Source organism: Pantoea sp. BR_17, from assembly GCF_041955125.1.
Lineage (GTDB): Bacteria > Pseudomonadota > Gammaproteobacteria > Enterobacterales > Enterobacteriaceae > Pantoea > Pantoea stewartii.
Genome location: NZ_JAVAXT010000013.1, coordinates 1 through 56614 on the forward strand (window position 1 = coordinate 1; position 56614 = coordinate 56614).

Below are 56614 nucleotides of genomic sequence, written 5' to 3' on the forward strand. Positions count from 1 at the left end.
AAAAAAGCGCCTGAAGGCGCTTTTTTCTGAATTTGGTGGGTCGTGCAGGATTCGAACCTGCGACCAATTGATTAAAAGTCAACTGCTCTACCAACTGAGCTAACGACCCGAAGTGGTGGGTGATGACGGGTTCGAACCGCCGACCCCCTCCTTGTAAGGGAGATGCTCTACCAACTGAGCTAATCACCCACTTCGGTACTGCTTCACAAGAGTGTCATCTGACTAAGATATGGTGGGTGATGACGGGTTCGAACCGCCGACCCCCTCCTTGTAAGGGAGATGCTCTACCAACTGAGCTAATCACCCATATCTTATCTCTTGTCACTGCGGGCCATCTTAAACATTCTTAAGAGTGGTGGGTGATGACGGGTTCGAACCGCCGACCCCCTCCTTGTAAGGGAGATGCTCTACCAACTGAGCTAATCACCCCCGCTGTGTGGAGTCGCATTATAGGGATAGTTGATTTTGAGTCAACGCTTTTTAAAACTTAATTGTGCGTTCGGTTTAATTTTAAACATCTCGCAGGGATTTTATCCAATATGCTGGTTTTCTTAGCAGAAATGCGGGCTTTGCTGCCGCTCTGCTACGTTGCATGCATTGAGGATTCATCATCAGGTGCTAGAATGTGCGCACTGTTTTCGCGTCTAACCTGTTTTTTGTCATCCAGACAAGAACCCGCGCATTTAAGGCAATACTGAATGAAAATCAAAACTCGCTTCGCGCCAAGCCCTACTGGCTTTTTACATGTAGGCGGTGCTCGTACCGCACTCTATTCATGGCTCTTTGCTCGTCATCATCAGGGCGAGTTTGTGCTGCGCATCGAAGATACCGATCTGGAGCGTTCAACACCGGAAGCCATTGAAGCCATTATGGACGGTATGAACTGGCTGAGTCTGGACTGGGATGAAGGCCCGTATTATCAGACCAAACGCTTTGATCGCTACAACGCCGTCATTGATGAAATGCTGGAAGCAGGCACGGCTTATAAATGCTACTGCTCTAAAGAGCGTCTCGAAACGCTGCGTGAAACCCAAATGGCGAACGGTGAAAAACCGCGTTACGACGGCCGTTGCCGCGACAGCCACGAGCACCATGCCGCAGACGAACCTCATGTGGTGCGCTTCCGTAACCCGCAGGAAGGCTCGGTCATTTTTGATGACCAGATTCGTGGCCCGATTGAATTCAGTAATCAGGAACTGGACGATCTGATTATTCGCCGTACCGACGGCTCGCCAACCTACAACTTCTGTGTCGTGGTTGATGACTGGGATATGGGCATTACGCATGTTGTGCGCGGTGAAGACCATATCAATAACACACCACGTCAGATCAACATTCTGAAAGCCATCGGGGCTCAGGTACCGGTTTATGCGCATGTTTCCATGATCCTGGGCGATGACGGTAAAAAACTGTCTAAGCGCCATGGTGCAGTCGGTGTTATGCAGTACCGTGATGATGGTTACCTGCCGGAAGCGCTGCTCAACTATCTGGTGCGTCTGGGCTGGTCCCATGGCGATCAGGAAGTGTTCTCCGTTAAAGAAATGACAGAGCTGTTTAGCCTGGACGCGGTGAGCAAATCTGCCAGCGCCTTTAATACGGAAAAACTGCAGTGGTTAAATCATCATTATATTAATGCGCTGCCACCGGAGTACGTTGCCACGCATCTGCAATGGCACATCGAGCAGCAAAACATTGATACGCGTACCGGCCCGGAGCTGGCGAAACTGGTTACGCTGTTGGGGGAACGTTGCAAAACGCTGAAAGAGATGGCGGCATCCTGTCACTATTTCTACCAGGACTTCACAGAGTTCGATGCGGATGCCGCGAAAAAGCATTTACGTCCGGTCGCCCGCCAGCCACTGGAAGTGGTTCGCGATAAACTGGCTGCATTAACTGACTGGAATGCCGAAACGGTGCATGCCGCTATCCAGCAGGCTGCCGATGAGTTAGGCGTCGGTATGGGTAAAGTCGGTATGCCATTGCGTGTAGCCGTTACCGGAGCAGGGCAGTCACCGGGACTGGATGTGACGGTCGAAGCGATTGGCCGCAGCCGTAGCGTTGAGCGTATTGAGAAAGCGCTGGCCTTTATTGCTGAGCGCGAAGCGCAGAGCGAATAATCTTTCTTTTTGACGGCTGGCGGTGATGTTATCAGGACACTTACTGACAACACCCGACTAAAGTCTGAGCCGCGGGACGTGATTGTCAGCGGCGCAAAAAAACCGGAAGCCTCGCGCTTCCGGTTTTCTTATTCTTCACGAATGCCCAGACGCTCAAGCACACCTTTTATCCCTTCCCGCAAAATCAGGGCCATAAGTTGATCCTGTTCATTCTGGCTCATTTGCTGGACAGAACTTATTAATAACGCAGGTAATGAATTAGGTGGAGGAGTATAATTGCCTGTAGGTTCATTGAGATTACGTGTCGACTGAATAAAGCTTTTTACGCGCTCATCAATATGGATCAGTCTCGCTTTTCCGCCCTGAACGCCGGGTTTTGGCGTCGTCGTCCAGTTCTCGCGTTTGATCCATTTGTTCACCGTCTGCCGACTGTAGCCCGTTTCGATTGCCAGTTCTTCCGGAGTAAGCCATTCCTTTTTCACGATGCTGTCCCTGTTCAATACATTAGCTATACATATTACAGGAAATCGTAACGGGTGAAAGTAACGGAAAACGAAATTGCCTTTTGTCTCTCAACAAAAGGCAATAAGGAATTATTGCGCAGTGTGTGCCTGTTCGGCAGCGGGGCGGAACGCCAGGAAGTAAGCCAGACCCACGAAGACGGCACCGCCTACAGCATTACCTAAAAATACCGCCACAAAATTCGGGAAGTATTCAGCCCAGGTCATCTGACCGGCGAAAATCGCCGCAGGAATAATGAACATGTTGGCGACAACGTGCTGGAAACCAATCGCCACGAACGCCATCACCGGGAACCACATGCCAAAAATTTTACCGACGACATCTTTACTGGCGAATGCCAGCCAGACGGCCAGGCACACCAGCCAGTTACAGCCAATGCCGGAGATAAAGGCATGCAGGAAATCGGCATGCACCTTCGCATTCGCAATCGCCAGCGTTTTTTTCAGGTAATCACCTTCGGTCATGGCCAGCATGTGACCAAAGAACCAGGCAATCGCGATGCTGCCGAGGAAGTTCGCAATCGTTACCCAGAACCAGTTACGTAATACGCTGTAACCGCTAACACGGCGGGCAAACCAGGCAATGGGCAGCGTCATCATGTTACCCGTTAGCAGCTCGCCCCCGGCCAGAATGGTCAGGATCAATCCCACCGGGAACACGGCAGCCCCTAAAAAGCCACCAAATGACCCCCAGTCTGCGGGTAAAGAGTTAATGACGTGAACATCCAGCAGGAACCCTGTAGCAATAAAGGCACCGGCCATGAAACCAAGAATGATAAGGGAGCTAATGGAGGCATGGCTTTTGGCCACCCCTGCCTGAATCGCCAGTTGGGCGATCTCTTTAGGTGTATGCAGCGACATATATTCTCTATTGATTTTAGTGGTGGAGCGAAAACGCCTGGTTGAAGAACGGTGCGCTGGAGAAAACCATGCAGCCGTATTAAATAGCGGGCTAAGTTTTACACGACATTACAGGGAAGACAAGATAATTCCTATAACATATTTAACGATGCATTAACTTAACGCCGATCAAAAAGGTTTAACCCCGACCAGACACCTTACATCATATTAACAAGCTCTTTTTCTGCGCAAACGGACGTCATCGCGTTAAGTTTGCCGTCTTTTTCAGCGATCAAACACAGAATGTGATTTTGCCGTTGACACTCCCTGGGGGGTTTCATATTATGCCGTCCGTCGCGTAACACGACGGTTTTTTCGGTTCGGGGCTATAGCTCAGCTGGGAGAGCGCTTGCATGGCATGCAAGAGGTCAGCGGTTCGATCCCGCTTAGCTCCACCAAACTTCTCCCAAAAGTTTGGCACTGAAAAAACGATTTCCAGATGTGGGGGTATAGCTCAGCTGGGAGAGCGCTTGCATGGCATGCAAGAGGTCAGCGGTTCGATCCCGCTTATCTCCACCAACTTTCTGCTTGTTCATCAAATCAATAAGTCATCAGAACGCAATGTGCTGGTTTTTCTCATCTTATTTCCAATCTTGTTCGTGCTGTCATGTGAAAATCGCCTCTCTTTAGCTTTTGACTTTGCCACTCGGCTCAGCAGCGATTAAAGACGTCAGCGAGATTGACGCACATCCGCCTTCAACATCTCTTCCAGCACCGTCTGACCGCATTATTCAGGCGCGATGCGTTACCCTGTTTTGCTTCGAGAACATAATCCTAAGCTCTTTGCTCACGCCTCAGATGCACCAGTAGCACGAGAACACGTGTCTCCCTGGACAGCCGATCACGTCGCTATATTTGTGACTGCTTCAAGGACTGGGGTTTGAAGGAAGGGGGACTGCCCTTTCATTCTGCAAGGATTCAACTCAGGAGAAAGTATGAACCTCAGACCCGTGATTGATTACTTTGAGCAAACAGTTCGGCCAACTGTGGACGAGTTTTATGCAGATGAGATGAACATGCGTCGAGGACGTATAGCAGCAATCGTCCTCTACCATGTTTATGATTACGCAAAATCCAATGGTTTTGGAAAACCAGGTGATAGCTTGCAGGGTAAAAATAAGATGTTATATGAAGTGGTTCATGCTGTGGCGAATGCATCAAAACATTTTCAGTTACATCAGCATGCAATCGCACGGCACGTTGAACAGATTGCATCTGATCATAACGAAGGACTTTTTAGTGCGCCTTTTGGTGACGGTGTATTCACTGAAGCTAATGGCATTTATTTAATTTTGGGTGAACCACAGTCGCATGATGGACGAGATTTTGAACGCGTCGAACTCAAATCAGCGATTAAATTTGTTTTTACTTTCTGGGAGAGTGAGATAATGTGATTCAAAGAGGATTATAAACATAATCCATATTAGTCTTTATCTTATGGATTTTAATGAGGGTTTCGGTTCCCCTCCAAACTCGCTTGATTGGAAAATTCAATCTAAGTATGATTTTTTCATCGAAAGGTAGGGGGCACGAATGATCGAATGCGAGATGGATTACAGCAAGGTAAGTGCTGACGGTAGAACTGTTAAATTACTTTGTTATGGTGTAGGAACCTTTGATGTCTTCTCGGGCGAAAACCCGACGACTAACATTGCCGAATGCGCATATAAGAATAAAGCTGCGCTTCCTCCGGGCACATACTGGATTGTTCCCCGCCCGACAGGCAGTATGAGTAACCGTGTCCTTAGTGCAATTAAAGACTGGCGTAACGGCACCGATCACAGTGAGTGGTTTGGTCTTTATAATGACGCCACTATGAGTGACCATCTCTATATACATGGCTCTGAGCGTGGTGGTTTCAGGCTGCATCCTTTGAGACCGGATGGAAGTGGGGAGTCATGGGGATGTATAACATTCTATAAAATCCCACAGTTCAACATTCTTCGTAATGCATTACTTAAGACAGAAATGATGCAGGTGAAAGCCGGTGTTAAAGCATATGGACGTGTGACTGTTAAAGGGAGAACAGATTATGACAATTGCAAAATCAACTAATCGCAGGAATTCTGTTTTACTTTTCATTTTGATATACGTGGCTTGCCTTGCCATTGTCTTTTTTGTCCGCCCCGTTTGGCAGTTTACAGAGAAACTGTCCTACTACATTGATGACATATTGAATGCAACAGGTGTTGCGATGGCCGATGGTGAATTTGACCCGGCCGGGTTATGGGTTATTTTTGGTATTCCTCTAATATTATCTATAGCGATTTTTTTTATAATTAGGATAGTGAAAAAAAGATATAAATAAATCGCTAAATGAGTGTGGATGACCACACTCTGTATAAATGCTGTTGAGAACAAGGTCTAATAAGAGTCCGTAACTTCAATGGTGGTGTAATCTCTCAGTTTCACCTGTAAATTAACTATTCATTTTAAAACACCGCCTGGCTCACACGGACGGGTGAGTTGAGCCTGCGTCGCCTTCTCGTTTTATCGGGCGCTTTTCATATTTCCCTCGTACGTTCTCGTTACGATTGTTCCAACTGCTGAACCAGCCATCCCCTGAACGCGTCAAGCTGCGAGATAAATTCCCTGGCTGATGCGCCGGGCTGATAACTTTCGGCGAGAAAGAAGGCGATGGCAGCTTCCTGGTCGGGATAACGCAGAACAAAGCGCGATACATGCTCGGCAAGCGTTGCAGGCCAGTCCGCGTCGCTATCCTGACGCAGCATATTCGTTGAGCGAATGACTTTTCTGGCGGCGGCGCGTTGCCACTGCTGGCGGCCGGGCAAGGCGCAGGACAGTTTCGCGATATACTCGTCTAAAACCTCTGTGAAATCACCATTTAGTGCCCTCGCCAGCGCTTTCGAGGGTCTGAACCGGTTAAAACGCACCGATAAATCTTCACCGTAAAGGCAGCGGCAGTGATGCTTTAGCCAGTATCCCCATGTATTAAGGTTGTTCGGATCCATCACCTCACTTAGCGTGCCTTTATCAACGTCGATTTTACTGACGACAGGATGCCTTGCCGTAAGCCTCTCTTTTACGGCCGCCAGGCTGTCGCGCGTAGCGGGCGCGAGCGGATGACGAAAGACAAGACAGACATCCAGATCAGACTGCCCTTCGACGGCTGTGCCAAACGCAACGCTGCCATAGAGCCACAGGCTGTGAAGATCATCGCCGACGGTCAGACGGAGTTGATGAATAGTATCGTCAACGATTGCCTGAAACGCCGGTTGAAAGGCGGTCACAGGTGGAACGGCGATGTAACCCTCGGCATCCAACGCCATAAACGCTCCTTTAAGAAGAGAGAGGACTGTGTGGCAAGGGGCAGACTGCAAGCTGCTGTCAATGCAAAGTAGCAGGGTGACTCAGGAAGGGTAAAGCGTAAGCGTTAAACCGTCTCTGGTTAAAAGCAACAAGGCGAGCCAGTTGGCTCGCCTTGTCTGTTGCGTAAGCCCGGAATCAGAATGCCAGTACCAGGCCTGCAATGGCTGCGGACAGCACGCTGACCAGCGTTGAGCCATACAGCAGTTTCAGGCCGAAGCGCGAAACGACGTTGCCTTGCTCTTCATTCAGGCCTTTAATCGCGCCCGCGACGATGCCGATAGACGAGAAGTTAGCAAAAGACACCAGGAAAACCGACAGAATACCTTCGGCATTTGGCGACAGCTGGCTGGCGATTTTCTGCAGATCCATCATCGCCACAAACTCATTGGAAACCAGTTTCGTTGCCATGATGCTGCCAACCTGCAGCGCTTCGCCTGATGGCACGCCCATCACCCAGGCAAAAGGATAGAAGACGTAACCCAGCACGCCCTGGAACGTGATACCGAAAATGAAGTCAAACAGCGCATTCAGGCCAGAAATCAGGGCGATAAAACCAATCAGCATTGCTGCGACGATGATGGCTACACGGAAACCAGCCAGGATATATTCGCCCAGCATTTCAAAGAAGCTCTGACCCTGGTGCAGATCCTGCAACTGCAGGTCTTCTTCGTTATCGACGCGGTAAGGGTTGATCAGCGACAGTACAATAAAGGTACTGAACATGTTCAGCACCAGCGCAGCAACCACATACTTAGGCTGCAGCATGGTCATGTAGGCACCCACAATCGACATGGACACGGTGGACATCGCGGTCGCCGCCATCGTGTACATACGACGCTGTGACATTTTGCCCAGAATGTCTTTATACGCGATAAAGTTCTCAGACTGTCCCAAAATCAGAGAGCTTACGGCGTTAAACGATTCCAGTTTACCCATGCCGTTGATCTTAGACAGCACGGTACCGATGCCGCGAATCACCCACGGCAGGATACGGAAGTGCTGAAGAATCCCGATCAGCGCCGAAATGAACACAATCGGACACAGGACGTTCAGGAAGAAGAAGGCCAGACCTTTATCGTTCATGTTGCCAAAGACAAAGTTAGTGCCCTGAGCCGCATATTTCAGAAGATGGTCGAAGAAACCGGCGAAGCCTTTGACGAATCCCAGACCGGCTTCTGAGTTCAGGAAGAACCAGGCCAGAATGATTTCGATAACCAGAAGCTGAATAATGTAGCGAACCCGAATACTTTTTCTGTCGTGGCTGACCAGCAAGGCCAGCACACTGACTACCACTAGTGCTAAAAGAAACTGCAAAATATGGGACATGTTTGCTCCAAATTTGAGGAGGATTGTATTTTGCTGCGTATTCTATGTAACGGCTTACCGAAAAACGAGATCTCATCCACAATATAAGTATTCACTATCGCCAAATTTCTCAGAAAACTCTCAGCGATCACGTCCTGTAACCAAAATATTCACATGGATTTCACTTAAATCTATTGTCTGTAATTTGCACAACACGTAGAGTGACTAAAATACGTTGTATAAGCAGGGCTTTCTTAGCCCTGATTTATAGCAATGGCTATACTTTATAGCATTATCTATCATAGCGATTAGCGAAACCGAATTTCACTTGTACCTGTGTCGCCTTAAGCTACACAGGTTAACTCAGACAGGGTACCCGATATGCTAGAAAGCCGTGCCGCAGAACGCGCAGCGCGTGGCGCCAGAAAAATCAAACTCGCTTTACTGGGGCCTGCCTTTATCGCCGCGATCGGCTATATCGATCCGGGCAACTTCGCGACCAATATTCAGGCCGGTGCCGCGTATGGCTACCAGTTGCTGTGGGTGGTGGTGTGGGCCAACATTATGGCCATGCTTATCCAGCTGATGTCAGCAAAGCTCGGTATTGCCACGGGCAAGAATCTGGCGGAACACATTCGCGATCGGTTCCCGCGTCCGGCCGTGTGGTTTTACTGGGTGCAGGCAGAGATCATCGCGATGGCGACCGATCTGGCGGAGTTTATTGGCGCGGCTCTGGGATTCAAACTGCTGCTGGGCGTCTCACTGATGCAGGGCGCGGTCCTTACCGGTGTGGCCACCGTTCTGATTTTGATGCTGCAAAACCGCGGGCAAAAGCCGCTGGAGCTGGTGATCGGCGGATTACTCCTGTTTGTTGCGGCCGCTTATATTGTTGAACTGTTTTTTTCCCAGCCAAAAGTCAGCGAACTGGTGACGGGCATGGCGCTGCCTTCACTGCCGAATGCCGATGCGGTTTTCCTGGCGGCCGGTGTGCTGGGTGCAACCATTATGCCGCACGTCATCTACCTGCATTCTGCCTTAACGCAGGGAAAAAGCCGCGACAGCCAGGCGCAACGTTACTCTTCCACTAAGCTGGATGTGGCGATCGCGATGACCATTGCCGGTTTTGTTAATCTGGCGATGATGGCCACGGCCGCTGCGGCTTTTCACTTTAGCGGCCACAGCGGTATTGCGGAACTCGATCAGGCTTACACCACCTTGCAGCCCTTGCTCGGTCATGCTGCCGCGACGGTATTCGGCCTGAGCCTGGTCGCGGCGGGGTTATCCTCCACCGTGGTGGGTACGCTGGCGGGCCAGGTGGTAATGCAGGGCTTTATCAATTTCCATATCCCTCTCTGGGTCCGTCGTGCCGTCACCATGGTGCCGTCATTTATCGTGATCTGGGCGGGCTGGGATCCCACGCGTGTGCTGGTGATGAGCCAGGTCTTGCTGAGCTTTGGTATTGCACTGGCGCTGATCCCTTTGCTGGTCTTTACGGGGAACCGTGAGCTGATGGGCGAAGCCCTGGTAAACAGTCGTCTGATGCAGAACACCGGTCGAATCATTGTGGTGCTGGTGGTCAGCCTGAATATTTACCTGCTCGCCGGACAGGCCATGGGCATGTAGCCTTACCCGGCAGCGATCGGGCACGGCTTTAAGCGCTGAATGCCACAGTTTATAATGTCACTCTCTTCCCGAGTCAGGAGTGACATCATGCGCACGCCAGATTACCCTTCAGACGACCATGTGAAATGGGCCGCCGTTGACGATTATTTTTCACAGTTGTTAGCGCCGCCCGATAACCACCTCAGCGCGGCCCTCCAGGCAAACAGTCAGGCCGGGCTGCTAGCTCATGATGTTTCGGCGATGCAAGGTAAAATGCTGGCGCTGTTAATCAGCATTCAGAATGCCTCACGTGTGCTCGAAATCGGCACACTCGGCGGCTACAGCACGATCTGGATGGCGCAGGCGCTGGGCGAGGGGGGAACCATCACCACGATAGAAGCCGATCCCCGCCATGCGCAGGTTGCCCGCGAAAATATTCATCAGGCTGGCCTGTCCGAACGGGTTAGACTGCATGTGGGGGCGGCGCTGGATGTCCTGCCGCATCTGCAGGCTCCCTTTGATCTCATTTTTATTGATGCGGACAAAAAAAATAATCCCGGCTATCTTCGCTGGGCCATTCGGCTCTCCCGGCCCGGCAGTCTCATTATCGTCGATAACATTGTTCGCGGCGGTGCCGTGATTGATGCCGGTTCTACCGACGGCAACGTACAGGGCGTACGTGAGTGTCTGCGGCTGCTGGCCAGCGATCCCCGACTGGAGGCGACCGCGATTCAGACCGTGGGCGAAAAAGGCTGGGATGGCTTTGCGCTCGCCCGGGTGAAAAGCCGCGAGGAGTAACCGCAGGTTGTCTGCCGGCACGCAGGCCGGCAGAGGACGGTTAGCGGTAGCGATGCGGCTCAGGGTGCGCATGACGCCAGTGGCGTCGTTCATGTTCCCACTGGCGTTGCCGTTCACGCGCGTGCCAGCGACGTTCCCGTTCCGCTTCCTGATGACGTCGCCAGGCATCATGCCGCCACCAGCGTCTTTCCTTATAAGCGTAGCGATCGTTAAACCAGCGCGGTTCACGCCAGCGGTCGCCATCCCAGTAATAACCCCGGCGGTCCCTGTCGCCCAGATGCAGCGTGACGCCTGGAGCCAGGCGTATCTCATTTCCCGAGGCTTGTGCTGTGTGCATCGCCAGCGGCGTTAACACTGCTATGAAAGCAGCAAAGCATACTCCACGTATCATTATCTTCTCCTGCAGCAGCTTATGATTACTGCTGTCACGTCATTCTGACGGTATTGCACAAAGAAGCCTGCACATGTTGTCTGAAAATACGCGAAAAACAGGGCTTTGAGAGTTTTCTGGCACAGCCGCCCGCGTGCGCGGGCAAACCGTATCAGGCCAGTATCGCCTCAATGGCGGCGAGTTCGTCTGTCGAGAGCGGTGACTGGGTCAGCATCTGCACCGCGTCATCAATTTGTGCCGTTTTACTGGCCCCGATCAGCACGGAGGTAATGCGCGGATCGCGCAGCACCCACGTTAACGCCATTTGCGCCAGTTTCTGCCCACGCTGTTCTGCCAGATCGTTCAGCTTACGCACCCTGGCCATTTTCTCTTCCGTCAGCTGATTTTCATTCAGGAACTTACTGCCGCTGGCGACGCGGGAATCGGAGGGAATACCCTTCAGATAGCGATCGGTCAGCACACCACCCGCGAGGGGCGAAAATGCGATACAGCCTGTGCCATGCTCATCCAGCGTCTGCAATAAGCCCTGTTCCGGTGTGCGTTCAAACAGGGAGTAGCGGGGCTGATGAATCAGGCAGGGTGTCCCCAGATCGCGCAGAATCGTCATCGCTTCAGCAGCCCGCTCTGCCGGATAGTTGGAAATGGCGGCATACAGCGCCTTGCCCTGACGGACAACGTGATCCAGCGCCCGCATGGTTTCTTCCAGCGGCGTTTCCGGATCGGGACGGTGATGGTAAAAGATGTCAACGTAATCCAGGCCCATTCGACGCAGGCTCTGGTCCAGACTCGCGACCAGATACTTGCGCGAACCCCAGTCGCCGTAAGGGCCTTCCCACATGGTATAACCGGCCTTGGTCGAAATAATCAGCTCGTCGCGATGCGCCTGAAAATCGTCGCGCATAATGCGACCAAAATTGCTTTCTGCGGAACCGGGCGGCGGACCGTAGTTATTCGCCAGGTCAAAATGGGTGATGCCGCAGTCAAACGCATGGCGCAGCAACTGCCGGCTGGTTGCTAATTGGGTGCTGTCACCAAAGTTATGCCACAGGCCCAGTGAAATCGCAGGAAGCTTCAGTCCACTGCGTCCACTTCGACGCCATTGCATATGCTGATACCTGTCGGGGCGAGGAAAAGCTGTCATAGAAAAGTCCTGAGTGAAAACGATTAAATGTGCCAAAACAGTGGGAGTGTATACGGTTACACTCAGGATTAATCCGTGTCAGATCGCATATCTGCCGAATAATCCACGGTCGTAACGCTTGCTTGCCATGTAATCCGTTGGCGAAATGACAGGCACTGTTCGCTAAATTAACGCCATGTCAGATACTTATCAAAACACTCCCCTAAAGGAATTCGCTATGTCCTCTTATACGGTTGGTGATTATCTGTTGGCGCGTTTGCAGGCGTGCGGTATTCGACATCTGTTCGGCGTACCGGGTGACTTTAATCTGCAGTTTCTGGATCGGGTGATTGCGCATCCGACAATAAGTTGGGTGGGATGTGCCAATGAGCTGAATGCCGCTTACGCTGCGGATGGCTATGGACGCTGTTCGGGTATGGCGGCGTTGCTCACCACCTTTGGCGTAGGGGAGCTCAGCGCAATCAACGGTCTGGCAGGCAGCTTCGCAGAGTACGTGCCCGTGATTCATATCGTGGGCGCGCCGTCGAGCCAGGCGATGCAGCAGGGAGACTGCGTGCACCACACCTTAGGGGATGGCGATTTTGGCCATTTCATCCGCATGGCAAAAGAGGTTAACGTCGCCACCGCGCAACTGACCGCTGAGAATGCCACCGCCGAAATTGACCGGGTTTTGAGCAGCGTTATCCAGCAACATCGTCCGGGCTATCTGCTGTTGCCTGTCGATGTTGCCCAGGCCGAAACCGCTGCGCCCGTTCATCCCCTGGTATCGTCGGCTTCGTCACCTGAATCCCTGCGCAGCGCGTTTCGCCAGGCCGCCGAGCGGTTACTGGCACCGGCGCAACGCGTCTCACTCCTGGCCGATTTCCTGGCGCAGCGCTGGCAACAGCAACCGGCGCTGGCTGCGTTACGTGCCGGGCGTGCTTTTCCGTGCGCCACACTGCTGATGGGCAAAGGCGTGCTGGATGAGCAGCAGCCGGGGTTTGTGGGCACTTACGCAGGTGAGGGCAGTGAAGGCCCGGTACGCCAGCAAATTGAAGAGGCAGACGTCACGCTCTGCGTCGGCGTGCGCTTTACGGATACGATTACCGCTGGATTCACTCAGCAATTTCGCCCCGATCGGCTGATCGACGTGCAGCCACACAGCGCCAGCGTCGCGGGACAGACGTTTGCCCCGTTGTCGATGGCCGATGCGTTGCAGACATTACTGCCGTTGTTCGAACGCTATGGCGCAGGCTGGCAGTCCGCCGGGCCAGTGAAACCGGCGGCGCCTGTCCCTGACGCGACTATCATCAGCCAGTCTGCCTTTTGGCAGGCCATGCAGTCTTTTATCCAGCCCGGCGATATTATTCTGGCGGATCAAGGCACCGCGGCGTTTGGCGCGGCGGCGCTGCGCCTGCCTGCCGGGGCGCAGCTGCTGGTACAGCCGTTATGGGGATCCATCGGTTATACTCTGCCAGCCGCGTTTGGTGCCCAGACGGCACGCCCGTCACAGCGCGTCATCCTGATCATTGGCGATGGTTCGGCACAGTTGACCATTCAGGAACTCGGCTCGATGCTGCGGGATGATCAGCATCCAATCATTTTTCTGCTCAATAATGAAGGCTATACTGTGGAGCGGGCCATTCATGGCGCAGACCAGCGTTATAATGATATTGCCCAGTGGAACTGGACAGCGCTGCCGCAGGCATTCAGTTTACACTGTCAGGCACAAAGCTGGCGCATCAGTGAAACCGTGCAACTGACCGCACTGATGGCGCAACTGACACAACAACACAGACTGTCGTTTATTGAAGTCGTGATGCAAAAAGATGACCTGCCGCCCCTGTTACGTAAAGTCTCAGCCTGTCTGAGCCAGCGCAACGGCGGATGAGATTCGGAAAGTTGCCTCTGTGCAGGCCAGACTAACGCGGTTAGGCTGTTGCACACACGAGTCAGACGCTCACCTCAAGCTTCGGTGGGCGTTGTTGTTTTATCTGCAGGATTTTATAGTGTCCTCCAACTCTTTAAGACCCCCAAGCGGAGCACCAGAAGAATGACAACTTATGCCTTGGTCGGCGATGTCGGCGGCACCAATGCCCGCCTCGCTTTGTGTGAGGTGGAAAGCGGCAGCATCTCCCAGACCAAAACATTCGCAACATCAGACTACGACAGCCTCGAAGCCGTCATCCGCCATTATCTTGATGAACAAAAGCAGGATATTAAAGACGGCTGTATCGCCATTGCCTGCCCGATTACCGATGACTGGGTTGAAATGACCAACCACGACTGGGCCTTCTCGACTAAAAAGTTGAAGGCGAACATCGGTTTTGAACACCTGGAAATTATTAACGATTTCACCGCCGTCTCCATGGCGATTCCTATGCTCGGCGAAGAGCATGTCATCCAGTTTGGCGGTAAATCGGCGGTGAAGGATAAGCCGATCGCGATTTACGGTGCGGGAACCGGCCTCGGCGTCAGCCATCTGGTACACGTCGACCAGCGCTGGGTCAGTTTACCCGGTGAAGGGGGACATGTTGATTTTGCCGCTAACAGCGAAGAAGAAGATCAAATTCTGGAAGTCTTAAGGGAAGAATTAGGTCATGTTTCAGCAGAACGTGTGTTGTCAGGCGCTGGTCTGGTCAATCTCTACCGTGCGATTGTAAAAGTCGATAACCGTGAGCCGGAGAATCTGAAGCCACGCGAAGTCAGTGAGCGCGCCCTGGCGGACAGCTGCACCGACTGCCGTCGTGCCTTATCGCTGTTCTGCGTCATCATGGGCCGTTTTGGCGGTAATCTGGCGCTGAACCTCGGGACCTTCGGTGGCGTTTACATCGCGGGCGGGATCGTGCCGCGTTTCCTGGAGTTCTTCAAAGCCTCGGGTTTTCGTGCCGCTTTTGAAGACAAAGGGCGCTTCCGTGACTATGTTGCCGATATCCCGGTTTATATGATCACGCATGACCAACCCGGGCTGTTGGGTGCCGGTGCGCACCTGCGCCAGACGCTGGGCCGTATTCTCTAGTTTGCAGGCTCTGTCCTGCCCGACGCAAGGGCAGAGCCGCCTTTCCCTCTCACAACCGCATCAGTAGCCGAAACGCTTTTACTTTGCTGCGGCTGACCGGTACCTGTACTTCCATATCCCGCAACTTCAGCAGATAGGTATTGTTAAACCAGGGTTCGATTTCCCGGATTTTGTTGAGGTTGACGCAGTAGGACCGGTGGCAGCGAAAGAACAGGTGTTCGGGCAGGCGTGAGCAGAATTCCGTTATTGTCATCGACATCACATAGGCTTCACGGCGGGTATAGACGAAGGTTAACTTCTCGTGCGCCTCAACGTAGTAAATGTCATTCACGTCGGTCACGATAATGCGTTCATCTTTGGTCAGATTCACGGTCAGTACGCTCTGCGCCATCGGCGTCTGAGTGGGCGCGTGCTGTTGCTGCCAGGTGGCTTCCAGCTTGTTCAGCATCGTGACGATACGGGATTCATGATACGGTTTCAGAATATAGTCAAACGCTTCCAGTTCAAAGGCTTCCACGGCATGCTCTTTCCAGGCCGTGATAAACACAATCAGGGGCTTATGAACAAACTGATGAATACTCTTTGCCAGTAACATGCCATCCAGAGAGGGAATATTGATGTCGAGAAAGATCACATCAACCCGATGCTGCTGCAGATATTTGAGGACATCCAGACCGTCATCAAAGCAGGCCGCTATCTCAATCTTACTGTGTTGCTGAATCATCCAGCTCAGCTCTTGCTGGGCCAGAAATTCGTCCTCGACGATGATGGCTTTCATGCAAGGTTCCCCACCAGTAACTGCCCGGTTTTGCTCAGGGTAAACGCGATTTCGGTGCCGGGCTGATGACGCGCAATGTGCAGCCCTTCGCCCGAGAGTAACTTCACCCGGTGATGGACATTTAACAGGCCAATTTTATTGCCGGGCATTTCGTTGCGAGCCACACGATCAATCACCTCGTCACTGATCCCTTTACCGGTATCACGCACGGCGATGCGCACGCGGTCGCCCAGGTCTCGCACACTTAACGTCACCACACCTTTACCTTTACAGGGCTGAATGCCATGAACAATAGCATTCTCCACCAACGGCTGAATCAGCAGGCTGGGCAGGGAAAAATGCAAATCCTCGTCAATGTCATAAATCATGGTTAACTTATCGCCAAAGCGCGCCTGCTCAATCGCTATATAATCTTTTACCTGCCAGAGTTCTTTCTTGATATCGATAAGCTCATCGTCATTCAGTTCGAGGTTGTAGCGCAGATAGCGCGATAAGTTGATGACCAACTGGCGCGCCGTATCGGGATTGAGCCGGATAGATGACGAAATGGCATTCAGCGCATTGAACAGGAAATGCGGATTAATTTTGCTCTGCAGGGCACGCAGTTCCGCTTTATTGGCCATTTCGCGCAGTTGCTCCGTACGCGAGACTTCCAGCTGCGTCGAAATAATCTGGGACAGGCCTACCGCCATCTCTTTCAGCGAGCCGGTGATGCGGTGCGCACGACGGTAATAAATCTTCAGCGTGCCGGTCACCTTGCCTTTTTCCCACAAGGGGATGACGATCATGGAGTGAATATCTTTCGTCCGGTGGGCTTCGTCATTGTTTTTGATGATGATCTTCCCACTGTGCATCGCCTGCGCCGTCGTCGGGCTGATCCCGTCGTCACCATGCTGGTAATTGTGTTCACCGTAGCCAACATAGGCCAAAATCTTCTGCTTGTTGGTCATCGCGACGGCATCGGCCTTGATTTCCCGTCGAATGATGTCACAGACACGGCGCAGGGAATCGCTGTTGACCTGACGGAACAGCGGCAGGGTCTGGTTAGCGATATCCAGCGCCAGTTTTGCCTGACGTGCCGCAATAGCCTCTTTTTCACCTTCCACGCTCTGCACCAGCAACACGATTAAGCCAATGCTGGCGGCGCCCAGAATCATCGGCAGGGCAATTTCAGAAACAATGGTCAGCCCGAGCGCGGTGGGCGTGGCCCACAACACGATAAGCAGCATGGTCAGACTTTCGCAAAACATGCCGCCCAGAATCCCTACCAGCCAGCGCCGTTCGCGCTGCACCCGGCGATGAATGGCACCGGCGACAATGCCGGCGATGATGCTGGTCATCAGGCAGGGCACTGACGTCACACCATGAATATCTATCAGGAAGCGGTGCAGACCGGCAATCACACCGGTGGTAATGCCAACCCAGGGACCAAACAAAATACCGCCAGCCATCACGGCGATCACCCGTACGTTGAGCAATGAACCGTCGACATTGACCCCTGACCAGGTACTGAAAAGTGCAAACAGTGAAAAAATGGCAATCACGGCCGCTTTTTCCAGCGCCGTATGCTCATCTTTCTGCAGGATCTGACGAAAAGGTGGGGTTCGCGTCAGAAAAAACAGGCAAATCAGCATCAGCGCCGCACGGTCAAAGACGGCCAGAAGCATAGTAAAGTGTGAAGTCACAGGCGACTCTTCAGCGAGGTCAAAGAAGGTTATGATAAAAAATGTGATGATGTTGTGCCAGCGTGCCTGACAGCCAGCCGGGCAGTTCATGTTTTAGATCAATTTATTCAAAAGCTGAAAAAGAGGAAATGTTGAGCTCATTTAAGAGGAACGTTTTTCCGCTGCCAGTGCGGCCCGGTCCACTGTGGTCAGGCCCGGTGACTTTATTACGTGTTATCGCCCGGAGTGATGTATGCATCTGACTACCTCGCGTTTGACGTTAACCTCTTTGCAGCCTGAAGACTGGCAGCTGTTTCGTGCGGTACATGAAGATCGCGATACTATGCGCTGGGTAAGTGACATTCCCGATGAAGATGATATCCGTGAGCGGTTTCGTCAGCGTCTGGCACCCTGGCAACCCGGCAGTTTTCACATGTTATGCCTGGTCATCAGGCGGCGCGACAGCGGGGAAGCCATCGGGTTATTGGGTTGTACGCCTGAATGGCAGCCCGCCCGTCAGGCGGAGGTGGGGTATATGCTGCTGCATCGCCACTGTGGTCAGGGGTTTGGCAGTGAAGCGCTGGAAGCGCTGTGTGCGTGTTTGTTCGACGCCGATTTTCTCAAACTCCGGGCGCTGGTGGTGGAAGGAAACTGGGCTTCCCGGCGAATTCTGGAAAAAAACGGCTTTCTGCTGAAACGGACGCTGCAAAATAATTATCTGCTGAATGACCGCTGGGTGAATGACTGGCTGCTCGAGCGGCTCAATCCGGGAAAATAAAAAATTTTCTGCTCCTCTCGACAAAGTTGTTATTAGCGCGTTATGTTCTTGTTGAGGTCACCGCAGTGACCAGCGTCGCTCGGACGGTCCGGGCGCTAACGTTTCCAGAGGATACCATGGCTGATAACAGCACCACTCGTCGTTTCTCGCGTATTGAACGCCTGCCCCCTTACGTCTTTAACATTACCGCTGAACTGAAGATGGCTGCGCGTCGGCGCGGCGAAGATATCATCGACCTTTCAATGGGTAATCCCGATGGCGCGACGCCGCCGCACATTGTCGAAAAACTGTGCCAGGTGGCTCAACGTGAAGATACGCACGGCTATTCCACATCGCGCGGTATTCCTCGCCTGCGGCGTGCTATTTCACGCTGGTATCAGGAGCGTTATCAGGTAGATATTGATCCCGAATCGGAAGCGATAGTCACCATTGGTTCCAAAGAAGGTCTGGCTCACCTGATGCTGGCCACGCTTGACCATGGCGACACGGTGCTGGTGCCGAATCCCAGCTATCCCATTCATATCTATGGGGCCGTTATCGCAGGCGCTCAGGTGCGCTCCGTCCCGCTGGTGGAGGGCATTGATTTCTTCAATGAGCTGGAGCGTGCTATTCGCGAGAGCTATCCTAAACCTAAAATGATGGTGCTGGGTTTCCCGTCGAATCCCACTTCTCAGTGCGTAGAGCTGGACTTTTTTGAGCGCGTCATCGCGCTGGCCAAACAGTACAACGTGCTGGTCATTCACGATCTGGCCTATGCCGATATCGTCTATGATGGCTGGAAAGCGCCGTCCATTATGCAGGTGCCTGGCGCACGGGATGTGGCCGTCGAATTTTTCACCCTGTCAAAAAGCTATAACATGGCCGGCTGGCGCATAGGTTTTATGGTGGGCAACAAAGAGCTGGTCGCCGCTTTAGCCCGAATCAAGAGCTACCACGATTACGGCACCTTTACGCCCTTACAGGTCGCGGCGATTGCGGCCCTGGAAGGGGATCAGCAGTGCGTGCGCGATATTGCCGAACAGTATAAACGTCGCCGCGACGTGCTGGTGAAAGGGCTGCATGAAGCGGGCTGGATGGTGGATATTCCCAAAGCGTCGATGTACGTCTGGGCAAAGATTCCGGATCATTATGCGCATCTGGGCTCGCTGGAATTTGCCAAGCACATGCTGCAGGAAGCGAAAGTATGCGTTTCACCCGGCGTGGGCTTCGGTGATTATGGCGATACGCACGTCCGTTTTGCACTGATTGAAAACAGCGATCGTATCCGACAGGCGGTAAGAGGCATTAAGGCGATGTTTCGCGCCGACGGCATTTTGCCGGGCAGCGTGAAAAGTATGGAAGAACAGATTTAACATCCCATTGGGGCGACCACCTGTCGCCCCTGTGGAATGCCTGCAGAGACTAGAGCATCAGCACAAAGGTGCCGACCCAAAGTAGTACAAAGAAAGAAATTCCCATCAGCGCATATTTCACAAGCGAACTCCTCTGAGCGGTTACGATATTGGCGATCCCATCCAGCGCAACGCGGACAGAAAGGATAAGGTCGCCGTTCAGATTTACGGTCAACGATCTCCCGTACGAACTGAATAACTCAGAACAGGATCGGGGCTAATCTACGCGTATTCAGACCGAAAATAAATAGTTTGGTTCTGAGAGTTTGTTCACATTTTTATCGAACGTCAATGTCCGGCACTGCCGACATGCCCACGCGGAGTTGCGCCAGGTTTTTCTGGTTCTGGTCCAGGACAATTTTAACCGGTAATCGCTGAACCACTTTCGTGTAGTTGCCGGTCGCATTATCGGGAGCAATCGCCGCAAATGTCGCGCCTGTCGCGGGGGCAAGACTGTCGACGTGACCGGTAAAAATCTGGTCAGGCAAAGCATCTACCCTGATGCGGACGGGTTGACCCGGAAGCACATCCTGCAACTGCGTTTCCAGATAATTCGCGGTGATATAGGTTTGTTGTAACGGCACCACCGCCAGCAAACGGGTACCGGCGGAAACATAGGCGCCCAGGCGCACTGCGCGCTGTCCCACCATGCCGGCCACCGGGGCCACAATGCGGGTGTAAGACAGATTAAGACGTGCCTGGTCGACGCTGGCTCGGGCGGCAGCAACATCCGCTTCGGCGGATCGGACGGCTGCCTGCAGCACGCCAACCTGCTTAATCGCAGAAGCGAGCGCGGCTTCACTCTGACGCACCGCGGCGCTGGCAGAGCGCTGCGCCGAGCTGGCTTTTTGCTGCTCGTCAGCGGCAACGGTGCCGCGCTGATAGAGACGGTTATAGCGTTCGGCACTCTGTCCGGCATACTGCGCCGAAGCCTGACTGGCGGAAACGCTGGCCTTCTGTTCATCAATGACCGACTGCTGCTGCTCCAGCTGTGCTTTGCTGCTCAACAGTTTGGCTTCACTGACCTGCAATGCGGCCTCCGCGCTTTCCAGTGCCACTTTGTAATCGCGATCGTCCAGCGTCGCCAGGAGTTCACCGGCGGCAACCTGCTGGTTATCTTTCACCCTGACGCTGGCGATGTACCCCGACACTTTGGGCGCAACAAGGGTGTAATCGGCATTGACCCAGGCATCATTGGTACGGTGATCGTTACGGGTCATCACGGACCAGACAATCAGCGCCATCGCCAGCAAAACCAGCAGCAGCAGGGAAAGCAGCACGGTTTTTCTCATTACTAAAGCACGCATATACAGTTATCTCGACGTGGAGGTTGCAGGTTGAATCAAGGTTTGGGGCGGCCAGACGCGTTTGGGCAGCCAGGCGGTGACGACCAGCAGCAGCAGCGCAAAACCGATCAGCAGCAGCCAGGTATCACTCAGGCCGAGCACCAGCGCCTGGTGCTTTATCTGGGTAGCAAAGCCGCGCAGATTCTCGACGGAACTCACGCTGCCATCGGGCAACAGCGGAAACTGACTGCTGGCCTGACTGCTGTTGGGGGCGGTCATCAGCCACGGCCTGCTGCCCGCCTGGTTGACGAGGATACTGGAGTGAAACTGTTCACGATGGCTGACAAACCATGACACCAGGGTAGAGGCCGCAATGCTGGAAAACCCGCGTACCGTGTTGAACATCGCCGAGGCAAAAGGTCCTTCAGGCGGTGCTACCACGCTGGTCGCGCTCATCAGCACGGGCAGAATCACCATCGGCTGGCCTACGGCCTGCAACGCCTGAATCAGCCAGAAGTTATCCCGCGCCCAGTCCGTTGTGATCTGCATACCGAGCAGGCAGGAGGCAATAAGGAAGCACAAGCCCACTGCCAGCATCCAGCGACAGTCAATCCAGCGGATATTCAGCAGGGCGGCAAGCAACGGCGCCACAATGAGCTGGGGCAACCCAATGGTCAACGCCAGCGGCGCGAACTGGGCGATGCGAAAGCCATCGACCTGGGCAAAATAGCTGGAAGGCAGGGCAGAGCCGGACAGCGACACGATCAGGACGCCGGCCAGTACCAGCAGGCCGTGCAGCAGGTTAGGTCGCCGCAGCATCTGCAACTTAAACAGCGGCAGGGGATGGAACCACTCATTGATTAAAAAGACGATGAGTAACGGTACGGCGGCCAGCAGCATAGCGGCAATCAGCGGAGAATCCAGCCAGTCAAGCCGTTCGCCCTGGCTGAGTACCAGAATGATTAACGCCATCCCGCTACAGCCTGTGAGCATCCCGAACAGATCGATCTGCTGAAAACGTTCTGTGCGCAACGGATCCTGGGGCAATCCCCAGCCGGTTAATACGAGGGCCATCAGCATACCGGGCACAACCTGCCAGAAGACAAACATCCAGCTGACCTGATCGGTCCAGAAGGCGGCCAGCGACGCGGCCATATTCGGCCCGAAGGTGGCAGTAAGGGCATAGGCGCCTAATCCATAGAGCTTGAACGGCGGTGGCAGAAAACGCAGGGCGACGGTCATCAGCATCGGCGGCAGCGCGCCGCCAAAGAGCCCCTGGATCACGCGTAATGCCATAAAGAGCACAGGATCGGTCATCAGCGGTAACAGTATTCCGGACAGCATAAAGCCGACCGAAACAAATAACGTAAAGCGGCGCAGGGAAAACGTCACCGCGAACCACGGCGCAATCATCATGGCGGCCACTTCGGCAGCCTGATAAGCCGAAACAATCCAGCTTCCGTCGTCGTAGCCCATACCGAGAGCAGCACGAATATCGGCCAGCGCAATATCACTGACGCGATCGTTGAGCCCGGAGGTCAGCGCCGCGATCCAGACGCCAAGCAGGCCCAGGGCGAGACGTAAGGTAAAGGGATGCAGCGGCGGCGCAGTGCCAGGCTGGGTCGTCATAGCAGGTGTCTCATTGTTTTTTTGGTTCGATGTATTGCGATGCGATACAGCGAGGGGATATTACATGGCAATATGCTGTATTGCAATGTGGTACACGCTGTAAAACGTGCGCTTTTCGGGTTACAGTAAGCCAGCTCAAAAAGGACGACGCTATGACTCAACAATCATCCAGCCGCGAAGATGAAAAAACGGGCGGTATTCAGGTTATTGCGCGCGCGGCTAAAATTCTTAATGCTCTGGGCGAGCATCCCGGTGGCATGAGTCTGGGCGAAATCGCGCATGCGGTTGATCTGCCGCGTTCTACCGTACAGCGCATTGTGGCCGCGCTGGACAGCGCCGAACTGGTTCGAAGCAGTGGGGCGGGCGGATTGCGTCTCGGGCCAGCTTTACTGAAGCTGCTCGCCAGCGTGAACACGGATGTGGTCGATTTGGTCAAGCCGCTGCTGGAAAAACTGTCGGCGGATACCAATGAAACGGTCTCCCTGTCCCGCGCCAGTGGTGCGCAGCTTGCCGTCATTCATTATGTTGTGGCGTCGCGCGAGCTGCGGGTGGTTCCCCGTATCGGACTGGAGCTGCCGCTCTACAGCACCTCGGGTGGCCGCGCCTTGCTGGCGCTGGAAAGCGATGAAGACGTCCGGACGCTGGTGGGGGATGCCTGGCGCGAACTGACGGACAAGACGGTTAAGACGCAGGCAGCACTGTTAGAGATGCTTCGGGAAGTGCGTGAAACCAGCATTTCCTACGACCGTGGTGAAACCCTTGAAGGCGTTTCAACCATGGCCTTTGCGCTCGATACGCTGTTTGGCCGCTTTGCGGTCTCCTTACTGGTGCCCACGGCGCGGTTTAAGAAGCATGAATCACGCTATCGTGAAGAAATGTTGCAGTGCAAACAGGCTCTGATTCGTGAAATTGGCAAAATTGCCGCTGTTGAAGGATGAGTGCTCAATGAAAACAGTATTAATGGCTATCGATAATTCACCGGTCGCGAAGAAAGTGGTGTCGTTAACGATCGAAGAAGCACAGGCGCATGATGCACAAGTGATTGTGCTGTGTTGTATCGATCCCGCCTATTCATCCTGTAGCCAGCCCATTGATATTGATGCCGGTGAAGATCCGGCAGATTTTGTGGCCGCGCAGGATGAGCAAAATACCGCTGAAATGGTGGTGCGTCATGCCCTGGCCCCCTTGCTCCAGGCCGGCATTAAGGCGCGAGGTATGATTCTGGCCGGCGAAGCGGCGGAGACAATCGTGGCCCAGTCCCAGCAGCTCAATGCCAGCATGATTATTATGGGGCGACGTCATTTATCGCCCTTTAACCGGTTATTAAAAGGATCTGTGAGTGCCGCTGTGGTTGAACGCGCGCATTGCCCGGTACTGATCGATGTGCGTAAGGATTAACAACGTAGTATGACTCTCCTGCTTTTTCTTACGCTGGCCGCCTTTGTGCTGCTGGCGATTATCATCGTTATGTTAGTCAGAACCACCCGGCTTAAAGCGTGGCAGGGCGTGGTTCTTTTTATCCTGCCGCTGTTGTTGTCGAATGTTTTATGGTTCAGCTGGATCCAGCCTCAGCAGCAGCAGGAGAAACGCTACGAGCGCGCGGCAGATTATATGGCACAGGCTACGGTGTATCGGGTGCTACGCACTCAGGAACCCGCGCTGTGGCAAATACTGACGCGCGATCTGGCGCGCAAACTGCGTGAAGGCGAACCCATGTTGCAGGCAACGGGCGAACTGCGCGGGTTATTGACGGATGTGATCAATCAGCGCCTTATGCGGGGTACTGACGCGGCCGTATTGAAATATATTGGCGTCTCGGTGGAAGAAATGCAGACGCTCAATAAAATTGACCCGGGCCTCTGTTTTCAGTTCCTTTATCCGCAGGTGAAGGGCGGTATCAATCTGGTTGAAACTCTGCCCGCCAGCCTGAACCAAAAAGATGCCGATGCCACCGAGTATTTGCTGCTTAACAGTCTGGGGGACGAACAACCGCTGGACCGCAAGCAGGCGCAGCACGATCTCAAAACCATCGTCGACCATCTCTACCTGAAGTGGGGCAATAAGCTGCAACAGCTGAATATGCCTGCCGATGCCGCCGTTGATCGGTCTTCCATGTGTGCCATGTCTGTCGATCTTTATAGTGCCATCCTCGCACTCCCGGACAAGCAAGCCGCCAATCTGCTTCGTAGAATGATTGCGCTTTCAGGCGAAGGTTAAAAAGAAAAAAGCCCGCCAGTGGCGGGCTAAATGCTGAGAGAGGCTTTTTTTAGAGTAATTCCTGGTGTTGTTCGTGAGGCTTTTCACTGGAATCAGTGTCGCAGTTTATTGGCATAACCTGCCAGTTGTTTAACCGTATTGAATCAATTGGTAAAACTTCGTAAATACGCAGTTGTTCGCGTACTAATCCTATAGATGCGCATTTTGCAGCGCCTTACACTGCGTCAAAATGTGAGGAAATAAAATGAAAATGGCAATCATGGGTGCATTTGCACTTATTTTTCTGAGCGGTTGTACCGCCAGTAAACCCGGGGCGTTTGAACGTGTTGATGAAGATCCCAGTTCAAATACCGTACAATATCGTTTCGACCCGCTGAAAGTGAATCGTGATGCAATGGAAATTGATATCGCGAATTACTGCAGCAATAAAGGTTTTGATAAAGTAGAGTCACTCCCTGTTCAGGACAGCACAATACCAGGTTTAAAGAAAACCTGGTATCAGTGTAATTACGCAGTGAAAAGTTAATGAATAAATGAGGTGGGATTATATCCCACCTTCTTTTTATATTATGCTGTGTGAAATCTTTGCCCTTCAGTGAATATCATTTTGTTTTATGCCTCCTTTCTGCTGCGCTGGAACGTCTGCGGATAACGCCTCCTGTCCAGAAGAAATAAAGGCTACCGACTGAGGGAACAGCGCGGCGGTAACGATGTCTGGCATACGGCACCTCCTCTTTTTCAATACTCAGGATAATACGCCGAAAAAGTGCAGCAAAAATGCAGCCTGTGTAGAGTTATTTCGATAAATATGTCGCGATATTTCAAAAAAGAACGCGAAAAAGAGGGTGATCGCATATTCCAATCGGAATAGACCGAATAGGTATTAATATGCGTGAGACCTGTCTTAAAAACAAGGCTGACGTGCATGTGTGAAGATGGAAATTAGCGCTACAGTAATATCAGGACAATTAAAGGGAGACAAACATGACGCATAGGGTAAAAAACGTTCTGCCGCTTCAGGCAGAGCTGGCAGAATGTCCGCTCTGGGCTGTGCAGGAACAGGTGCTGTGGTGTGTGGATATTCTGGCACCGGCCATCCATCGTTTCGATCCGGCGAGTGGTGAGCTCTCCACATTTCCCCAGGCAGAAGAAGTCGGATGCATCGGTCTGCGGGAACAGGGCGGTATCATTGCCGCACTGCGTAGCGGCGTCTGGCTGCTGGACGAGCAGGGGAAACCGCAAAAAAAAGTGGCGGATAATCCCGGTATCGCCGGGAAAAGCCGCTTCAATGATGGCCGTGTGGATCCCTGGGGTAATTTCTGGTGCGGCAGTTTATGGGAGCCACAGGATAAAAACGGCGGCTTGCTTTGTCGCGTAACGCCTGATTTGACGCTTGAGGTGAAGGCACGCGACATCAAAATTTCCAATGGCGTTGCCTTTTCTCCTGACCGTCAGTGGATGTATCACAGCGATACGCCGAATGAAGTGCTCTATCGCTATCCGCTTGATGCTCAGGGCGAGCCGGGGCAGCGTGAAATCTTCCGGCGGTTTGATGCCCGTGGTGGCTTGCCCGATGGGGCGGCTGTCGACAGTGAGGGCTATTACTGGTCAGCCCTGTTTGACGGCGGACGCGTCGTGCGTATTGATCCGCACGACGGTGAAATCGTCGATGAGATTACACTGCCGGTGAAATGGCCCACCATGGTGACGTTTGGCGGCAGCGATCTCAAGACGCTGTTCATCACCAGCTCACGCGAAAACCTCAGCGAAGAAGATCTCGCCCGCTATCCGCAGTCGGGCGATATTTTTGCGGTGGATGTCGACGTGGCCGGTATGGAAGAGCCGCGTTTTCGCGGCTGATGGTGAGGGCCAGGCTTATCTGGCCCTGTAACGTTACTGACGCTGCAACAGCGGTTCATGGGCTGGCTGGCTCTGCGGCAGGCGGATTGCCAGTGACAGCACCAGTGATATAACCAGCAGGCTCATAATGAGGCTGAAAGTGACCGTAAAGCCGCCAAACAGTGAAGCCACCAGCGAACCCATTACGCTGCCAATGCCAAAGCCGAGATAAATCAGGCCATAATTTTTGGTCAGATTATTTAAGCCGAAAAAGTCACTGACCAGCGAAGGGAAGACGGTAATGGTGCCGCCGAAGCTAAACGCAATGCAGGCCAGGGACAGGAAAAACGTGGTTTGATTCATCTGTGTAAACAGCATCAGGCTCATACCGATCAGTGAAACCAGTTGGGCCAGTGATATCACGCGAATACGCACCATTTTATCGGACAGCACGCCCAGTACTAACCGACCACTCAGGTTTGCTACCGCGATGACCGTGACGGCGTTAGCGGCGGTCTGGGTGCTGAGGTGAACCAAACCTTCCCCGATGTCTTTTGCAACGCCAATCACATACAGCCCGCTCATACAGGCAGTCAGAAACATCAACGCCAGCATCCAGTACTGTGGCAGACGCACCGATTCGGCCAACGTATACTGACGCGTCGCTTCTGCCTGAGTAGCTGACGCAGATTGCAGAGGCGCATCGCGCATCATCAGTCCGCCAGCAATAATCATCGCCATTGCCAGCAGGCCCCAGAGCACAAAGGTCTGTTCAAGCCCAAATCGTGCCAACAGTGCCCCGCAAATGAATTTAAATCCCAGACTACCCAGACCGTAAGCGCCAATGGCGCAGGCCGATATCATGCCTTTACGTTCAGGAAACCATTTCACACAGTTGGATAGCGTCATCAGATACCCTGCGCCATCGGCCAGACCTAACAACACGCCCGCGCTCAGGTACAGCATCATCAGATTATCTGCATGGGCGGTCAGCCCTAATCCCAGCGCCATCAATATACCTGCGCCGATAGTGACCTTACGGACGCCAAAACGCTCCTGCAGCTTGCCAGCCAGTGAAGAAGAGATGGCCAGCCCCAGGCTCAGTAAACCAAATGAAAATGCGATCTGGCTTACGGGCGCATCCAGTTTTTGCGCGAGCTGACCATTGAATAAGCTCCAGGTATAAACGGACCCCAGCGCTAACTGGGTTATCACCGTACCGATAAGTGTGAGCCAGCGTGTACGCTGGTGGGCAGTCTGTTGAGTCGCGTTCATTATGTTACTCCCAGGGGGAAACTGAATACTGGCGTCAGAATAACCAAAACCCCTACGCGCGAGGGCGGAAAGCGCATGAACGGAATGCAACGCGGAATGAAATGCTGTCAGGGCGGAATGAATGGCCGCGTGGGATAAATGTAACGAGGTGAGTCAAGGTAATGAAGGCAGGTAAACAGCAGTAAGGGAATGTTACGGCCAACCTGTTTTCCCGGCAGGCTTAGCATTTTTTTGCCAGGCTTAAAGTCCATTCAACAGGAGGAAATATGAAAGACCGGACATATGAATCCATCACCAGTGAGGATGAAGTTTGCTGCATTATCGGTCAGGCAGTGATCGAACTGAGCGCAGAACAGCAGCCTGTCACGAAATCTACCCTGGCACTGAAATTATTGTCAATGGCGGACCGCGACAGTGACGACGAGCGGGTTCTGCTCTACTGGATTGCGCGCAAAGCGATCAATCAACCCCAGCATCTTGTCAATGCGCAGCAAAAACGGGCATGACGCCCAGACAGGAAAGGGCGCCATGCCCGCTACGGTTCCGTTTTGTTTACACAGGACACATCACCGTAAAATCATGGTAGCGCCAGGGACGGCGAAGACGCGTTCCGTCGCGCCCGGTGAGCACGACACCGTAAAACGTGACTTTCTCTGTGCATCGCTGCTCTCGCTTTCTCTGCTAAGAGAGGTCATTACCGCCAGTGCGAAGCGGCACGATAGCGAACCGAACATTTCCCACCTTCTCGCCTGCGATCACACTCAGACATACTCTGCACGCTGACAGAAACAGTTGACTATGGGACAAAGACACAAGTTTTCCTGTGCCCGGAGGCGTTATGCATTTCACATCCTTCAACTCAGCCTGCTTGCTGCTGGCGCTGACGTGTACGTCGTGCAGCCAGTCATCTTCTGGTCATATCCCTGCGGGTAAATGTGATGCGGAAGCGACCTACAATCTTCATTTGTCGCGCTTTGACGAAACGGCGCAACAGTTGGCGCACGGGACCGGGTGTTTTATCCAGACGGATTTGTCGCGCACTGGGGCTGTTCAGGTGAATCCTGTAGAGGGCACCATGACGCTTCGTGAAGCGCTCGGACAGGCTATAAAAGGCACGCCGTTGAAGATTGTGGCGCAAACGCCGGATGTCATTACTGTCGAAAAATAATCGCGAATCACGGAGGTCACACCATGCGCAGAGGCGCTGCTTTGCTTATTTTGTTGTTAACCGCATCAGTCTGCTATGCCGCGCCAGGGGGCAACGGTGGGGAAGGTGGAAATGGCGGAGCGGGTGGTATGGGAGGCACAGGCGGTAACGGCGGTACGGGCGGTAACGGCGGAAGTATGGACAATCAACCTGGCGGTGCTGGGTTGCCTGGCCACAATGGTCAGCGCGGCATGAATGGTTGTCCCGGCGGTACTGCGCCCTCTCAGGACGGCAGATTTTATCTGCCCGGCACACATGAGCAATGTAATCCGGCGCATCCAAAGTCGCATCCTAAACGGCATCACACCGTGTCGTCCGGGCAGATGGAACGAATCTGATAATCGGCTGGCCCCGCGCCTGTGTATCACCGGCTTGTGCGCAGGCAAGGCAGACATGCGCCGACAGCTCGGGCTGGTTCGTGGCTACGCACTAAGCGATTAACTGGCGCGTTCAGCAATCGCAGGGATGGGGTTGTTGCGGGAGAAAAGACAAACATGCATCACGCACTATTGCCCGTGGGCGGCCTTTTTTATCGCGCTGTGTTAACCGCAAAGGCGCAGGCGGTGCTTGCCGCACCCGGCCCGCAAAGCGCGGGGCGTTATCATCGCCACGGGCAACCGGCCTTGTATATGAGTCCGGTGCCGGAATGGTCCATCATGGCGGTATCGGGCTATATGCGTGAGGATGGCCTTTCACGCGTCCTGATTCCACTACGCCTGTCAGGGGCCTGGCTGGTAGATCAGCGCGATAGGGCAAAATGTGAGCAACTGGGAATCCTGCCAGAAGCCGCTGATGGCAGTTGGCGAACGGCGCTGCAGCAGGGGCGAATCCCGGATTCATGGCATAACGCAGATAAAGCCAGAGCAACAGGCGCGGATGGGATTATTGACCGTTCGCGTCTTATTTCCGGCGGCTGGCATATCTGTCTTTTTCAGTGGAACACGCCTTCTGCACCACGCGTGGCGGTATGCGGCAAGCCCATCCCGATCACGCTTTCACCGGCTGGCTCCAAATGGGGATTATAGTGCGGGCAAATTAAGCCAAACCTGTCCCACGCTGCGGTCGCAAATAAACCGACGCTCGCTGCGGACTGGCTCTCATTTCACAGAGACCTGTTTATCCGCAGGCCAACTCAGAGAACCGTCGCCGATGTTTGCCGCGTCGGTTTCCTTCATTCCGTCACCGCCGCTGAGCGGTCAGTTAACCCCGTCGCGATGCCCGTTATCCTGCTGAGCAACATTATGCAGGACCATGGCGGCGGCTCCGAATGCGACCGTATCCGTGGCCGCGACGTCCGGCAGACAGATTTCAGGCTGCACGACAGGTGTGCCGTTTAACGTATCCACAGTGGAAAAGTCGAGCCAGGCCGCAAGCCGTTCACGCACCATCTGCGGAAGTGTCCCACCCAGATAGATCGCCGCTGGCGCGAGGACCGCATTCAGCATAAAGCCCAGCCGGGCGATCTCCGGGCCTGTACGTGCGATCCATTCGTCGAGAACCGCTGTGTTTTCGCTAAGAAAATGGTGCCAGACAGCCTCAGCGCGGCCTTCAGGTATCTGGCCAAGGCGATGCTTACACCACGCCGCAAGGTCAGTAAAAGAGGGGCGGGGCCTGTCGAGTGGCAGCAGCAGCCCAATTTCGCCCGCATTGCCCAGATGACCGCGATAACGTTGTTTGCCCAGGATAAGGCCACTGCCGACGCCCTCTGACAGATAGAGATAGATAAAATCGTCATGATTAGCCGCATTACCCAGCGTCATTTCGCCCATGGCGGCAGCATTGGCATCATTTTCGATTAACACCGGACAGCCCAGCGCCTGCTGAATGGCTTCGAACAGCCCGGGTTCATCCCAGGAAAGCACTTCGGGAGCCAGATGGAGCGGAGCCTGACCGCGCTGGAAGCGCGTCGGCATGGCAATGCCTGCGCCAATCAGTAAATGATCCGGTATGTGGTTTCTCTCAAGCAACGTTTTGTGGCCCTTCTGTATCTCTGAGCGGGCGCGGGCAAAGGTATCATAGTGGCCGGTCAGTTCAATTTCGTCGACCCGTTTCCCTTTGAAATCAAGCAGCATCAGCGTAACAGAGAAGCGGCTGGCATGAATCCCAACGGCATAGCCGATGGAGGAATTAAGCATCAGATCAATGTGGGGCGCGCCCCGGCCAGATGAACGCCGGGCTCCTTCGATGATGATACCTCGCTTGATGAGATCGCGGGTCATCATGCTGACGGCCGCCGCTGTCACCCCGCAACAATCGGCGATCTCAGCACGTGATGCGGCGTCGTTGCGACGCAGATAACGTAGTACGGCCGACTGCGTCGTACCGATTCCTTCCCAATGTTTTGATGAAGTCAACGCACCTTCTCCCTGTCGTTTTCACATGGTCATGAACCTGTCATTTAAATAAATTAACTTACTTAAATAATAGGCACAACGGGAATAAACACCATGTCAAAAAAACTCACAGTCCTCGCCACCCTCGTGATGTCCGCGTTGTGTGTTGGCATGACTCACGCAGAAGAGATAACGATCAAACTCGCCACGCTCGCCGAGCGTAGCGCACCGAACCGCATTACCAACATTGAAGATGCAGCCGACATCATGAACAAGCAATTTAAGGCTGCGGGCGTCGACAAACATATTGTGATTCAGGCCAATAGCAGTGCTGTCAAAGGCTGGGACGACTTCGCCATGGATATGCTGAAGGCGATGTCTGTCGGACAAGGGCCGGATATCTATGTGCTGCCCCATGAATGGATTGGTCAGTTTGCGAAGGACGGCTATGCCTTGCAAATGAACGATAAGATCGCGGCGGCACCGTGGGTCTATGGCGACATCCTGCCCGTCCTGTGGGCGTCGGCAAAGGCAAACGATGGAAAGATCTATGGCATACCGCAGGATGCTGAAATAAGAATGTTTTTTTACAACAAAGATATGTTGAGAAAAATTGGCAAGGATGAAGCCTTTATCAACGCCATACCGGCCAGGGTGGAGTCCGGTGATTTTACACTGGACGATCTGACAGCCCTTGCCAAAGAGGTCGTGGACGGTAAAGCGGCTCAGTACGGCATGTTGCACCGGCCGAATGTCGGTATTGATTATCTGATGGTTTTTCAGTCTTACGGCGTGAAATTTATGGATGACAAGACCGGCAAGCTCATCTTCCCTAAAGCAGAAATGGCGGATGCGCTTGGCTGGTATGAGCGCAATGCGAAGCAGGGAGTGACGCCGGTCGATAACACGGCGATGAGCTGGGATGCCATTCAGAACGCGTTCAAGCAGGAGAAAGCCTTTATCTTTCACCAAGGCATCTGGGCGGTTGCCTGGCAACTGGGCGACAAAAATGGCGCGGTCTGGCCGACAGACAAAGAAGGGTATTTTCATAAGATAGGCTGGATCCCGGCGCCTGCGGCCAAAAAGGGCGGTCAGCCCTCAAACCTGTCGCATCCGCTTCTCTATACGGTGAACGCCAAAAGCAAAAATGCTGACATTGCTGCCGAACTGGTGGCACTGGCGACGTTGCCTTATTTCAACAACGAACATGCTGTGACGTCCTATCACACGGCCATCAGCAACGCGCAAACGGCGATGCCGAAATACCGCGATAACTGGGTGCTGTCAGCCGCTTCGCCCATGATGGTACATGCGAAGTTCGTGCCCAATCATATCCAGTTTGGCAGCTATAACAAGGTGCTGTTCAGCGGTCTCCAGGCGGTTGAAACAGGAAAAATGACGGCAAAACAGGCCGTTGATTTTATCGCCGAAGAGCTCGAACTGCAGTTTGGCGACGATATAGAAATCCGGTCTTCTGTCGCCAAAAAATAGTGCTTAGCCTGTAAAGCGTCGCTTACTCTCCAGGGAGATGTGGTCATGTCTCAGTTTCAGCCTCGGGCGCACCGGCCGGCCCGACCTGTGTTCTATCTCGCGCCTGCTATCGCGCTGTTGGCCGTCTTTTTCCTGGCGCCCATTATCGTCAATACCGTCATCGCCTTTACCGATATGGGCGCTGATCTGCGGGTCGGTCACTTCACGCTGCAAAACGTCGAGCGGATTGTCTTACGCGATGCGCGCATGCCTGCGGTGCTGCTGACGACGCTGATTTATGTTACGGCGACGCTGTTTATTTTTAACGTCGGGCTGGGTGTCCTGTTGGCGATAACAACGACGGCCATTCCCGACAGGCTGGGTAATCTTTTTCGCGGTCTCTGGCTTTTGCCACGCATGTCACCGGCCGTCCTCTACAGTATTCTGTGGATATGGGTTGCCGATCCCACGCCGTCTGGTTTGCTCAATCAGGTAACCGGATCCTTCGGTCTGCCGCTCATGAATCTGCGTAATGATTTCCCCTTGTTTCTCATCATTGTGGCAAATGGCCTGGTCGGGGCATCGTTTGCCATGGTCATTCTGACTTCATCCATTCGTTCCATCCCTGCACATCTTGCCAATGCGGCGCGAGTGGATGGGGCGAGCGAATGGGGCGTGCTGCGCTATGTAGTGGCCCCCGCACTGTCTCAGCCCATTCGGTTTATCACCATCTATCAGGGGCTCTCCTTGCTGACGACATACGAGTACATTCTGCTCATCACCGGTGGCGGTCCCGTCTACGATTCGACGCCTTATGCGCTCTATATCTACCGTCGCGCCTTTGAAAATGGGGCTTACGCCTATGGCGCGGCGCTGGCGCTTGGCCTGATGGTGATCGGCGTAGGCGTGACCTTAATGCAATGGCGGGTCAGTAATATGCGCGCGACGTTTGCCGCGCCGAAAATCGAGGTATTGTGATGTCACTCGTCCCAAACCCGGCAGTGGCCAAATCGAAATGGGCGCGTCTTGAACGCAGAGGCACAATCAACCGTGTCGGCTTCCTTTCTACGCTCATTCTCTTCCTGACGGTGATGTCAGTGCCGATTCTGCTGCCTTACCTCTGGCTTCTGGCCAAATCGCTGACCACGTCTGATGCGTCCGTCAGCCGGCTTGTTCTGTGGCGCACCAGCGCAATTGCGGGCGTCGCGTATATCGGAGCGATCGCGCTTGCTTTCCTGGCAGAGCGTTTACGCAGACCGGTATTGTCCTGGGCTGCGCTGGGGATCGTTGTGCTGCTGCTTGTGATGATTTTTCTGATGCCACACATGACGTTGCACAACTACCGTTTTCTCTGGATGCGCGACATCGCGAATACGGGCACCACGCGCGTGGACCTGATGCCATCGGCCTGGACGGCACTTGGAAGCTCGCTGATCTTTGGCGTTTCACAAACGCTGATTGTCACGATCGTCGCTACCCCAGCCGCCTACGCGTTATCGCGCTTTGCCTTTGCCGGGCGGCAAAATTTTCTGCGCGGCTTGCTGCTGTTACATGCTTTCCCCGCGCTGGCGCTCACCATTGCCATCTTTATCCAGCTTCACTATATGGGCCTGCTCAACCATCTTTTCGGTGTGGTGATGGTGATGAGTGCGCTGGAGCTGCCTTATGCGATCTTCGTCCTGAAGGGCTTTTTCGACGCAGTGCCCTGGGATATTGAAATGAGCGCGGTGACCGACGGTGCGACCCGTTTTCAGGCTTTTCGTATGGTGGTATTGCCCCAGGTGCGTAGCGGACTGATTGCGATTGCCACCTTCACCTTTTTACGTGGTTGGGAGGAGTACGTTTTTGTTCAGACGTTACTTATCGACAAAAGCCAGATGACGATGAGCCTCTACCTGTTCTTTGTCGCACAGGATAATACGGGTGCGGATTACGGCATGATCGCCGCTGTGGGCATCATTTATTTACTCCCTGTGCTCGTTCTCTACACCTTTACGCAGAAATACATCACTCAAATGAGTTTTGGCGGTATCAAGGGATAATTGTCATGGCCTCGATCACTCTTAACAATGTCAGCAAAAACTGGGGCGAGACTCAGGTCCTGAAACCGATGAATCTTACCATTGAGAACGGCGAATTCGTCGCCATTCTCGGCCCCTCAGGATGCGGTAAATCGACAACGCTGTTTCTGCTGGCAGGGCTCTATGCGCCGACCAGCGGTGAGATCGCGTTTGACGGGCACAACGTTAATCGCATCGATGCCCGCGATCGCAACGTCGGTATCGTCTTCCAGTCTTATGCGCTTTACCCGAACCTGACGGTACGCGAAAACATCGCTTTTCCGTTACGTTTTAAAAAAACAGGTAAGGAGCACATTGCCAGGCGCGTGGAGGAGGCGGCTAATCTGGTGCAAATAAGCGCACTGCTTGATCGACGCCCGTCGCAGCTTTCAGGGGGGCAGCAACAGCGCGTGGCGCTGGCGCGGGCACTGGTCAAGGAACCGAATATTCTGTTACTTGACGAACCGCTTTCTAACCTCGATGCGACGCTCCGTATCACCATGCGGACGGAACTCAAGAATCTCCAGAAACGTCTCGGCTTCACCACCTTGATCGTCACCCATGACCAGCTGGAAGCCATTACCATGGCCGATCGGATCATCTGTATGAATCATGGCGAGATAGTGCAGATTGGGACACCTGATGACCTGTACAGACGTCCGGCCGATCGCTTTGTTGCAGGGTTTATCGGCTCGCCGCCGATGAATCTTGTGGAAGGACAGGCCGTCGGCGGGTTTCTGCACCTGGGGCAAACGACACTCGAACTGAACCACGAATACGACGGCCCCGTTTGTTTTGGTCTGCGTCCGGAAGATATCAACCTTATTGCCGCTGACGAGGCTCCCTTGTGTGGGGAGATCATGACCGTTGAGCCGATGGGGCGTGAAGTTTTCTACACGATTGACACGCCGGCCGGCACGCTTCGCGCGCTGGAATATGGTGAAGCGGTGCGTCATGCGCCTGGTTCCCGGGTAGGAGTAGCGTGCCAACCCGAACTGACTCTGATCTTCAATGCTGTCGGTAAACGCATCGTCGATCTTCATGCCAACCTCGCCGTAACCGGCCACCCCAGCAGACAGGTTCACGCTGGCTAGATTACAGGACAAGATTTCCATGACCCGAATCGTATCACACCGTGGCGCCAACCATTTTGCGCCAGAGAACACCTTCTTTGCCGCCGATCTGGCGCTTGAACAGGGGGCTGATTACATTGAACTGGATGTACGGGAGAGCGCCGATGGTGTGCTCTACGTTATCCATGACGAGACGCTGGATCGCACCACGAACGGGACGGGCCCTGTTGGGCATGCTCTGTCGCGCGATATTGATGCACTGGATGCGGGAAGCTGGTTCGATGAGCGTTTTAAAGACGCCAGGGTGCCGCGACTTGATGCCTATCTCGAACATCTGCGCGGCCGCGCGGGCGTTTATATTGAGCTGAAATACTGCGATCCGGTAAAAGTGGCTGCACTGGTACGCGATCTCGGTATGGTCCGTGATACGTTTTTCTTTTCGTTTTCCGAAACGATGCGCGCTGGCCTTCAGGCCGTTGCGCCGGACTTTCGCAAAATGATGACCCTCAATATCGCGATGTCTCCCTCTCTCGTTGCCACCGTGCATCATGCATCGATCATTGAGGTAAACGTAGAGCAGATGCGTCATCCCGGTATTCTTGAAGCAAGCCGTAAGACCGGGCTTGAGATTATGGTTTATTACGGTGATGACGATATAGCGATTCATCAGGAAATTGCGGCGGCGGGCGTCGATTATATTAACCTCAATCGCCCGGATCTCTTTAGCCACACACGGCGATAGGTTTACAGAACGACTGAACGATAAGGTTCTGCGTCGCTACCCGTGTTTACGGGTATGACGGGTAAACAGAGAAGGGCAACTGCGGTACTGCCCTTCGACATTATCTGGCAGGCCCCGGCCCTGGAGGGCGCCTGACAATGATGTTATATCGACGCGTTTTGATCGCGTAAATATGCCCTGCACCGTTCCCTTCCGTTTAATTGTAAACCTCTCGTTCCCAACGCAAACAACATCGTGACACTAGCTGACTTTATCGTCTGCGATCGCTGCAGGCGAGTGCACCGGCCGGATTTATTCTGGCTGACGTAAGTGATGGCATCGCATAACTCGCGGTCAGATGCGGTGACAGGTGACAAGCACGCAGATAACGATAATCCTTCCTCTCTCCGATGTCTGAAATACGTTTATACAGACAGGTGACATACATTGATTTCAGTTTTTTTTAAGCGAAAATAACCAGAATTGATTTACGTCAATAAAAGAAATTATGCTGACATGACGGTCTCGTCCTATTCCCCCTTTTCACACTCGCTTCCTGAAAGTTATTTTTTTAACAATGAAAAATTAACGTTCTCATGTGACTGGTGGGATTTTGCACATGTCATGCTCTGAAATACATTGATCACTTACTGAACATCCTTATTCCATAAGCTCTGAAGGGGTTTTTAAATAAAAATCATATAAATCATAAAGATGATAAAATATTGTTAAAGCATATCTCTGTAACCTTTAGTTACATATTTTTATTTCCTGTCATGCATGAAACGTTCATAAACTCCGTCTCCAGGTGCTTGCTGGACGTTTTTTTATTTCTGAAAAGTACCTGAAAAATACCGTGTCGACGTGCTGGTGAATGGAATGCGCCCGCTTTACATCCCGGGGTTTTGATTCCTGTCAGATGACGGGAACCGGGATAGTGCTAATAAAGGGTTTGCTTTTCTTTTAATTTCTCGCTGGCAGTGACCGCTTCTATAACTTCATAGAACAGGGACAGCTATGTCTAATTCTTCCTTTCAGTCCGAAATACCCAAAGCACGTATTAATCTGAAACTTGATCTGCATACCGGCGGCGCGAGCAAGAAAACCGAGCTCCCTCTGAAATTGCTGGTTGCGGGCGATTTCAGCCATGGGCAGGAGACAGCACCGCTATCTGAGCGAAAAAAAGTTAATCTGAACAAAAATAATTTCGACGCTGTGCTTTCCGAATATTCCCCGAAAGTCAGTCTTACCGTTAAAAACACGCTTGCTGGTGACGGTAGCGAAGAAAATATCCGTCTGACCTTTCAGAGCATGAAGGATTTCTCGCCGGAGCAGGTCTCCCGACAAATACCTCAGCTCAAAGCCATGCTTTCCATGCGCAATTTACTTCGTGATTTAAAGGCCAACCTGCTGGACAACCAGGCATTCCGAAAAGAGCTGGAAAAAATCCTGCTCGATCCGGCATTAAGCGCCGAACTCCGGTCTGAGTTGTCTGCGCTGGCCCCGAAACAGCCATAGGCTCACGGTGCTTTAACGGATTAATAACGGATTAATAAGGAAGATGCTGATGTCTGTAAAAAATGAAAATGCCGCAGGTGGCGAGAGTGTGGTGCTGGAGCGTCCTGCTGCCGGGGTTTATGCGTCACTGTTTGAAAAAATCAATCTGAACCCGGTGTCCGAGTTGAGTGCACTGGACATCTGGCAGGATGCACAGGCGATGTCGGATGCGACAGCCGATGAGCGTCTGACGGCCGGGATGCAGGTGTTTCTGGAATGCCTGACAAAATCGGGCTCAAAAGTGGAGAAACTCGACAGAAACCTGATTGATCATCATATCGCGGAGCTGGACCACCAGATTAGTCGCCAGCTTGATGCCGTTATGCACCATGAGGACTTTCAGGCGGTAGAAAGCCTGTGGCGCGGCGTGAAATCCCTTGTCGACAAAACCGACTTCCGTCAGAACGTGAAAGTCGAACTGCTGGATATGGCTAAAGAAGATCTGCGTCAGGACTTCGAAGACAGCCCGGAAATTATCCAGAGCGGCCTGTATAAACACACCTACATTGATGAATATGACACGCCGGGTGGCGAACCGATTGCCGCGCTGATTTCCGCCTATGAATTTGATGCTTCTGCGCAGGATGTTGCCCTGTTGCGCAATATTTCGAAAGTTTCTGCAGCGGCGCACATGCCGTTTATCGGCTCTGCTGGCCCAAAATTCTTCCTCAAAGAGTCAATGGAGGACGTGGCGGCTATCAGGGATATCGGCAACTACTTTGATCGTGCGGAGTACATCAAGTGGAAATCTTTCCGCGAAACGGATGATTCGCGCTATATCGGTCTGGTGATGCCGCGTGTACTGGGCCGCCTGCCGTATGGTCCGGATACCACGCCGGTACGCAGCTTCAACTATGTGGAAGAGGTGAAAGGCCCGGATCACAACAAATACCTGTGGACCAACGCCTCATTTGCGTTTGCCGCCAATATGGTACGCAGCTTTATCAACAACGGTTGGTGCGTGCAGATTCGTGGCCCGCAGGCCGGTGGTGCTGTTCAGGACCTGCCTATCCATCTGTACGATCTGGGCACCGGTAACCAGGCCGGTGGTGCAGATGCGGCCAATCTGCTTAAACCGGCACTGGCCCGTGGCGAGCTGCGCACCATCGCGGCGACCACCTGGAGCGAATACAAGCAGTACTTCGAGCGCGATGCCGCGCTGGAGCGTCGCTTCCAGATGGTGAAGGTCGACGAGCCGGACGATGATACCGCCTGCCTGATGCTGCGTGGCCTGAAATCCCGTTACGCCGAGCACCATAACGTGCACATTACCGACGACGCGGTCAAAGCGGCGGTCACCCTGTCTCGTCGCTATCTGACCGGCCGCCAGCTGCCTGACAAGGCTGTTGACCTGCTGGACACCGCCGCGGCACGCGTGCGCATGAGCCTCGACACGGTGCCTGAACAAATTGTGCGTCTGAAAGCACAGCTGACCGCACTGGAACTGGAAGAGCAGGCTCTGCAGGAAGACATTGCCGCCGGCAGCAACCGTCATGGTGACCGCCTGGGCGTGATTGAGCAGCAGAGGACTGAACTGGAAGCGCGTATCGGGGAGCAGGAGGTACGTTTCAGTAACGAAAAGGCGCTGGCACAAGAGCTGATGGCCAGTCGCCGTGACATCAGTCAGCAGGCTGCAATTACTGACTTGCAACAGCAACTGGCGCAGGCGCAGCAAGGTGATGTGCTGGTTCAGGTGGATGTGGACAGGGGCAGCTGTGCTGCCAGCTAGTGTGATCAACGATGCAGCCGCCTTCGCAGCCGACGGTGCAGAAGAAACCGCCAGCGCGATGAAATGGGTGTATGTTGCCCGCCCTGAATATCAGGCGAATGTGGAAGTACTGGCGACTCTTCCCGCGCCGGTAAAAAAGTGGAAATCTTTCGTTGCCGGTATGGGTGCCATGCTGGCAATAAGCGTGGCCGCAGCGGGAAGCTGGCAATATGTAAACCGGCCAAATCCGCTGCAGGCTCAGTTGGCGGCATCTCTGGCACCTTTACCTGCAACGCTCACGCCAGAACAGATGGATCTATTGCGTCAGCAGACTGCTTTGCCGCAGAACGTGATCGCCCGAACACAGCAACAGCTGAACCGTCTGGATAAGCTTCCACCGGGCTGGAGCATTGACTACAGCCGACAACTTGTAGAGCAGGCTCAGGCGCTCTGGCCGGAGCAGGCAAAGTCTCTGGCACAGCAATGGCAACAACAACGCAGTGCTGCCGCATTACCGGCAGAGCAGCTTAATGGCTGGTCTCAGGGAATGATGACACTACAAAAACTGAGCGACAGATTAAATGGCCTCGATGAACAGAAGGGTAAATACATAACGGTCAGTGAGCTGAAATCAGTGGTTTTTGCCACGATGCAGTTCTTTAATCAGTCCATACCGGCTGAAGAACAGCTGCGCGTACTGTCGCAACACCCAACGGGGAAACCGTTACCTGCTGCTGCCCAATCTCAGCTGGAAATGCACCTGAAACAACTGACAGCCCGCTATGCCGAACTGAAACAGCAGGCAGAAAAATAAAACCTCTCGTCTGGCAAAGCGAGCACGCCGTTTTCTGTCGGGTTTTCTGATTTACGCAGGGCGCTTAAGAAGCGAGTGGGTAGCGATCCACATAAAGGCGCTTCATTTTCTTTCTGATTCTGAGAATGTCCCCGACTTGATTATTTAAGAAGATTGCGTGTTATCGGCCAGGCGTTACACTTTTCTTCAGTCTGTCGACAGGGGCAAGCTGGTCGCAAAAAACACGATGAGATGTTGACCGCTTGCCTAAAAGTGCCGGCCGTTCTGAGCCTTAATAAAGCGTGAATGCTTAAACAGGAAATGTGTATGTGTAATCGTTCATGTTGAAATGCGCAGAAACTGGCCGTCGTCACCCAGGCAGAGCAGAGGCGGTATTAAAGATAAGAAGGATGAGTGAATTTGGTGAATGTCAGAAGGCTGTACGTGGTGTCCCCTGCAGGAATCGAACCTGCAACTAGCCCTTAGGAGGGGCTCGTTATATCCATTTAACTAAGGAGACGCCAGCGCAGTATACCGCAGTTAAGCGGCAGGATTCACTACACTGCCGCGCGTTTGCTCATTCTGTCAGCAATTTAGCGTTCTTCTTGCTGCTGCTGACGTTTTTTCTCCGCTTTGCGCCGTTCTGCCTTCGCCTTTGCCTGAGCAGCTTCGCCCATATCATTGCGAATCTGGGCGTGACTTATCAGGGCGAAAATCAGCGTACCGCCCGTCAGGTTACCCAACAGGGTTGGAACAGCAAAAGGCCAGAGAAACGCGGTCCAGGGCACGCTGCCGTTAAACACCAGGTAAAGCACCTCAACGGAACCCACCACAATATGTGCCAGATCGCCCAGTGCGACCAGCCAGGTCATCATCACAATGACAAACAGTTTGGCCGCTCCCGCATAAGGGAACATCCAGACCATTGTGGCAATGATCCAGCCGGAGATCACCGCGTTAGCAAACATCTCGCCCGGCGTATGTTCCATCACCTTCATGCTGATATCCGTAAAGGCCTGGCGAGTGGCTTCATCAAAAATGGGCATTTCGTTAAACGCTAAGGCGGCGAATGCAGTACCAATAAGGTTGCCCAGTAGCACAATGCCCCACAGGCGAAGCAATAAACCAAGATTGCTTGTGGTGGGTTTGTGCATAACGGGCAGAACGGCCGTCACGGTGTTTTCAGTGAAAAGCTGCTGCCGTGCCATAATCACAATCACAAAGCCAAAGGTGTAGCCAAGGTTTTCCAGTAAATAGGCGCCGGGGACGCCGTCCAGATGAACCTGAAAAATGCCCTTGGCCATCAGTGAAGCCCCCATTGACAGCCCGGCCGCAATCGCTGACCACAGCAGCGCCATGCCATCCCGCTCCAGCTCTTTCTCCCCGTCCTGTCGGATCTCTTCGTGGATAGCGGCGGCACGCGAGGGCAGGGCGTCTTCATCTACTTCAATATCCTCCTTTCCCTGTTCTTTTTCTTCGCTGTCTACATCGTTAGGTCCCTGACTTATGCTTGATGAAGGCTTCATGTTTTCTCCTGGTAACAGTACAAATGCGTTATAAGCGTAGTCGTTTTTTGGCTAACGAAACTGTTTCTGCGATAGCGAACAAACGTGACAACCTTCTGTCGTGGTGCGCTTTTTATCCACCAGACGCGCTGAAAAGCACGAATATCTAAGCCCTGCGCAAAAGGGGAGCGCGCACAGCCTTCGGCACGCTGTAACATTGTGCTATCATTTGCGCCTTATTTGGCTGGCGCGATTTACCCCTCCATGTTGGAAATCATTAATCTGCTTTGTGTGCGTGATGAGCGCGCGCTCTTTGAGGCGCTTACGTTTAGCGTGTCGGCAGGTGACATCGTACAAATTGAAGGGCCAAACGGGGCCGGGAAAACGTCGCTGCTGCGGATCCTGGCCGGACTGAGCACGCCTGAACATGGTGAGGTGCGCTGGCAGTCGCAGCCGGTTCACCGGCAACGCGACACCTGGCATCAGGCCATGCTTTACCTGGGGCATCTGCCGGGGATCTCATCGGCGTTATCGGCGCTGGAAAATCTGCGCTTTTATCATCCAGACTGCCGCGATGAACACCTTTTTACTGCACTGGCCAGCGTCGGCCTGGCAGGTTATGAAGAGGTCGCGGCCGCGCAGCTCTCTGCCGGACAACAGCGGCGCATCGCCCTGGCCCGGCTGTGGCTGACCCAGGCAACCTTATGGATCCTGGACGAACCTTTAACCGCCCTCGATCACACGGGGGTGGAGACGTTAATGAGCCGCTTTGTGGCGCACACGCAGCAGGGGGGGTCTGTCATCGTGACCAGCCATCAGGCGCTACCGCGGCTGACGGGGCAGATCAATACTATCCGCCTGCATGCCGTGGAGTGGCAGTAATGTTGTGTCGTCTTATTCAGCGCGAATTACGTATCGCCTGTCGTCGCGGCGCCGAAGTGATGAATCCACTGTGGTTTTTCCTGATTGTCATCACGCTCTTCCCGTTGGGTATCGGTCCCGATCCTCATCAGCTGGCACGGATCGCACCCGGTATTGTCTGGGTTGCGGCATTGCTCTCTTCGCTGCTCGCGCTGGAAAGGCTGTTTCGTGATGACCTTAACGACGGCACGCTGGAGCAACTTTTATTGTCGCCTGTACCGCTGCCGGTCACGGTGCTGGGGAAAGTCATCGCCCACTGGCTGGTCACGGGCTTTCCGTTAATTCTGCTTTCGCCCCTGGCGGCCCTGTTGCTGTCCCTGGGTATGCCGGGCTGGCGGGCGGTGGCACTGACGCTGCTGTTAGGAACACCGACGCTGAGTTTTCTCGGCGCGATTGGCGTGGGGCTGACCGTTGGGTTGCGTCGCGGCGGCGTGCTGCTCAGCCTGTTGGTTCTGCCACTGGCTATTCCGGTACTGATTTTTGCCAGCGCGGCCATCGACGCCGCAGGTCAGGGGTTAGCCATTGGCGGTTACCTGGCGTTGCTGGGGGCGATGCTGGTCGCGAGTGCGACGCTGGCCCCATTTGCCACCGCCGCGGCGTTGCGGATTACGCTGCACTAAATCAGCACGCATCAGACGTGTTATTCGCGTTTATTTAAAAGTGAGCAAGTAAACATGTGGAAAGGATTACATCAGCTGGCGAAGCCCGAACGGCTGTATCAGTTGTGCGGTCGGCTGGTGCCGGGGTTCGCCCTGGCCAGTGCGGCGGTACTGCTGCTGGCCTGGATATGGGGATTTGGCTATGCACCGGCAGACTACCAGCAGGGTGACAGTTTTCGCATTATGTATATTCATGTTCCGGCGGCCATGTGGTCGATGGGGATATACAGCGCGATGGCCGTTGCGGCGTTTACTGGTCTGGTCTGGCAGATGAAAATGGCCGATTTAGTCTCAGCGGCGATGGCACCGATCGGTGCGGTGTTTACCTTTATTGCGCTGGTTACCGGTTCTGCCTGGGGCAAGCCGATGTGGGGAACCTGGTGGATATGGGACGCCAGGCTCACATCAGAACTGGTGCTGCTGTTTTTATATCTGGGCGTCATTGCGCTGTATCAGGCGTTCGAGGACCGTCGCATGGCCGGGCGCGCCGCAGGGGTGCTCATTCTGGTCGGCGTGATCAATCTGCCCATCATTCATTTCTCTGTGCAGTGGTGGAATACCTTGCATCAGGGATCGTCCGGCTTACTGCAACAGGCTATCGCGCCGCCGATGCGCACGCCGCTGCGCTGGGCCATCCTGGGTGACCTGCTGTTGTTTATCACGTTAACGCTGATGCGCTTACGCAACCTGATTCTGCTGACGGAACGTAAACGTCCCTGGGCGATTGCCCTGGCAAAGACAAGGAGCAAAGAATGACGCCCGCTTTTGCCTCATGGCATGACTTCATTGCCATGGGCGGTTACGCCTTTTACGTCTGGCTGGCGGTGGCAGGGGCGCTGGTGCCTCTTTGTGGCCTGATTGTACACAGCTGGTGGTCACACAGACGTTTGCTGGCGGACATTCGCCAGCGTGATGCCCGGGAGCGCCGTCTGCGCGCGGCCAGTGTTAAACGTGCCGGGACTAAAACGGCAGGAGAAGCGAAGTGAATACCCGCCGTCGTAATCGCCTGTATGTCGTCGTGGCGATACTTACCGGACTTGGACTGGCTACCGCGCTGGTAATGTATGCGCTGCGGTCCAATATCGATCTGTTTTATACGCCCGGTGAAATCCTGGAGGGGAAAGGTGATGCACACATCCGGCCGGAACCCGGACAGCGTCTGCGCGTGGGCGGCGTGGTGATGCCCGGCAGCGTCACGCGAGATCCCCGAACACTGGCCGTCTCTTTTCAGCTTTACGATGGCCGTGGTGTGGTCAGTGTAAACTTTGTGGGCATTTTGCCCGATCTGTTTCGCGAGGGGCAGGGCGTCGTTGCACAAGGCGTCCTTGAACCCGGCAACCTGATCAACGCCAAAGAAGTGCTGGCGAAACATGATGAAAACTACACGCCACCTGAAATCACCGCCGCGATGAAGCCCGCACCACCCGAGCAACAGGCCGCGACTCACCCGGCAGGACAGACACCATGATGCCAGAACTGGGCAGTTTTTTACTCTGTCTCGGCGTCGCGTTGGCGCTGCTGCTCAGCGTATATCCGCTGTGGGGCGCCTGGCGTCAGGATGCGCGCCTGATGGGCATGGCGCGTCCCCTGGCCGTTGGCCTGTTCGGCTGTGTGGCGGGGGCTTTCGGGTTGCTGGTCTGGGCGTTTATCGTTAACGACTTTACCGTAAGCTATGTCGTTAACAACTCGAATTCCCTGCTGCCGGTCTATTACCGCATTGCGGCCACCTGGGGGGCGCACGAAGGCTCCCTGCTGCTGTGGGTGCTGCTGCTGAGTGGCTGGACGCTGGCCGTGGCGATCTTCAGCCGCGGCATGCCGCAGGACGCACTGGCGCGTGTGCTGGCGGTGATGGGCATGATTACGCTGGGCTTCCTGTTATTTATCATCCTCACCTCTAATCCGTTCAGCCGTACCCTGCCGGACTTTCCCGTCGATGGCCGCGACCTCAATCCCATGCTGCAGGATATTGGCCTGATCTTCCATCCGCCTTTGTTATACATGGGCTATGTCGGTTTCTCGGTGGCCTTTGCTTTTGCCATTGCCTCCCTGATGGCCGGAAGACTGGATACCGCCTGGGCGCGCTGGTCGCGTCCCTGGACCACCGCAGCCTGGCTGTTCCTGACCATAGGTATTGTGTTGGGCTCTGCGTGGGCCTATTACGAGCTGGGCTGGGGCGGCTGGTGGTTCTGGGATCCGGTTGAAAATGCGTCCTTTATGCCCTGGCTGGCTGGCACGGCTTTAATGCACTCACTGGCGGTGACCGAAAAGCGCGGCACCTTTAAAGCCTGGACCGTATTGCTGGCGATTACCGCGTTCTCCCTGAGTCTGCTCGGGACCTTCCTGGTGCGATCCGGCGTGCTGGTCTCGGTGCACGCGTTTGCCTCCGATCCGGCGCGGGGCATGTTTATTCTGGCCTTTTTGGTGATTGTTATTGGCAGCTCGCTGCTGCTCTATGCCCTCAAAGGAGGGCAGGTCCGCAGCCGGGTACAAAACGCCTTGTGGTCGCGCGAGTCCTTTCTGCTGGGCAATAACGTCCTGTTGATTGCGGCCATGCTGGTGGTGCTGCTCGGTACGCTGTTACCGCTGGTCCATAAACAACTCGGTCTGGGCAGCATCTCCGTGGGCCAGCCCTTTTTTAATACGCTGTTCAGCTGGCTGATGGCACCGCTGGCCTTAATGTTGGGGATTGGGCCGTTAGTGCGCTGGCGCCGTGATGAACCCCAGAAGCTGGTACGGCGTTTGCTGTTAGCACTGGCCGTCACGCTGCTGGCCTCCGTGCTGTTGCCCTGGTGGCTACAGGATCGGGTAGAGGCAATGACGGTAGTGGGCCTGCTGATGGCGGTATGGATCATCGTATTAACCCTGATGGAACTGCATGAACGTGCGACGCATCGTCATTCTTTTTTCACCGGACTGCGCCACTTGTCACGCAGCCACTGGGGCATGGTGCTCGGCCATTTAGGTGTCGGCGTCACCGTGATTGGGATAGCGTTTAGCACGCAATACAGCGTTGAACGGGATGTGCGCATGAAAGCGGGCGACAGTGTTGATATCCATCGCTACCACTTTGTCTTCCGCGATGTTCAGGATCTGCAAGGGCCCAACTACAGCGGCGGCGTGGCGGTGATTGATGTGACGCGGGACGGGCAGCCTGAAGCGATGTTGTATGCGGAAAAACGCTTTTATTCAGCGGCGCGCGCCATGATGACCGAGGCGGCAATTGATGGTGGCTTTACCCGCGATCTCTATGCGGCGCTGGGTGAGGAACTCGATGACGGCAGTTGGGCGGTGCGCATTTACTATAAACCCTTTGTGCGCTGGATTTGGTTCGGTGGACTGTTTATGGCTGCGGGCGGTCTGCTCTGTTTACTGGATCCGCGTTATCGTGCGCGTAAAAAAGGCGAGCGCGAGGTGCGGGCATGAAAAAGATTCTGTTTATTCCCCTGATCCTGTTTTTACTGCTGGCCGCCGCGCTGCTTTGGCAACTGTCACGCAATGCGGCGGGCGACGATCCTACGCGGCTGGAGTCGGCGTTAATTGGTAAACCGTTGCCGGTGTTCCGGCTCGAAGCCCTGGAAACGCCAGGTAAAACCTACAACCAGCAAAAGCTTATCACCGGCAAACCGCTTTTACTCAACGTCTGGGCAACATGGTGCCCGACCTGTCGGGCAGAACATCACTATCTGAATACGCTGGCAGAGCAGGGCGTGCGGGTAGTCGGGCTCAATTATAAAGACGATCGGCAAAAGGCGGTGACCTGGTTAAACACGCTGGGTAATCCTTATGCGCTCAGCCTGTATGATGGCGACGGTATGCTGGGCCTGGATCTTGGCGTATATGGCGCACCGGAAACCTTTCTGATCGATGGCAACGGCATTATTCGCTATCGCCATGCCGGAGATCTGAATCCGCGCGTCTGGCAGCAGGAAGTAAAGCCTTTATGGGATAAATACAACACGGAGAGCGGCTCATGAAAGCGCTGGTGACGATGCTTTGCGGCTTGCTGTTTAGCGCCAGCCTGTGGGCGGCCATCGATACCTATGCATTTGACTCCGTCGCGCAGGAAGAACAGTACCGTGATATCACCGCCTCCCTGCGCTGCCCCAAATGTCAGAACAACAGCATTGCGGATTCCAACGCCATGATTGCGGCGGATATGCGGTTGAAAGTTTATCAGCTGATGAAACAGGGACAAACGCGTCAGCAGATCCTCGACTATATGGTGGCGCGCTACGGCAATTTCGTCAGCTACCAACCGCCCGTAACGCCATCCACCGTGATTCTGTGGCTGGGACCTGCGCTGTTTGTCGCAGGCGGCGCGGGCGTAATCGTCTGGCGCAGTCGCCAGCGTAAGACCTGTAGCGAACTGAGTGATGAAGAGCAACAGCGGCTTGAAGCCATTTTGAAATCGGACAGGGAAGCATAATGGCAGCCTTTTTAATCGCGATATTGGTACTGCTGTTCGCGGCCTGTGTGCTGTTCCTGGCCGCAGGCTGGCGTCCGCGCGCGTCCCACTTAGTCACGCGTAACAGCCTTAATAAGGATTTTTATCACCAACGGCTGGCCGAACTGGCGCAGGATGAGGATCAGGGCGTGATTGCCGAGCGGGACGTGATGGCGCGCGAGCTACAGCAGTCACTGTTGAGTGATATTCCGCCCGCACCGGATGCACAGTCGCGCAGCAGTCGCCGTTGGGTATTGTTACCGGGCATTATTGTCTTACTGGTCGTGCCGCTGGTGTGCTATCTCAACACCGGCGGTTTTGTGCCGTTCAGCGGCTGGCTGCAGGTGCAGAAAGCGTATCCTGCGCTGCGTGCGCAGGTGCTGGATCCTCACGCGAAGCCGCTGACGCCGGAACAGCTTTCACGCTTACAGCTCGGTTTGCGCAGCCATCTGCAAACCGAGCCTGATAACCTTAGCGACTGGGCAAGGCTTGGCCGTCTTGGTATGGTGCTGAATAACGCGACGACCGCCCGTCAGGCGTTCGAGCACGCGCTGCAGTTGGCACCGAATAATCAGGTATTAAAACAGGATTACGCCGAGGTTCTGGCCCGGTCGGGCGATCCACAGGAAAACCGTCAGGCAGAACTTGTGTTGCAGGATCTGCGTAAACAGGATCCGCATAATGCCCGGACGCTGAGCCTGCTGGCTTACGCTGCCTTTGAACAGCAACACTATGCTCAGGCGATTGCGGCCTGGCAAACCTTACTGAACGCGCTGCCGGCGGACGATCCCCGGCGCGACAACATTGCGCGCAGTATTGAGCAAGCCAGAACGGACGCCGGACAACAAGCGAGCCAGTTGACGGTAGATGTGACGCTTTCTCCCCAGGCAGAAAACATGTTACCGCCGGGCGGAGTCATGTATATTTCGGTTACTGACGGTATGTCGCCCGTGCCGGTGGCCGTGAAGCGTCTTGCTGCCGGGCATTTTCCCGTGTCGCTGACGCTGGATGACAGTAATGCCATGATGCAGGGGCGCCGTCTTTCGGCGCAGAAACAGATCCAGGTTCGCGTCAGGATTTCACGTAATGGCCGCGCGAACCCTGAGCCGGGTGACTGGTTCGGTGTCAGCGCCGTCGTGCCCTGGGACGGTCATCAGCATGTGACCGTTGAGATTAATGCGCAGCAGCCTTAGACCGATATTCTCTGGCTCTGTCTGAATCTGTAAACCGCACCGTGGATATCAGCTATGCTTGCTTAACGCGCTGATCTACCCGAGAAAGGCGGCAGGGTATACATCACTTATATGCACAGGGAGAAAAAAATGGATCACCGCCTGACCAGCCTGGCCTTGGCCAGTGTGCTTCTGGTGGGTTGTGCCAGTTCAAAGCCGGAGACCGATGCGCCAGCCGGGCGTAGCGATCCGTTTGAAGGCTTTAACCGCACAATGTTTAACTTTAACTACAATGTGCTGGACCCGTATGTGGTGCGTCCGGTGGCTGTGGCCTGGCGCGACTATGTGCCCGTCCCGGCACGTGCTGGCCTGAGCAACTTCCTGGGCAACCTGAGCGAACCCGCCAGTATGGTGAACGCTATTCTGGTCGGTGAGCCGCGCAATGCCGGTATTCACTTCACGCGTTTCTTCCTGAATACCGTGCTGGGCCTGGGCGGCTTTATCGACGTTGCAGGCAAAGCGAACCCTGAGCTGGCGCGCCAGGGGCCGCAACGCTTCGGTACCACGCTGGGGCACTATGGCGTGGGCTACGGTCCTTACGTGCAGTTGCCTGGCTATGGCAGCTTTACGGTGCGTCAGGACGGCGGCGATTATGTGGATACGCTTTATCCGGTGCTGGGCTGGTTGACCTGGCCGATGTCCGTGGGTAAATGGGCACTTGAAGGGGTGGAAACGCGTGCGCAACTGCTGGACTCCGATGCCATCCTGAAACAGCAGCGCGATCCTTACGCCTTTATGCGTAACGCCTATTTTGAGCGCTATGACTTCTTGGCGCGTGGTGGCAAGCTGAAGCCCGAAGATAATCCGAACGCAGCGGCAATTCAGGACGATCTCAAAGATATCGATTCTCAGTAATGTGAGGCCGCCCGGAAAAGGGCGGCTTCAGGCTGAAGTGATTTATACGAATGTTCTGTCAGGGCTCGCCAGGCGGAGCAAAAAAAAGCGACACAGTGTGTCGCTTTTTTATGCGGTCAACATATCAGAATTTGTAGTTGAAGCTCGCGCCGTACAGCCAGGCTTTACCACTGGAATTAAAGGTGTAATTGCCTTCCTGAATGGTAACTTTCTGACCATGCATATAAGAGACGCCGACATCGACGGAAGCATCGTCATTAAATGCATAGGAGGCACCCGCACTCAGCCACAAGCGATCCTGATCCGGGATGGAGATGGAACGCTTGTCAGCCGGAACCGGGCTGTCATCAAAGGCGATACCGCTGCGGAAGGTCCAGTTTTTATCGTACTGGTAAGTGGTACCCAGGGCGATACGGTAGGCATCATGGAAGCCTTCATCTTTATAGAACAGCGTCTGACCATTCGAACCGGTCGCTTTCAGCTCCTGGAACTGGCTCCAGCTGGTATAGGCCAGGCTATAGTGAACGGCCCATTGTGGCGCGACTTTATGCCAGCCTGAAACTTCCCACATTTCTGGCAGATTCAGGGTTAATGAACCCGGAATCGTGTTTCCGCTTGTGCCAAAAGGTGCGCCGGGAATGTTAAATGCGTTGATGGCCGCAGGAAGATTACTTTTGTAATCCCCATCAAAGTCAACTTTCACCTCAGAGCGGTAGGTGAAACCAAAACGGTTATTATCATCAACCTCATAAAGTACACCGGCGTTCCAGCCATAACCCCATTCGTTCCCCTTTAGTCGGGTAATTTGGGTATCCGCAGGAATGCCCAGCGCGGAGAACGACTCTCCGGCATAACGCTCAATTTTCGCTTTAGCATAAACGGCATCAAAACCCACACCAAAGCTGAAGTGTTCATTCAGGCGGTAGGCGGTGCTGAGGTTAAGATTCACGGTCGTCAGGTCTGTTTTACCGCCGAATCCGCCTGCGGTATAACCGTTATTAAATTCTGTCGCCAGACCGTAGTTTGAGGTGGCAGAGGCCCCTACCCACCATTGGTCATTAATCGGCTGGACATAGTGCAGATCAGGGACCCACTGATTAGGCGCGATGTTTTTCGCATCCAGGCTACGTCCTGTTGGACTCTGGCCGCTGATATCCACTTGAGGATCGATATAAACCGCACCGAGTGAAAATTCAGGGCGATCCATCAGCGCCATGGTCGCCGGGTTACGGCTGGCTGAGGCCGCCGTATCACCCATTGCGCCTTCGCCTGAATAAGCACGACCTAAACCAATGGAAGAAAATTCATTTAACTGAAATCCGGCTGCGTAAACGTTAGAGGAAATAAGCGCTACCGCAGCTGCCACGGCTGACTTTGCGAACAGGTTTTTATGGTTCATGACCACAACCTCATGTGAATTATTATTTAACGTTGTGACGTCGTGTAACAAGGAACGGCGGATTGTATGGACTGATGACGGTCGGACATATCAGACCAGTGCGGAGAGTATAGGTCCGACCTGTACACATGTTGCAATATTGTTTTTAAATTATTTCCAATTTGATAGATGAAAATTCGATCTGCTTAACACTTCTCTGCGGGAAACGAGGCAGGCAGCAGGCGCAAAACTGATTCAGATCAAATTATATTGTGATATTCGTCACTTAGCGTCGCGTGCATAGCGGGGGAGAAATCCAAAGCGTAGAATTTTTCGCAGCGAAGGCTTTTCCCTTTAGTTGTGAAACCAGGAGATTACCATGACGGATGCTCTGAAAAAATGTCGCGCGACCGAAACGGCGGCATGCTGTTGTGTGGATGTCGGTACCGTAATGGACAACACCGATTGTACCGCCAGTTGGTCAGCGTGGTTTGGCCAGCGCGCGGAAGCCGACAGCAAACTGGCTGAACTGAGCGAAAGGGCGCGTCAGGTCGAGTCCGATCCCTGTGTCATAGATGCGCGATTCACAGAAGAGACGGGCGGCGTGCGGCTTGATGTTGCTTTTACTTTTAGCTGTCAGGCAGAAACCCTGATTTTTCAGTTAGGTTTACGCTGAACCGCTTAACGCCGCTGCCCGGCGGCGTTTGTCATTTTCGTGTTTCTCATCTCACTTTTCTCTTCCTGATGTTGGCGGCGTAGCCGCTTGTGGTTAACACTGTGGATCAGGTCAGACCTCTTTTGGCAATGATGCCCCGGTCACGATGCACAGGTGGATACAATGAGCAAAGCGCAGTCACTGTTGACGCGTACGGGCGAGCGCATCGCTATCACTCACGGATTACGTACGCCTTTTCTCCGTCAGGCGACAGGATTTCATGGCATTCCCGCCGTAGAGCTGGGCCGGATGGTGGTCAGCGAAATGGTGGCCCGGAGTGAGTTACCGGTCGGGGTGATTGAGCAACTGGTGTTTGGTCAGGTGGTGCAGATGCCAGAGGCTCCCAACATCGCGCGGGAAATTGTGCTGAGCAGTGGTCTCAGCGTCAGTACCGATGCGTACAGCGTCAGCCGAGCCTGTGCGACCAGCTTCCAGGCGGTGGCTAACGTCACGGAAAGCCTGCTGGCAGGCACGATTTCGGTCGGTATTGCGGGCGGCGCGGATTCCTCTTCCGTCCTGCCGATTGGCGTCAGTAAAACGCTGGCTCGTGCGCTAGTGGATATGAACAAAGCAAAAAGCCTTTCCCAAAAGTTTCAGATTCTGCGCCGCCTGCGTCCCGGCGATCTGTTACCGGTGCCGCCTGCCGTGGCCGAATACTCCACAGGATTACGCATGGGCGATACCGCAGAACAGATGGCGAAAACGCACGGCATCAGCCGGGAAGAACAGGATGCGCTGGCTCTGCGTTCGCATCAGCGCGCAGCGCAGGCCTGGCAGTCGGGCGTGCTGAATCAGGAAGTCATGGCCGCCTTCGTCCCGCCCTTTAAGGCCCCCATAGACCAGGATAATAACGTGCGAATGGATGCGAAAGCGGCTGACTATGCCCGTTTACGTCCGGCGTTTGATCGCCAGCACGGCACGGTAACGGCAGCCAACAGCACGCCGTTAACGGACGGGGCGGCGGCGGTGATATTGATGCGTGAAGGCCAGGCCAAAGCGCTGGGATTACAGCCGCTGGGCTATCTGCGCAGCTACGCCTTTACCGCCATTGATGTCTGGCAGGACATGCTGCTCGGGCCCGCTTACGCCTCGCCGCTGGCGCTTGATCGTGCTGGCATCACGCTGGCTGATCTGACGCTTATTGATATGCATGAAGCGTTCGCGGCGCAGACCTTGAGTAATATTAAGCTGTTTCGTGACGAACGTTTTGCCCGCGAGGTATTAAACCGCTCGCACGCGCTGGGTGAAATCGACGATGCACGTTTTAACGTCCTGGGCGGCTCCATCGCCTATGGTCATCCTTTTGCGGCGACCGGCGCGCGCATGATCACGCAGACCTTAAATGAATTGCGTCGGCGCGGAGGCGGGCTGGGACTGGTCACGGCCTGTGCCGCCGGAGGATTAGGTGCAGCCATGGTTCTGGAGGCCGAATAATGGAACAGCGCGCGTTTACTTTGCAGATGCGGGACGATCATGTTGGCGTGATCACCATTGATGTGCCCAATGAAAAAATGAATACGCTGAAGGCGGAATTTGCGGTCCAGATTGCCAGCCTGATTAGCGAGGCACGCCAGCATCCGCAGCTGCTCGGGCTGGTACTGATTTCCGGCAAGCCTGACAACTTTGTAGCAGGTGCCGATATCAGCATGATTGATCGCTGTCAGCGTGCGGATGAAGCCGAAGCTCTGGCAAGGCAAGGGCAGGAGGTAATGGCCGCGATTGCCGCCTTACCGTTTCCCGTGGTGGCCGCCATTCACGGGGCCTGCTTAGGCGGCGGTCTTGAGCTGGCGCTGGCCTGTCATTCACGCATCTGTACGCTGGATGATAAAACCCGTCTGGGACTGCCGGAAGTGCAACTGGGATTACTGCCCGGTTCGGGTGGCACGCAGCGTCTGCCGCATCTGATTGGCGTGCAAAAGGCTTTACCTCTCATCCTGACGGGGAAAAGCCTGCGCGCGAAACAGGCGAAGAAGCTGGGGATTGTCGATGACGCGGTGCCGCAGGCGATCCTGCTGGATACCGCTATCGAAAGCGTTAAAAAAGGCAAACGCCGCCGCGCACCGCTTCCGCTACGCGACCGTCTGCTGCAGGGGCCGATCGCCCGCCAGGCCTTGTTTGCGCTGGTCAGGCGGGAAACGGAACGCAAAACCCAGGGGAACTATCCGGCCGCGCAACGTATCATCGATGTGGTGCGCATTGGGCTTGAGCAAAGCAGTCAGGCAGGTTATGCCGCCGAGGCGCGCGCCTTTGGCGAGCTGGCCATGACGCCGGAATCGGCGGCGCTACGCAGCCTGTTTTTTGCCTCCACCGCGCTGAAAAAAGAGAACGGAACTGAGGCGCAGCCCCGGCCAGTCGAACGTGTTGGTGTGCTGGGCGGCGGGTTGATGGGCGGCGGCATTGCCTGCGTCAGCGCAATTCATGCCGGTCTGCCCGTGCGCATTAAAGACATCAGCCTGAACGGCATTAATCATGCGCTGCAGACCAGTTGGGCGCTGCTGAGTAAAAAAGTGCAGCGTCGTCAGCTCACCCCGGCGCAGCGCCAGCAGCAGATGGCGCGCATCAGCGGCGGTACCGACTATCAGGGGTTTACCCAACGTGACATCGTCATCGAGGCGGTGTTTGAAGATCTGGCGCTGAAACAGCAAATGGTGGCAGAGGTGGAAACGCACTGTCAGCCCCAGACGATTTTTGCGTCCAATACCTCTTCCCTCCCGATTGCCGACATTGCGGCGAAGGCCGCGCGTCCTGAGAATATTATTGGCCTGCACTACTTCAGTCCGGTGGAGAAAATGCCGCTGGTTGAAGTTATCCCGCATGCGGCGACCTCGCCTGAAACGCTCGCCAGCACCGTCACGCTGGCACGTAAACAGGGCAAAACGCCGATTGTGGTCGCTGACAGACCGGGCTTTTACGTCAACCGTATTCTGACGCCCTACATCAACGAAGCGATGCGCTGTCTGCTGGAGGGCGAACCTGTTGAACATATTGACCGCGCACTGGTGACGTTTGGCTTTCCGGTTGGGCCGGTTCAACTGCTGGATGAGGTGGGCATCGATGTCGGCAGTAAAATCTCGCCCGGGTTGCAGCAGGCTTACGGTGAACGGTTTGCGGCACCGCCTGCTCTGGCGGCTGTGATCAACGACGGACGCAAAGGGCGAAAAAATCATAAAGGGTTCTATCTGTATGAATCGTCACGTTTGCAACGTAAAAAGCCGGATCCCACCGTGTACGACGTATTGCAGATTAAACCCGCAAGCGTGCAGAGTGGGGCACACATCGCAGAGCGCTGCGTGATGATGATGTTAAATGAGGCGGTGCGCTGTCTGGATGAGCAGGTTATCCGCTCGCCCCGTGACGGTGATATTGGTGCGGTGTTTGGTATTGGCTTTCCCCCGTTTCTGGGCGGGCCATTTCACTATATTGATCGCCTTGGTGCTGGGGAAATCGTCAACAGATTAACGCGGCTTGAGCAGCAATATGGTGACCACTTTGCACCCTGTGAAAGACTGCAGCGGGCAGCGCAACAGCAGACAAAGTTTTACACTTCTTCATAAATATGAATATCCATCCTGATTCAGGGGGTTAGTCGTGTGTCGCACCATCATGATGCGACGCCGTAATCGGGCAGGTGCTTATTTAATAAACAACCGGTTGACTATACTGAAGCCATTAGGGTAAAACACGACGTTCATTCGCAGAATGAAGCGCCTGACACGAAGGTGTCAGGCGATGTCGACAAACAACAGCGGTGCTTTATGCAAGTTTTTATCATGCGTCACGGCGATGCGGCGCTCGACGCTGCCAGTGATTCAGTCCGGCCCTTAACGCTTTGTGGATGTGATGAATCACGCCAGATGGCGAACTGGTTAAAAGATCAGGCTGTTGACATTGAACGTGTCCTGGTCAGCCCTTATCTGCGTGCGCAACAAACGCTCGCGACAGTTCGTGAGGCGCTGCCCTTACCAGACGGGGCGGATATCCTGCCGGAGTTAACGCCTGGCGGCGATCCGGGGCTGGTGGGCT

General features: G+C 54.2%; 54 protein-coding genes, 7 tRNA genes and 3 pseudogenes (1 of these 64 cut by a window edge). 44 read left to right on the forward strand and 20 right to left on the reverse strand.

Going from position 1 to position 56614, the window contains the following annotated elements; all coding sequences use genetic code 11:
* Positions 1-33: 33 nt before the first annotated feature.
* The 4 genes from RAC60_RS18060 to RAC60_RS18075 form a co-directional block, all read right to left on the reverse strand.
* Positions 34-109 (reverse strand) — tRNA-Lys (locus tag RAC60_RS18060).
* A 4-nt stretch (positions 110-113) separates the two neighbouring features.
* Positions 114-189: transfer RNA gene (locus RAC60_RS18065), tRNA-Val, on the reverse strand.
* A 41-nt stretch (positions 190-230) separates the two neighbouring features.
* A tRNA-Val gene (locus RAC60_RS18070) sits at positions 231-306 on the reverse strand.
* Positions 307-353: 47 nt separating this feature from the next.
* Positions 354-429 (reverse strand) — tRNA-Val (locus tag RAC60_RS18075).
* A 269-nt stretch (positions 430-698) separates the two neighbouring features.
* Between RAC60_RS18075 and gltX the strand changes: the two genes are divergently transcribed.
* Positions 699-2117 (forward strand): glutamate--tRNA ligase, encoded by a 1419-nt coding sequence (gene gltX / locus RAC60_RS18080; protein WP_033740793.1) that lies wholly within the window; start codon positions 699-701, stop codon positions 2115-2117.
* A 128-nt stretch (positions 2118-2245) separates the two neighbouring features.
* On the opposite strand, the gene RAC60_RS18085 is transcribed toward gltX, so the two are convergent.
* Complete coding sequence (locus RAC60_RS18085) at positions 2246-2599, reverse strand: YfeC-like transcriptional regulator (protein WP_033740792.1); 354 nt, start codon at positions 2597-2599, stop codon at positions 2246-2248.
* Positions 2600-2710: 111 nt separating this feature from the next.
* Positions 2711-3499 (reverse strand): formate/nitrite transporter family protein, encoded by a 789-nt coding sequence (locus RAC60_RS18090; protein ID WP_006120379.1) that lies wholly within the window; start codon positions 3497-3499, stop codon positions 2711-2713.
* A gap of 361 nt (positions 3500-3860) precedes the next feature.
* Between RAC60_RS18090 and RAC60_RS18095 the strand changes: the two genes are divergently transcribed.
* From RAC60_RS18095 to RAC60_RS18115, 5 genes are all read left to right on the forward strand, one after another.
* Positions 3861-3936 (forward strand) — tRNA-Ala (locus tag RAC60_RS18095).
* Between the two features lie 45 nt (positions 3937-3981).
* Positions 3982-4057: transfer RNA gene (locus RAC60_RS18100), tRNA-Ala, on the forward strand.
* A gap of 416 nt (positions 4058-4473) precedes the next feature.
* The gene (locus tag RAC60_RS18105; protein ID WP_283786057.1) at positions 4474-4932 is read left to right on the forward strand and encodes a hypothetical protein; all 459 of its coding nucleotides are present in this window, start codon (positions 4474-4476) and stop codon (positions 4930-4932) included.
* A 139-nt stretch (positions 4933-5071) separates the two neighbouring features.
* Positions 5072-5593, forward strand: coding sequence for a DUF2778 domain-containing protein (locus RAC60_RS18110; RefSeq protein ID WP_283786058.1), 522 nt, complete (start codon positions 5072-5074; stop codon positions 5591-5593).
* Positions 5571-5846 carry a hypothetical protein gene (locus RAC60_RS18115; protein WP_054687335.1) on the forward strand — a complete coding sequence of 92 codons (276 nt, stop codon included), beginning with the start codon at positions 5571-5573 and terminating at the stop codon, positions 5844-5846. Before RAC60_RS18110 ends, RAC60_RS18115 begins: the two co-directional genes overlap by 23 nt.
* A gap of 220 nt (positions 5847-6066) precedes the next feature.
* Here the strand turns inward: RAC60_RS18115 and RAC60_RS18120 are convergent, their stop codons facing one another.
* Both RAC60_RS18120 and RAC60_RS18125 read right to left on the reverse strand, forming a co-directional pair.
* Positions 6067-6828 (reverse strand): nucleotidyltransferase domain-containing protein, encoded by a 762-nt coding sequence (locus RAC60_RS18120; protein ID WP_283786059.1) that lies wholly within the window; start codon positions 6826-6828, stop codon positions 6067-6069.
* A gap of 175 nt (positions 6829-7003) precedes the next feature.
* Positions 7004-8194: a NupC/NupG family nucleoside CNT transporter gene (locus RAC60_RS18125; RefSeq protein WP_006120376.1), complete on the reverse strand. Its 1191-nt coding sequence runs from the start codon at positions 8192-8194 to the stop codon at positions 7004-7006.
* 357 nt (positions 8195-8551) lie between these two features.
* Here RAC60_RS18125 and RAC60_RS18130 point away from each other — a divergent pair.
* Together RAC60_RS18130 and RAC60_RS18135 are read left to right on the forward strand one after the other, a co-directional pair.
* Positions 8552-9796: pseudogene (locus RAC60_RS18130) on the forward strand (Nramp family divalent metal transporter); the annotation flags it as partial.
* Positions 9797-9883: 87 nt separating this feature from the next.
* Positions 9884-10573 carry an O-methyltransferase gene (locus RAC60_RS18135; RefSeq protein WP_375094108.1) on the forward strand — a complete coding sequence of 230 codons (690 nt, stop codon included), beginning with the start codon at positions 9884-9886 and terminating at the stop codon, positions 10571-10573.
* A gap of 40 nt (positions 10574-10613) precedes the next feature.
* Here RAC60_RS18135 and RAC60_RS18140 read toward each other — a convergent pair whose 3' ends face one another.
* Positions 10614-10964, reverse strand: coding sequence for a DUF2502 domain-containing protein (locus RAC60_RS18140; RefSeq protein ID WP_033740783.1), 351 nt, complete (start codon positions 10962-10964; stop codon positions 10614-10616).
* A 151-nt stretch (positions 10965-11115) separates the two neighbouring features.
* Positions 11116-12105 carry an L-glyceraldehyde 3-phosphate reductase gene (gene mgrA, locus RAC60_RS18145; protein ID WP_205950617.1) on the reverse strand — a complete coding sequence of 330 codons (990 nt, stop codon included), beginning with the start codon at positions 12103-12105 and terminating at the stop codon, positions 11116-11118.
* Positions 12106-12322: 217 nt separating this feature from the next.
* On the opposite strand from mgrA, the gene RAC60_RS18150 reads away from it, so the two are divergent.
* Both RAC60_RS18150 and glk read left to right on the forward strand, forming a co-directional pair.
* Positions 12323-13975 carry a thiamine pyrophosphate-binding protein gene (locus RAC60_RS18150; protein ID WP_375094109.1) on the forward strand — a complete coding sequence of 551 codons (1653 nt, stop codon included), beginning with the start codon at positions 12323-12325 and terminating at the stop codon, positions 13973-13975.
* A 162-nt stretch (positions 13976-14137) separates the two neighbouring features.
* Positions 14138-15103 carry a glucokinase gene (glk, locus tag RAC60_RS18155; protein WP_039339845.1) on the forward strand — a complete coding sequence of 322 codons (966 nt, stop codon included), beginning with the start codon at positions 14138-14140 and terminating at the stop codon, positions 15101-15103.
* 49 nt (positions 15104-15152) lie between these two features.
* Here the strand turns inward: glk and RAC60_RS18160 are convergent, their stop codons facing one another.
* Both RAC60_RS18160 and RAC60_RS18165 read right to left on the reverse strand, forming a co-directional pair.
* On the reverse strand, positions 15153-15881 hold the full coding sequence (locus RAC60_RS18160) for a LytR/AlgR family response regulator transcription factor (RefSeq protein WP_375094110.1): 729 nt from the start codon (positions 15879-15881) through the stop codon (positions 15153-15155).
* Complete coding sequence (locus RAC60_RS18165; protein WP_039340149.1) at positions 15878-17548, reverse strand: sensor histidine kinase; 1671 nt, start codon at positions 17546-17548, stop codon at positions 15878-15880. Before RAC60_RS18165 ends, RAC60_RS18160 begins: the two co-directional genes overlap by 4 nt.
* Positions 17549-17798: 250 nt before the next feature.
* On the opposite strand from RAC60_RS18165, the gene RAC60_RS18170 reads away from it, so the two are divergent.
* Positions 17799-18323 (forward strand): GNAT family N-acetyltransferase, encoded by a 525-nt coding sequence (locus tag RAC60_RS18170; RefSeq protein WP_039339839.1) that lies wholly within the window; start codon positions 17799-17801, stop codon positions 18321-18323.
* 116 nt (positions 18324-18439) lie between these two features.
* A complete protein-coding gene (gene alaC, locus RAC60_RS18175; RefSeq protein ID WP_006120363.1) occupies positions 18440-19675 on the forward strand; it encodes an alanine transaminase in 1236 nt (411 codons plus the stop codon).
* A gap of 49 nt (positions 19676-19724) precedes the next feature.
* On the opposite strand, the gene ypdK is transcribed toward alaC, so the two are convergent.
* From ypdK to RAC60_RS18190, 3 genes are all read right to left on the reverse strand, one after another.
* On the reverse strand, positions 19725-19796 hold the full coding sequence (gene ypdK / locus RAC60_RS18180; RefSeq protein ID WP_006120362.1) for a membrane protein YpdK: 72 nt from the start codon (positions 19794-19796) through the stop codon (positions 19725-19727).
* 196 nt (positions 19797-19992) lie between these two features.
* Positions 19993-21021, reverse strand: coding sequence for an HlyD family secretion protein (locus RAC60_RS18185; RefSeq protein ID WP_375094111.1), 1029 nt, complete (start codon positions 21019-21021; stop codon positions 19993-19995).
* A gap of 6 nt (positions 21022-21027) precedes the next feature.
* Entirely contained in the window at positions 21028-22629 is a 1602-nt protein-coding gene (locus RAC60_RS18190) for an MFS transporter (RefSeq protein WP_205950615.1), read from the reverse strand.
* 152 nt (positions 22630-22781) lie between these two features.
* Here RAC60_RS18190 and RAC60_RS18195 point away from each other — a divergent pair, with 152 nt between their 5' ends.
* The 5 genes from RAC60_RS18195 (at position 22782) to RAC60_RS18215 (ending at position 26706) form a co-directional block, all read left to right on the forward strand.
* The gene (locus RAC60_RS18195; RefSeq protein ID WP_033740772.1) at positions 22782-23567 is read left to right on the forward strand and encodes an IclR family transcriptional regulator; all 786 of its coding nucleotides are present in this window, start codon (positions 22782-22784) and stop codon (positions 23565-23567) included.
* Between the two features lie 7 nt (positions 23568-23574).
* A complete protein-coding gene (locus RAC60_RS18200; protein ID WP_006120358.1) occupies positions 23575-24027 on the forward strand; it encodes a universal stress protein in 453 nt (150 codons plus the stop codon).
* Between the two features lie 9 nt (positions 24028-24036).
* Positions 24037-24846: a hypothetical protein gene (locus RAC60_RS18205; RefSeq protein ID WP_033740770.1), complete on the forward strand. Its 810-nt coding sequence runs from the start codon at positions 24037-24039 to the stop codon at positions 24844-24846.
* Positions 24847-25090: 244 nt separating this feature from the next.
* The gene (locus RAC60_RS18210) at positions 25091-25372 is read left to right on the forward strand and encodes a hypothetical protein (RefSeq protein WP_006120355.1); all 282 of its coding nucleotides are present in this window, start codon (positions 25091-25093) and stop codon (positions 25370-25372) included.
* Positions 25373-25830: 458 nt separating this feature from the next.
* Positions 25831-26706, forward strand: coding sequence for an SMP-30/gluconolactonase/LRE family protein (locus RAC60_RS18215; RefSeq protein WP_110268161.1), 876 nt, complete (start codon positions 25831-25833; stop codon positions 26704-26706).
* Between the two features lie 33 nt (positions 26707-26739).
* Here the strand turns inward: RAC60_RS18215 and RAC60_RS18220 are convergent, their stop codons facing one another.
* Positions 26740-27960: an MFS transporter gene (locus RAC60_RS18220; protein WP_263757728.1), complete on the reverse strand. Its 1221-nt coding sequence runs from the start codon at positions 27958-27960 to the stop codon at positions 26740-26742.
* A 266-nt stretch (positions 27961-28226) separates the two neighbouring features.
* Between RAC60_RS18220 and RAC60_RS18225 the strand changes: the two genes are divergently transcribed.
* The 4 genes from RAC60_RS18225 (at position 28227) to RAC60_RS18240 (ending at position 30192) form a co-directional block, all read left to right on the forward strand.
* Positions 28227-28466, forward strand: a complete 240-nt coding sequence (locus tag RAC60_RS18225; RefSeq protein WP_006120349.1) for a hypothetical protein — start codon at positions 28227-28229, stop codon at positions 28464-28466.
* Positions 28467-28798: 332 nt separating this feature from the next.
* Positions 28799-29128, forward strand: a complete 330-nt coding sequence (locus tag RAC60_RS18230; protein WP_033740761.1) for an STN domain-containing protein — start codon at positions 28799-28801, stop codon at positions 29126-29128.
* 96 nt (positions 29129-29224) lie between these two features.
* Positions 29225-29362 (forward strand): hypothetical protein, encoded by a 138-nt coding sequence (locus RAC60_RS18235; protein WP_185199127.1) that lies wholly within the window; start codon positions 29225-29227, stop codon positions 29360-29362.
* 299 nt (positions 29363-29661) lie between these two features.
* Entirely contained in the window at positions 29662-30192 is a 531-nt protein-coding gene (locus RAC60_RS18240; RefSeq protein WP_375094112.1) for an RES family NAD+ phosphorylase, read from the forward strand.
* A 171-nt stretch (positions 30193-30363) separates the two neighbouring features.
* On the opposite strand, the gene RAC60_RS18245 is transcribed toward RAC60_RS18240, so the two are convergent.
* A complete protein-coding gene (locus tag RAC60_RS18245) occupies positions 30364-31521 on the reverse strand; it encodes an ROK family transcriptional regulator (RefSeq protein WP_172912886.1) in 1158 nt (385 codons plus the stop codon).
* Between the two features lie 93 nt (positions 31522-31614).
* Here RAC60_RS18245 and RAC60_RS18250 point away from each other — a divergent pair, with 93 nt between their 5' ends.
* The 9 genes and pseudogenes from RAC60_RS18250 to RAC60_RS18290 all read left to right on the forward strand — a co-directional run.
* Positions 31615-32991 (forward strand): ABC transporter substrate-binding protein, encoded by a 1377-nt coding sequence (locus RAC60_RS18250; protein WP_375094113.1) that lies wholly within the window; start codon positions 31615-31617, stop codon positions 32989-32991.
* A gap of 45 nt (positions 32992-33036) precedes the next feature.
* Positions 33037-33948, forward strand: coding sequence for a carbohydrate ABC transporter permease (locus RAC60_RS18255; RefSeq protein WP_033740753.1), 912 nt, complete (start codon positions 33037-33039; stop codon positions 33946-33948).
* A complete protein-coding gene (locus RAC60_RS18260) occupies positions 33948-35012 on the forward strand; it encodes a carbohydrate ABC transporter permease (RefSeq protein WP_172912887.1) in 1065 nt (354 codons plus the stop codon). Before RAC60_RS18255 ends, RAC60_RS18260 begins: the two co-directional genes overlap by 1 nt.
* Positions 35013-35017: 5 nt before the next feature.
* Entirely contained in the window at positions 35018-36124 is a 1107-nt protein-coding gene (locus RAC60_RS18265) for an ABC transporter ATP-binding protein (protein WP_006120340.1), read from the forward strand.
* A 19-nt stretch (positions 36125-36143) separates the two neighbouring features.
* The gene (gene ugpQ, locus RAC60_RS18270; RefSeq protein WP_006120339.1) at positions 36144-36845 is read left to right on the forward strand and encodes a glycerophosphodiester phosphodiesterase; all 702 of its coding nucleotides are present in this window, start codon (positions 36144-36146) and stop codon (positions 36843-36845) included.
* 996 nt (positions 36846-37841) lie between these two features.
* Complete coding sequence (gene tssB / locus RAC60_RS18275; protein WP_054633396.1) at positions 37842-38342, forward strand: type VI secretion system contractile sheath small subunit; 501 nt, start codon at positions 37842-37844, stop codon at positions 38340-38342.
* 43 nt (positions 38343-38385) lie between these two features.
* Positions 38386-39423, forward strand: a pseudogene (gene tssC / locus RAC60_RS18280) (type VI secretion system contractile sheath large subunit); the annotation flags it as partial.
* Between the two features lie 135 nt (positions 39424-39558).
* Positions 39559-40110, forward strand: coding sequence for a hypothetical protein (locus RAC60_RS18285; protein WP_375094139.1), 552 nt, complete (start codon positions 39559-39561; stop codon positions 40108-40110).
* 52 nt (positions 40111-40162) lie between these two features.
* Positions 40163-40903: pseudogene (locus RAC60_RS18290) on the forward strand (VasL domain-containing protein); the annotation flags it as partial.
* 424 nt (positions 40904-41327) lie between these two features.
* On the opposite strand, the gene RAC60_RS18295 reads toward RAC60_RS18290, so the two are convergent.
* Together RAC60_RS18295 and RAC60_RS18300 are read right to left on the reverse strand one after the other, a co-directional pair.
* Positions 41328-41402: transfer RNA gene (locus tag RAC60_RS18295), tRNA-Arg, on the reverse strand.
* Positions 41403-41475: 73 nt separating this feature from the next.
* Positions 41476-42408 carry a formate/nitrite transporter family protein gene (locus tag RAC60_RS18300; protein ID WP_039339756.1) on the reverse strand — a complete coding sequence of 311 codons (933 nt, stop codon included), beginning with the start codon at positions 42406-42408 and terminating at the stop codon, positions 41476-41478.
* A gap of 243 nt (positions 42409-42651) precedes the next feature.
* Between RAC60_RS18300 and ccmA the strand changes: the two genes are divergently transcribed.
* The 10 genes from ccmA to mlaA all read left to right on the forward strand — a co-directional run bounded on the left by ccmA (position 42652) and on the right by mlaA (position 50498).
* Entirely contained in the window at positions 42652-43269 is a 618-nt protein-coding gene (gene ccmA, locus RAC60_RS18305) for a cytochrome c biogenesis heme-transporting ATPase CcmA (protein WP_375094114.1), read from the forward strand.
* Positions 43269-43928, forward strand: coding sequence for a heme exporter protein CcmB (gene ccmB, locus RAC60_RS18310; protein WP_283786073.1), 660 nt, complete (start codon positions 43269-43271; stop codon positions 43926-43928). Before ccmA ends, ccmB begins: the two co-directional genes overlap by 1 nt.
* 54 nt (positions 43929-43982) lie before the next feature.
* Positions 43983-44723 carry a heme ABC transporter permease gene (locus RAC60_RS18315; protein WP_033740732.1) on the forward strand — a complete coding sequence of 247 codons (741 nt, stop codon included), beginning with the start codon at positions 43983-43985 and terminating at the stop codon, positions 44721-44723.
* On the forward strand, positions 44720-44953 hold the full coding sequence (gene ccmD / locus RAC60_RS18320; RefSeq protein WP_006120099.1) for a heme exporter protein CcmD: 234 nt from the start codon (positions 44720-44722) through the stop codon (positions 44951-44953). The genes RAC60_RS18315 and ccmD overlap by 4 nt, the downstream gene beginning before the upstream one ends.
* Entirely contained in the window at positions 44950-45435 is a 486-nt protein-coding gene (gene ccmE / locus RAC60_RS18325) for a cytochrome c maturation protein CcmE (protein ID WP_283786074.1), read from the forward strand. Before ccmD ends, ccmE begins: the two co-directional genes overlap by 4 nt.
* Positions 45432-47390, forward strand: coding sequence for a heme lyase CcmF/NrfE family subunit (locus RAC60_RS18330; protein ID WP_375094115.1), 1959 nt, complete (start codon positions 45432-45434; stop codon positions 47388-47390). Before ccmE ends, RAC60_RS18330 begins: the two co-directional genes overlap by 4 nt.
* On the forward strand, positions 47387-47941 hold the full coding sequence (locus RAC60_RS18335) for a DsbE family thiol:disulfide interchange protein (protein ID WP_375094116.1): 555 nt from the start codon (positions 47387-47389) through the stop codon (positions 47939-47941). The genes RAC60_RS18330 and RAC60_RS18335 overlap by 4 nt, the downstream gene beginning before the upstream one ends.
* Positions 47938-48393 (forward strand): cytochrome c-type biogenesis protein, encoded by a 456-nt coding sequence (locus RAC60_RS18340; protein ID WP_039339742.1) that lies wholly within the window; start codon positions 47938-47940, stop codon positions 48391-48393. The genes RAC60_RS18335 and RAC60_RS18340 overlap by 4 nt, the downstream gene beginning before the upstream one ends.
* Positions 48393-49604, forward strand: coding sequence for a c-type cytochrome biogenesis protein CcmI (gene ccmI / locus RAC60_RS18345; RefSeq protein ID WP_375094117.1), 1212 nt, complete (start codon positions 48393-48395; stop codon positions 49602-49604). The genes RAC60_RS18340 and ccmI overlap by 1 nt, the downstream gene beginning before the upstream one ends.
* 129 nt (positions 49605-49733) lie before the next feature.
* A complete protein-coding gene (gene mlaA, locus RAC60_RS18350) occupies positions 49734-50498 on the forward strand; it encodes a phospholipid-binding lipoprotein MlaA (RefSeq protein ID WP_033740717.1) in 765 nt (254 codons plus the stop codon).
* A 124-nt stretch (positions 50499-50622) separates the two neighbouring features.
* On the opposite strand, the gene fadL is transcribed toward mlaA, so the two are convergent.
* A complete protein-coding gene (fadL, locus tag RAC60_RS18355) occupies positions 50623-51897 on the reverse strand; it encodes a long-chain fatty acid transporter FadL (RefSeq protein ID WP_033740714.1) in 1275 nt (424 codons plus the stop codon).
* A gap of 358 nt (positions 51898-52255) precedes the next feature.
* Here fadL and RAC60_RS18360 point away from each other — a divergent pair, with 358 nt between their 5' ends.
* From RAC60_RS18360 to sixA, 4 genes are all read left to right on the forward strand, one after another.
* On the forward strand, positions 52256-52552 hold the full coding sequence (locus RAC60_RS18360; RefSeq protein WP_006120091.1) for a YfcZ/YiiS family protein: 297 nt from the start codon (positions 52256-52258) through the stop codon (positions 52550-52552).
* Between the two features lie 162 nt (positions 52553-52714).
* Positions 52715-54025 carry an acetyl-CoA C-acyltransferase FadI gene (gene fadI, locus RAC60_RS18365; RefSeq protein ID WP_375094118.1) on the forward strand — a complete coding sequence of 437 codons (1311 nt, stop codon included), beginning with the start codon at positions 52715-52717 and terminating at the stop codon, positions 54023-54025.
* Complete coding sequence (gene fadJ, locus RAC60_RS18370) at positions 54025-56145, forward strand: fatty acid oxidation complex subunit alpha FadJ (protein WP_375094119.1); 2121 nt, start codon at positions 54025-54027, stop codon at positions 56143-56145. Before fadI ends, fadJ begins: the two co-directional genes overlap by 1 nt.
* 201 nt (positions 56146-56346) lie before the next feature.
* Positions 56347-56614: the 5' portion of a phosphohistidine phosphatase SixA gene (gene sixA, locus RAC60_RS18375; RefSeq protein ID WP_006120087.1), read on the forward strand. It continues 215 nt past the right edge of the window; the window shows 268 of its 483 coding nt (coding positions 1-268); its start codon is at positions 56347-56349; the stop codon falls past the right edge of the window.

Coding starts and splice junctions, on each gene's coding strand:
- ugpQ (WP_006120339.1), top strand. CDS start 36,144: ATGACCCGAATCGTATCACACCGTGGCGCCAACCATTTTGCGCCAGAG.
- RAC60_RS18250 (WP_375094113.1), top strand. CDS start 31,615: ATGTCAAAAAAACTCACAGTCCTCGCCACCCTCGTGATGTCCGCGTTG.
- tssB (WP_054633396.1), top strand. CDS start 37,842: ATGTCTAATTCTTCCTTTCAGTCCGAAATACCCAAAGCACGTATTAAT.
- RAC60_RS18215 (WP_110268161.1), top strand. CDS start 25,831: ATGACGCATAGGGTAAAAAACGTTCTGCCGCTTCAGGCAGAGCTGGCA.
- RAC60_RS18230 (WP_033740761.1), top strand. CDS start 28,799: ATGCATTTCACATCCTTCAACTCAGCCTGCTTGCTGCTGGCGCTGACG.
- RAC60_RS18190 (WP_205950615.1), bottom strand. CDS start 22,629: ATGACGACCCAGCCTGGCACTGCGCCGCCGCTGCATCCCTTTACCTTA.
- RAC60_RS18185 (WP_375094111.1), bottom strand. CDS start 21,021: ATGCGTGCTTTAGTAATGAGAAAAACCGTGCTGCTTTCCCTGCTGCTG.
- RAC60_RS18125 (WP_006120376.1), bottom strand. CDS start 8,194: ATGTCCCATATTTTGCAGTTTCTTTTAGCACTAGTGGTAGTCAGTGTG.
- RAC60_RS18265 (WP_006120340.1), top strand. CDS start 35,018: ATGGCCTCGATCACTCTTAACAATGTCAGCAAAAACTGGGGCGAGACT.
- RAC60_RS18210 (WP_006120355.1), top strand. CDS start 25,091: ATGAAAATGGCAATCATGGGTGCATTTGCACTTATTTTTCTGAGCGGT.
- RAC60_RS18220 (WP_263757728.1), bottom strand. CDS start 27,960: ATGAACGCGACTCAACAGACTGCCCACCAGCGTACACGCTGGCTCACA.
- RAC60_RS18260 (WP_172912887.1), top strand. CDS start 33,948: ATGTCACTCGTCCCAAACCCGGCAGTGGCCAAATCGAAATGGGCGCGT.
- ccmB (WP_283786073.1), top strand. CDS start 43,269: ATGTTGTGTCGTCTTATTCAGCGCGAATTACGTATCGCCTGTCGTCGC.
- ccmA (WP_375094114.1), top strand. CDS start 42,652: ATGTTGGAAATCATTAATCTGCTTTGTGTGCGTGATGAGCGCGCGCTC.
- RAC60_RS18115 (WP_054687335.1), top strand. CDS start 5,571: ATGACAATTGCAAAATCAACTAATCGCAGGAATTCTGTTTTACTTTTC.
- RAC60_RS18300 (WP_039339756.1), bottom strand. CDS start 42,408: ATGAAGCCTTCATCAAGCATAAGTCAGGGACCTAACGATGTAGACAGC.
- RAC60_RS18165 (WP_039340149.1), bottom strand. CDS start 17,548: ATGCTTCTGGCCGTCTTTGACCGTGCGGCGCTGATGCTGATTTGCCTG.
- RAC60_RS18335 (WP_375094116.1), top strand. CDS start 47,387: ATGAAAAAGATTCTGTTTATTCCCCTGATCCTGTTTTTACTGCTGGCC.
- RAC60_RS18105 (WP_283786057.1), top strand. CDS start 4,474: ATGAACCTCAGACCCGTGATTGATTACTTTGAGCAAACAGTTCGGCCA.
- RAC60_RS18315 (WP_033740732.1), top strand. CDS start 43,983: ATGTGGAAAGGATTACATCAGCTGGCGAAGCCCGAACGGCTGTATCAG.
- RAC60_RS18160 (WP_375094110.1), bottom strand. CDS start 15,881: ATGAAAGCCATCATCGTCGAGGACGAATTTCTGGCCCAGCAAGAGCTG.
- RAC60_RS18150 (WP_375094109.1), top strand. CDS start 12,323: ATGTCCTCTTATACGGTTGGTGATTATCTGTTGGCGCGTTTGCAGGCG.
- RAC60_RS18140 (WP_033740783.1), bottom strand. CDS start 10,964: ATGATACGTGGAGTATGCTTTGCTGCTTTCATAGCAGTGTTAACGCCG.
- fadI (WP_375094118.1), top strand. CDS start 52,715: ATGAGCAAAGCGCAGTCACTGTTGACGCGTACGGGCGAGCGCATCGCT.
- ccmD (WP_006120099.1), top strand. CDS start 44,720: ATGACGCCCGCTTTTGCCTCATGGCATGACTTCATTGCCATGGGCGGT.
- RAC60_RS18205 (WP_033740770.1), top strand. CDS start 24,037: ATGACTCTCCTGCTTTTTCTTACGCTGGCCGCCTTTGTGCTGCTGGCG.
- RAC60_RS18090 (WP_006120379.1), bottom strand. CDS start 3,499: ATGTCGCTGCATACACCTAAAGAGATCGCCCAACTGGCGATTCAGGCA.
- RAC60_RS18170 (WP_039339839.1), top strand. CDS start 17,799: ATGCATCTGACTACCTCGCGTTTGACGTTAACCTCTTTGCAGCCTGAA.
- fadJ (WP_375094119.1), top strand. CDS start 54,025: ATGGAACAGCGCGCGTTTACTTTGCAGATGCGGGACGATCATGTTGGC.
- gltX (WP_033740793.1), top strand. CDS start 699: ATGAAAATCAAAACTCGCTTCGCGCCAAGCCCTACTGGCTTTTTACAT.
- RAC60_RS18340 (WP_039339742.1), top strand. CDS start 47,938: ATGAAAGCGCTGGTGACGATGCTTTGCGGCTTGCTGTTTAGCGCCAGC.
- alaC (WP_006120363.1), top strand. CDS start 18,440: ATGGCTGATAACAGCACCACTCGTCGTTTCTCGCGTATTGAACGCCTG.
- mgrA (WP_205950617.1), bottom strand. CDS start 12,105: ATGACAGCTTTTCCTCGCCCCGACAGGTATCAGCATATGCAATGGCGT.
- ccmI (WP_375094117.1), top strand. CDS start 48,393: ATGGCAGCCTTTTTAATCGCGATATTGGTACTGCTGTTCGCGGCCTGT.
- RAC60_RS18330 (WP_375094115.1), top strand. CDS start 45,432: ATGATGCCAGAACTGGGCAGTTTTTTACTCTGTCTCGGCGTCGCGTTG.
- RAC60_RS18225 (WP_006120349.1), top strand. CDS start 28,227: ATGAAAGACCGGACATATGAATCCATCACCAGTGAGGATGAAGTTTGC.
- glk (WP_039339845.1), top strand. CDS start 14,138: ATGACAACTTATGCCTTGGTCGGCGATGTCGGCGGCACCAATGCCCGC.
- fadL (WP_033740714.1), bottom strand. CDS start 51,897: ATGAACCATAAAAACCTGTTCGCAAAGTCAGCCGTGGCAGCTGCGGTA.
- RAC60_RS18200 (WP_006120358.1), top strand. CDS start 23,575: ATGAAAACAGTATTAATGGCTATCGATAATTCACCGGTCGCGAAGAAA.
- RAC60_RS18360 (WP_006120091.1), top strand. CDS start 52,256: ATGACGGATGCTCTGAAAAAATGTCGCGCGACCGAAACGGCGGCATGC.
- RAC60_RS18255 (WP_033740753.1), top strand. CDS start 33,037: ATGTCTCAGTTTCAGCCTCGGGCGCACCGGCCGGCCCGACCTGTGTTC.
- RAC60_RS18120 (WP_283786059.1), bottom strand. CDS start 6,828: ATGGCGTTGGATGCCGAGGGTTACATCGCCGTTCCACCTGTGACCGCC.
- RAC60_RS18110 (WP_283786058.1), top strand. CDS start 5,072: ATGATCGAATGCGAGATGGATTACAGCAAGGTAAGTGCTGACGGTAGA.
- mlaA (WP_033740717.1), top strand. CDS start 49,734: ATGGATCACCGCCTGACCAGCCTGGCCTTGGCCAGTGTGCTTCTGGTG.
- RAC60_RS18285 (WP_375094139.1), top strand. CDS start 39,559: ATGGTGAAGGTCGACGAGCCGGACGATGATACCGCCTGCCTGATGCTG.
- RAC60_RS18240 (WP_375094112.1), top strand. CDS start 29,662: ATGCATCACGCACTATTGCCCGTGGGCGGCCTTTTTTATCGCGCTGTG.
- RAC60_RS18195 (WP_033740772.1), top strand. CDS start 22,782: ATGACTCAACAATCATCCAGCCGCGAAGATGAAAAAACGGGCGGTATT.
- RAC60_RS18135 (WP_375094108.1), top strand. CDS start 9,884: ATGCGCACGCCAGATTACCCTTCAGACGACCATGTGAAATGGGCCGCC.